The organism is Pseudomonas sp. CBC3, assembly GCF_037967085.1.
Taxonomy (GTDB): domain Bacteria; phylum Pseudomonadota; class Gammaproteobacteria; order Pseudomonadales; family Pseudomonadaceae; genus Stutzerimonas.
Window position 1 is genome coordinate 792698 of sequence record NZ_JBANEO010000003.1, and the last position, 56464, is coordinate 849161.

Genomic DNA, 56464 nt, shown 5'->3' on the forward strand with positions numbered 1-56464 from the left:
GATTCGGGGCAGAACTTTGCCTTGGCAGCAGCCATCGCCACGCTGATCTTCATCGTTGTCGGCGCCATGGCCTGGCTGAATCTGAAACTCTCGAAAGTGAAAGTATGAAAGTTCGCAAAAACGCTCTCGCCTACTGCGGCCGCCTCCACGTGTCCGCTGCTGACGTTGCGCCACGCAAAAAACGGCGTCATTTGGAATCGCCAAACTCCCCCGTTTTTTGCGTAACGCGCGTTGCCGCGAACTCGTTGAGACAACCTCGCGACGGCGCTCGCAGTTTTCGCAAACTTTAAGGAGACCCGGACATGGCCATGGTTCAACCTAAATCCGTCAAGTACCGCCTCTGGCTGACGCACGCCGCGCTGCTCGGCTTCATCGCGCTGATCGTGTTCCCGCTGCTGATGGTGGTGTCGATCTCGTTCCGTGAAGGCAACTTCGCCACCGGCAGCCTGTTCCCGGACAACCCGACGCTCGAGCATTGGTCGCTGGCGCTGGGCATTCCCTACACCCACGCGGACGGCACGGTGACCAACCCGCCGTTCCCGGTGCTGTTGTGGCTGTGGAATTCGGTGAAGATCGCGCTGATCAGCTCGGTGCTGATCCTCATGCTTTCGACCACCAGCGCCTACGCCTTTGCGCGCATGCGCTTCAGCGGCAAGGCGCCGATTCTCAAGGGCATGTTGATTTTCCAGATGTTCCCGCCGGTACTGTCACTGGTGGCCATTTATGCGTTGTTCGACCAGCTCGGCCAGCACGTCAGCTGGCTCGGGGTGAATAGCCACGGCGCGGTGATCGTCGCTTCGCTGGGCGGCATGGCGCTGCACATCTGGACCATCAAGGGTTACTTCGAAAGCATCGATGGCTCGCTGGAGGAGGCGGCCATCGTCGATGGCGCGACGACCTGGCAAGCGTTCTTTCATATCCTGCTGCCCATGAGCGTGCCGATTCTCGCGGTGGTGTTCATCCTCTCGTTCATCACCAGCGTGACCGAATACCCGATCGCATCGGTGCTTCTGATGGACGTGGACAAGCTCACCCTGGCTGTCGGTGCGCAGCAGTACCTGTATCCGCAGAATTACCTGTGGGGCGACTTCGCCGCGGCGGCAGTGCTGTCCGGGCTGCCGATTACGGCGGTGTTCCTCTACTGCCAGAAGTGGATCGTTGGCGGGCTGACGGCGGGCGGAGTGAAAGGGTAGCAGGCCGTTGAAAAACGTAGGCGAGGCAGGCAAGACAAGGCAAAAACAGCCGAAGAAGCGGAGTTTAGGTGTACTAAATGAGCATTCTGAGGCTGTTTTTAACGCCGTATTGCCAACGCAGGTAGTTTTTCAACGGCCTGCCAGGGCCTGTTCCCGTTTTAGCGCGCAACAGTGAACGGAATCGAGGGAGACGATATGAATGCCGCAATGCCTGCTCCGCTGCCACTGATACCCGCGAAAATGAAGATGCCGCCAATGCCGCGCGGGCTGCTGGCGCGGCCAAGACTGGATGAGTGGTTTCACCATTTGGGCGAGGTGCGTCTAGCGGTACTGCAGGCACCCAGCGGGTTTGGCAAAACCACTCTGGCGTGTCAGTGGGCGCTTGCCTTCGAAGGGCGAGTCGCCTGGCTGCAGCTGCACCCCGGCGACAACGATCCGCTTCAGCTCGGCCGCTATCTGCTGCAAGTGATCGATGCGCAGCTGGAGCACGGATGTCCGCGTAGTCTGTTGTTGGCCGAGCAGGGACGGGAAGTCTTCGACACCCTGCTCACACACTTGCTGGCAGAACTGCCGGGCGAGCACGAACCGTTGCTATTGGTACTGGACGACTTTGAGACGCTGCACAACGCCGAAGTCATCGCGGCCCTGCGATTTTTTCTGCGCAACATGCCGGCGTGGATAACGCTGCTGGTGTGCAGTCGCGGCCTGCCTGAACTGGGCGTGGCCGATCTGCGCGTGAAGCACCAACTGCTCATCGTGGATGTGCAGCATCTCGCGTTCGAGACCGATGAAGTGGAAGCGCTGCTCGGGCTGGGCTTGCCGGTGACGGTCAACCGCGAGCAGGTCGAGCGTCTCAACCGGCGCATCGGCGGCTGGCCCTGTGCGCTGCAACTGGCCTTGCAGGAAGTGCAGACCGGACGCGGCATGGACCTATTTCTGGAGAATCTGCAGCTCGGGCACCCCTACATCCGTGACTATATGCGCGAGCAGGTAATGGACCGGCTGGGCGCGTCGACGCTTGATTTTCTCCAGGCCACCTGCTTGCTGGATCGCTTCAACGCCTCCCTGGCCAATCACCTGACCCAGAACAGCAACGCCCGGGATATGCTCGAACAGCTGGATCGCGGCGGCCTGTTCTTGCTGCCGCAGGACGGCCTGCGCCAGTGGTACGCCTACCATCCGCTGTTCGCGACCTTCCTCCAGGGCGAGCTGCGCACGCACCAGCCGCAGCGCATGTCGGAGCTGCATTTGCGCGCCGCCGAAGCGCTGATGGCCGAGAGCCTACCGGAAGAGGCGGCGCGTCATGCGGTGCAGGCGGGTTGCCCGGTGCGGGTCGGTGAGGTGCTGGAGCGCCATGGCCGGCAGTTCTACCGCCTGGGGCGGTTGGGGCTGCTTCAACAGTGCCTGGAAACGCTGCCGGAACAGGTCATCGCCGGCTCGCCGCTGTTCACGTTGCTGCAAGCCTGGGTATCGCAGAATTCCTATCAGTTCGATCAGGTCGAGCGCTGGTTCAAGGCCAGCGAGCAGGCGTTGCAACACAGCTGCTCGGACGAGGACTGGGCGCGCATCGTTGGTGAGTTCAATGCCGTGCGCGCGCAGGTGGCGATGAACCGTGGCGATGAGCAGCAGGCTATCGCCCTGGCCCGTGAAGCGCTGGCGTGCGAACCGTTGATCATGCGCACTTCCAAGGTGGCGGCGCTATCTGGGCTCGCCGAGGCGCATTTCGTTCAGGGGCTGCTGCCCCAGGCGCAAAAGCAGTACGAAGAAGCCGAGCGCCGCGCGCGGGAGATTCGTGCGTCGCATCTGGTGGTGTGGAACCTCGGTCAGCTCTCGGAAATCGCCATCGCGCAGGGCTATCTGCAGAAGGCCTATTCGCTGCAGGAACGAGCCATTCAGTACGTCGAGCAGGCCGAGCTGCAAGCCACACCGATCATGGAATTCATCTACCGCGTGCGCGGACAGGTGCTGCTCGAATGGCATCATCTGGACGCCGCGGAGCAGTGTGCGCTGCAGGGTATCCAAATCCTCGAAGACGTCGGTGATCGTTGGCTCATGCAGTGTTATGCGCTGTTGGCCGGCGTCGCCCATGCCCGTGGCCAACAGAGCGCGTGCGCCGATTACATCGGCAAGATCCAGAGCATGCTGGCCAACGACAACTACCACGTCGACTGGCTGGCCAACGCGCACGCGGTGATGCTTAGCTACTGGGATTCGACCCAGGACAAAACCGCTATCCAGCAATGGCTGCTTACCGCGCCGGCGTTGCAGCGCGGGCTCAATCACTTCGCCCAGTACAACGGCCGCAACCATGCGCGCGCCCATCTGTCGCTGAAGCAGCCGGACAGGGCACTGCCGATCCTCAGGCAGCTGCAGGTCGATGCCGAACAGCACGGCCTGATCATGGACCTGAACCGCAATCACATCCTGCTGGCCCAGCTGCATTGGCTGCGCGAGGAGCGTCAGCAGGCGCTGGATCATCTGCAGCAGGCGTTGACACTGGCCAGCAGCACCGGGGCCATCGGCAGCTTCCTGCGCATCGGCAAGCTGATCATCGCCATGCTCAAGGCGCTGCAACACGAGCGCCAGCTCGATGAGCTCGAAGCCCAGCGCGCGGATCGGCTGATCCAGTTGGCCCAGCAGCAGCGCGATTTCAGCCGGGCGATCCGCATCACGCTGGATGAGGCGGTAATCCAGGACATCATTAATCGCCCGGACGTGCCTGAACTGATCCGTCATTCGCCGCTAACCCGCCGCGAATGGCAGGTGCTGAGCCTGATCCACGCCGGCCAGTCCAACGAGCAGATCGCCGAACACCTGAACGTGGCGCCGACCACCATCAAGACGCACATTCGCAGCCTCTATCAGAAGCTCAATATCACCCACCGCAACGAGGCCGTGCAGCTGGCGCGCAGCCTGTTGAGCAAGATCCAGGGCGAATAGCGACAGCGTCGTTGCGAGCAATGCGCATCCGTCCAGTCCAAGGGCGGGTGCGTACCTTCCCATCGTTGGAGCCAGACCATGCCCATGACCGAAAAACAAAAGATGCTCGCTGGCGATTTGTATCAGCCGGGCGACGCCGAGTTGCAGGCTGACCAGGCCGCGGCCAAGGCCTGGATGGTGCGTTACAACGCCGCGCTCGGCGAAACCGCCGCAGTGCGTCGGGCCATGCTGGGCGAGTTGTTTGGCAGCGTCGGCGAAGGCGCGGTGATACGGCCACCGTTTCACTGCGATTACGGCTACAACATTCACTTGGGCGAAGGGGTATTCCTGAATTTCAACTGCGTGATTCTGGATGTGGTGGAGGTGCGTATCGGTGCCGGCACGCAGATCGGGCCGGCCGTGCAAATCTATGCCGCGGACCATCCGCGCGGTGCCGAGGAGCGCCGCAGCGGACTGGAGTTCGGGCGTCCGGTCGTGATAGGCGAGCACGTGTGGATTGGCGGCGGCGCGGTCATCCTGCCGGGCGTGACCATCGGCGATGGTGCCTTGATCGGCGCGGGCAGCGTGGTGACTCGAGATGTAGCGGCAGGAGCGACGGTGGTCGGTAACCCAGCACGCAGTCGCTAAGGGAAGGGCAACCGGCCACATGGGCCGGCTGCCGATATCGCTTACTGCTGGGTCACGATGGCCATGTTGCCCGAGCCCATCTGCGACACGATGGCGGAGTTACCCATGCCGCTCTGATCGAGAATCGCCTGGTTGGCGGTGCCGCCTTGCAGCACCTGAGCCAGATGACCTTCGCCGGTCTGCATCAGGCTGACCTCGTTGTCGGAGCCGTAGATCTGCTGGATATCGGCGACGTTGAGGTCGCCGTCCTGCAGCACATCCACGCGGTTGTTATCGCCATAGCTCGAACCGGTCAGCTCGTTGCCATTGCCGCGTTGCTCTGCGGTGAGCAGGTTGTCGGAACCGTCCTGAGCGAAGTCGATCAGGTGATCCGTACCTTGCTGAGTGAGATAAGCCTCGTTGTACTGGCCGGTTTGCTGCAGCGAAGCGGTCTGGAAGTTGCCGTCGAGCTGGTCGACCGTGACGTAGTTGTTTTCGCCGGTCTGCTCGGTGCTGGCGTTGTTGCTTTCGCCAGCCTGGAAAATGTCGGCGCTGTTCGAGGTACCGTCCTGGTAGATCGACGCAGTCTGCAAACTGCCACTCTGGTCGATGTAGGCTTCGTTCATCAGGCCCTGCGACTCGATGCTGGCGGCATGTTCCGAACCTTCCTGCATCACCGATGCGGTCTGCAGATCGCCTTGTTGGACGACCTCGGCGCTGGAGTCGAAGGCATTCTCCTGATACACGGTCGCATCGTTGCCATCGCCTTGCTGATCGACGAAGCCGTCATTGCGGGCGCCGCCCTCCTGCCACACCAGCGAGACGTTGTCGTTGCCGATCTGGCGCTGTTCGGCAAGGCTCGATTCAGTATTGCTCTGAATGGCTTCGGCGAAGTTTTCGTTACCGTCCTGTTCGGTCACCGCTGAGCTCAGGTTGGCGGAGGTCTGCTCGGTGATCGCGGTGTTGAAGCTGCCTTCCTGATACTGACGCGCGCTGGCGCCAAAGGTGTCGGTCTGGACGATGCTCGCATCGTGGTTATCGCCGTTCTGCAGCTGGACCGCTTCGCTCTGCTCCGTCGAGTTCTGCACGATATCGGCAAAATTCAGGTCGCCGGTTTGGGTCTGGACGGCATCCGACATCGTCGCTTGGGCCTGGGTGACCGTTCCATCATTGTTCGCGCCGATCTGCGATTGATAGGACAGGTTGTCCTGGCCGCCAGTCTGGGTCACTTCCGCGATGTTGTCGGCACCCGACTGGTTTTGCTCTGCGCTGTTTTCGTCGGCATAAGCCTGGGTGGCGAGGATCGCGATGATGGCGGCTGCGAGGGGCTTGCACTTGAACATTTCGTCTCTCCATGGGTTTGGGGATGCGTGTCGCTCCTGGCTGGTGCGGCGGCGCAGGGAGTGCTGGGCGCGGCAGCTACTACGGGTCAGTCCTGGAACTGCACCTGATCCTATAAGCCGCACGTGACAGATAAGTGTCGATTCGCTTGTTTGTCGACGGTTTTATGACGAAATATTCGGGCGCTGATTCGATGGTGTGACGGGCACTACGCCCCCTTTAAGGAGTCTCTCTACGCCGGGTTCATACGCCTCGACAATCGATGCGCGGGAGGATGTTGCGGTGGTTTGACGCACCTAGAGTGGCGGCGTGTTCCCCTAAACATCGAAGGTTGGTTGTATGAATCGCAATGACTGGTGGCGCGGCGGCGTCATTTATCAGGTTTACCCGCGCAGCTTTTTCGACAGCAATGGCGATGGGGTCGGCGATCTGCTCGGTGTGGTGGAGAAGATCGACTACATCGCCAGCCTTAACGTCGATGCCATCTGGCTGTCACCGTTCTTCACTTCGCCGATGAAGGACTTCGGTTATGACGTGTCCGACTACCGCGGCGTGGACCCGCTGTTCGGTACGTTGGAAGATTTCAAGCAGGTCATCGAGGTCGCCCATGCGCGTGGCATCCGCATCCTGATCGATCAGGTCCTCAATCATTCCTCGGATCAGCACGCCTGGTTCAAGGAAAGCCGCTCCAGCCGCGACAATCCCAAGGCCGACTGGTATGTCTGGGCCGACGCGAAAGACGACGGCACCGTGCCCAATAATTGGCTGTCGGTGTTCGGTGGCGCTGCCTGGACCTGGGACAGCCGGCGCAAGCAGTACTACCTGCACAACTTCCTGTCCAGCCAGCCGGACCTGAACTTCCACTGTGAAGAAGTCCAGCAGCAGCTGCTGGAAGACATGGAGTTCTGGCTGAAGCTGGGCGTCGACGGTTTCCGCCTTGACGCGGCCAATTTCTATTTCCATGACCGCGAGTTGCGTGACAACCCGCCGAACCATGACGTGCGCGAAGGCAGCATCGGCGTGCGCGTCGATAATCCCTATGCCTTCCAGAAGCATATGTATGACAAGACCCAGCCGGAAAACCTGGGCTTCCTGCGTCGCGTTCGGCAACTGCTCGAGCGCTATCCGGGCAGCGCCACGGTGGCGGAAATCGGTTGTGACCATTCGCTGCGTACCATGGCGGCCTATACCGGCGGTAGCGACACGCTGCACATGGCCTATTCCTTCGATCTACTCACCGAGCAATGCAGCCCTGGTTTTCTGCGCCACACCATCGACAGCGTCGAGCGCGAGATGGTGGACGGCTGGCCGTGCTGGTCGATTGGCAACCATGACGTGGTACGGGTAATGAGCCGCTGGGCATTGGCCAGCCAGCCGGATCATGCGCGCGGGCGGATGTTCATGGCGATGCTGCTGTCGATGCGTGGCAGCGTGTGCCTGTATCAGGGCGAAGAGCTGGGCTTGGACGAGGCCGAACTGCAATTCGAACAGTTGGTCGATCCCTACGGCATCCGCTTCTGGCCCGAATTCAAGGGTCGAGACGGTTGCCGCACGCCGATGCCCTGGCATGATCAGGACCAACACGGCGGCTTCAGCCGAGAGCAGCCCTGGTTGCCGCTGGCCGACAAACACCTGCCGCTGTCGGTGGCTGCCCAAGAGCCTGACTCGAACTCCATGCTCAACATCTACCGTCGCTTCCTCGCCTGGCGCCAGGATCAGCGCTTGCTGATCGAAGGCAGCATGCGCACCATTCACCACGACGATGCGCTGCTGGTCTACGAGCGCCGTCTGGATGACGAGGTTTGGGTCTGCCTGTTCAATATGGGCGACAGTGCGCGGCACTTCGAGCTGGCGGCGCCGGTCGAAGGGCTGGACGCGCCCTCCGCGACGGCCGTTTTCGATGGCCACGGCGTACACTTGCCCGCGCATGGATTCGGATTCGCGCGCCGGCTCGCATGAGCCGACCGGGAGGAACGAGGCGCCTGTTTTCGTTCCTCCCGGCCTGCCGCTCGCCGCGATTCGTCGCGGCGTCTGTTTGAAGGAGAACAACAAGAATGGCCAGCGTAACCCTGCGCAATATCTGCAAGAGCTATGAAGACGTCCCCATCACCTGCGGTATCGATCTGGATATCGCCGATGGGGAATTCGTGGTGTTCGTCGGCCCGTCCGGCTGTGGCAAGTCGACGCTGCTGCGGCTGATCGCAGGCCTCGAGGACATCACCGACGGAGAGCTGCAGATCGACGGCGAGCGGGTCAACGAACTGCCGCCGATGGATCGTTCGGTGGGAATGGTGTTTCAGTCCTACGCGCTCTATCCGCATATGAATGTTGCCGAAAACATGGCGTTCGGCTTGAAACTGGCGAAGATCGACAAGGCCGAGATAAAACAACGCGTGGATTCGGTGGCAAAGATTCTGCAACTCGACAAACTGCTCGACCGCAAGCCAAAGGATCTGTCCGGTGGACAGCGCCAACGGGTTGCCATCGGTCGCACCATGGTCCGCGAACCCAAGGTTTTTTTGTTCGACGAGCCATTGTCGAATCTCGATGCCTTCCTCCGCGTGCAGATGCGCATCGAAATCTCGCGCCTGCACCAGCGTCTCAAGGCGACGATGATTTACGTCACCCATGATCAGGTCGAAGCCATGACGTTGGCTGACAAGATCGTCGTGCTCAACGCGGGGCGTATTGCCCAGGTCGGGCCACCGCTGGAGCTGTATCACTATCCAAAGAATCAGTTCGTCGCTGGCTTCATCGGCTCGCCACAGATGAATTTCCTGCCCGTGCGCGTACTGCGTGCGGACGCCGATTCGGTCGAAGTAACAATGCCGGGTGGCAGCGCCTTGCGGGTGCCGGTGGACGGCACGCTGATCAACCCAGGCGATATGTTGACGCTCGGCGTTCGGCCCGAGCATTTCGTCGATGCTGAACAAGCGGATTTTGTCTTCAACGGCGAGATTGCAGTGGCCGAGCGACTCGGCGATCACAACCTACTGCACCTGAACTTCGAAGGCGTGGATGACATGGTTGCGGTAGCCAGCGATGGCAATCGCCGCGTTGCCGTCGGCCAACCCTACGCCACCGGGCTTCTGGCCACCAAATGCCACCTGTTCCGCGCCGACGGTGCGGCCTGCGCGAGGCACTACCGCGAGCCAGCGCTGCACGGCTGATGAGCGAGGCAGCAGGCGTTCTGCCGGCTGCCTCGGTGTCTAACGGGCATGAAAAGATCTGTTAGTGGCTGAGCTTCAAGCCCAGCAAGCCGGTACAGATCAGCAGTACGCTGCCCAGGCGAACCAAGCTCAGCGACTCGCCGAACAGGATGATGCCGGCAATCACGGTGCCAACCGCGCCTACGCCAGTCCAGATCGCGTAGGCCGTACCCAGCGGCAATTCCTTCATCGCCAGACCCAGCAATCCAAGGCTGATCAGCATCGCGGCGACCGTAAGCACGGTGGGAAGAGGACGGGTAAACCCATCGGTGTACTTCAGGCCAACGGCCCAGCCAATCTCGAACAGACCGGCGAGAAACAGAATGATCCAGGACATGTGCACCTCTACAGGACGGTAATGTGGGTGGGGCCGTCCCCGATGCGTCTGTGCAGCCTGAGGTCGTCCTCAGCAGGCGCTATTGTGCACGAGGAAATGGTCCGGGCAAGCGGCCCGGACCAATGGGGTTGCGGTTAGCTGGCTTGCTGCTCCTGATCCTTCATCCGGCGGTAGACAGTCGCGAGCAGCGCGCCGGAGAGGTTATGCCAGACGCTGAACAGCGCGCTGGGTACCGCCGCCAAGGGCGAAAAGTGCGCGCTGGCCAGGGCCGCACCGAGGCCGGAGTTCTGCATGCCGACTTCGATCGAAAGTGTCTTGCGCTGCGCCAGCGGCAGGCCGAATAGGCGTCCGACAAAGTAGCCGAGGCTAAGCCCCAGACCGTTGTGCAGCATCACCACCGCCATGATCAGCAAGCCCGACTCCGCAATCTTGGCCTGGCTGGCGGCAACCACGGCGGCGACGATGATCACGATGCTGACCACCGAGACCAGCGGCAGCACTTCGATCACATGGTGCACACGGTTGCCCAACAGACGGCGTGCAATCAGGCCGAGAGCGATTGGTAGCAGTACGATCTGGACGATGGACATGAACAGAGCGCCGAAGTTGACCGGTAGCCAAGCCGAGGCGAGCAGCCAGATCAACGCGGGCGTTACCAGCGGGGCGAGCAGCGTAGTGACAGCGGTGATCGCCACCGATAGCGCCACATCACCGCGAGAGAACCAAGCGATCACGTTAGACGCGGTACCGCCCGGGCAGCAACCGACCAGAATCACACCGACGGCGATCTCCGCCGGCAAACCCAGCAACTGACAGAGCAGCCAAGCGAGGGCCGGCATGATCAGAAATTGCGCGCCGACACCCAGTGCTACCCAAAGCGGACGACGAGCGACCTCGGCGAAATCTGCTGCTTTTAAGGTCAGGCCCATGCCGAACATGATCAGCCCTAGCAATGGGACGATCCAGGCGGTCGCGGGTAGGAACCAGCTGGGCTGGAAAAAGGCGAGAACGGCGAACAGCAGGACCCAGAGGGCGAACGTATTGCCGACAAAGCGGCTGAAAACGGCGAGGGCGCGCATCGGGCTTACCTTGTAGTTATTTGGGAGTGCGCCGTCAGCCTGGCCGACGGCGCTAGGGCAGTTTAGATGCCCTGCGGGATTTCCTCGCCGCCTAGGGCCTCGAACAGCGCGGGTAGGAATTCGCCGAAGGTCAGCATCATCAGCAGGAAGCTGGCGTCCTGTTGGCCGAGATCGTCGTCACCGCCATCCTGTTCGGCCTGGTCCTGCAGCAGCTCTTCGAAGCGTAGACGCTTGATCACCAGCTTGTCGTCGAGTACGAAGGACAGCTTGTCCTGCCAGCCCAGCGAAAGCTGAGTGACCTGCTTGCCGACTTCCAGATGCTGCTGGATTTCGTCGCTGGTCAGGTCCTGGCGCTTGCAGCGCACCACGCCACCGTCCTCGTGCGTGTCGCGCAGCTCGCATTCGTCGAGCACGAAAAAGTCATCGGCAGCTTTCTGGGTTTTCACCCATTCGGTCATGTTCGCCGAAGGGGCGATCTTGACGGTCAACGGACGCACCGGCAGGGAGCCGATGGCCTCGCGTAGGGTAGAGAGCAGATCCTCGGCGCGCTTGGGACTGGAGGAATCGACCAGAATCAGGCCCTGCTGCGGGGCGATGGCGGCGAAGGTACCGGACTTGCGGATGAAGGCGCGCGGCAGAAAGGACTGGATGATGTCGTCCTTGAGCTGATCGCGTTCTTTCTTGTAGACCTTGCGCATCTGCTCGTTTTCGATCTCGTCGACCTTTTCCTTCAGTGCGTCCTTGACCACGCTGCCGGGCAGGATGCGCTCTTCCTTGCGCGTGGAGATCAGCAAAAAGCCCTGGCTGGCGTGCACCAGAGGCGCATCTTCGCCCTTACCGAGGGGCGCGACGAAACCGTAGGTGCTCAGCTCTTGGCTGGCACAGGGGCGGGCGGGCTTGGCGGCCAATGCAGCTTCAAGTGTCTCGACATCGAAAGGGACGTTCTGGGTGAGACGGTAGACGAGCAGGTTGCGAAACCACATGGCGATTTGGAACTCCGGTAAAAGCAAAGCGCGCATTATTCCCGTCCGAGCAACCCAGGCCAAGCCTGCAAGGTGCCAATGCCGATGGAAACCGCAATTCGGCAATAAACAGTGGGTTCCTAAGTCTTTGTAAGTTCTTTGATTTTTTTTTCAAAAGGGGGTTGCCAAGGTTCGGAACCGTCTCTAGAATGCGCCCCACTTCGAGAGCAAACGGGTGATTAGCTCAGCTGGGAGAGCATCTGCCTTACAAGCAGAGGGTCGGCGGTTCGATCCCGTCATCACCCACCACTCGAGGTTTAGCGCAGCGGTAGTTCAGTCGGTTAGAATACCGGCCTGTCACGCCGGGGGTCGCGGGTTCGAGTCCCGTCCGCTGCGCCATATTCGTTATCAGGGACCACTGAACGCCTTGATAGCATAAAAAAAGCGACCTTAGGGTCGCTTTTTTTTCGTCTTCGATTCGCAAAACCACTTGTCAACCGGCGTTCGCCAAGCCTAGGCATTTGTAGGGTGGGCCGGGCGGCGTTCCGTTTCAGCCCGCCAGCGGAGCGCGGTAAAAGGAAAGCTTCACGCTCTGCTCGCTTGTTTCGTGCGGCACTTCCTTTCTTTGCGCTGTCTTTACTCTTTACATCGGTACGCTCGGTAGCCACTGTCGGGGGCGACTGTTAAGCTCCGGCAATTGATTTCGCCTCCCTTTCAAGCGCATTTAAGGAAACAGAATGAGACATCATCGTTTGGCGTCTGCGATAGCCCTGGTTGGCCTGGTCCTGACGGGCTGTGATTCGGAAACCAGCGCCAAGCTGGAAACTCCGGCGCAGAAGGCGTCCTACGGCATTGGCCTGAACATGGGCAAGAGCCTGGCTCAGGAAGGGATGGATGATCTCGACTCGGTCGCTGTTGCGCAGGGTATCGACGATGCCCTGACCAAGCAGGAGCAGAAGCTGACCGACGAGGAGCTGATGGAGGCCTTTGCCTATCTGCAGACACGTGCCGAAGAGCGCATGGTCAAAATGAACGAAGAGGCGGTCGCAGCCGGGAAAAAATTCCTTGAAGAGAACGCCAAGCGTGAAGGCGTGAAGACCACCGAATCCGGCCTGCAATACGAAGTGATCAAGGCGGCCGATGGCCCTCAGCCTGGTCCGAATGACGTCGTTACCGTTCATTACGAGGGCAGCCTGACCGACGGCACCGTTTTCGATAGCTCGATCAAGCGTGGTTCTCCGATCGACCTGCCCGTTGGTGGCGTGATTCCGGGTTGGGTCGAAGGACTGCAACTGATGCATGTAGGCGAGAAGTACAAGCTGTACATCCCGAGCGAGCTGGCGTACGGCGAGCAAAGCCCGAGCCCGCTGATCCCGGCCAATTCGGTGCTGGTCTTCGATCTTGAACTGCTGGGTATCAAAGGCGACGAAACCGAAGAGGCCCCTGCCACCGAAGTCGAGCCCGAGGCTGCCGAAGAAGCCACTGCACAGTAAGGTTTTCGCTGTATCGAAGCCCTGTCCGTCAGGTTGTAGATCCGCAGACTAGACGCAAGCTGAAAATGAAAGCCCGTATCACTCGATACGGGCTTTTCCCTTTGTGGGTTCATCCGGTGAGGGTGCCGGTAAATCCGTTCTCAGGTAGCTCTCAAGACATAAACAAACGCCCCGATGCCGTACAGCAGTCGGGGCGTTTGCCATTATCAAGTTTGGAACGTCGCCCTGGTTGACTGGGCTTCTCTATGAGTGTCCGCTAGCGCGGCTTGCTCGCTTAGATTGTCTCAGCCCAGAGGTCGTACTCGTCGGCATTGGTCACGCGGACCCAGACCTTGTCGCCAGGCTGCAGTGGATGCTCGCTGTCGACGTAAACCATACCGTCGATTTCCGGGGCATCGGCGTAGGAGCGGCCGATAGCGCCGTCTTCATCGACCTCATCAATCAGCACTTCGATTTCCTGGCCGATCTTGCGCTCCAGGCGAGCGGCGCTGATGGCTTGCTGATGGGCCATGAAGCGGTCCCAGCGATCCTGCTTGACCTCGTCCGGTACCGGCTCGAGGTCCAATTCCTCGGCCGGTGCGCCCTCGACCGGGGAATACTGGAAGCAGCCGACGCGATCCAGCTGCGCTTCGGTCAGCCAGTCGAGCAGGTACTGGAAGTCCTCCTCGGTCTCGCCTGGGAAGCCGACAATGAAAGTCGAGCGAATGGTCAGCTGCGGACAGATCTCGCGCCACTTCTTGATGCGTGCCAGGGTCTTGTCCTCGAAGGCCGGGCGTTTCATGGCCTTGAGCACCTTCGGGCTGGCGTGTTGGAACGGGATATCCAGATAGGGAAGCAGTTTGCCTTCGGCCATTAGAGGAATCACGTCATCGACATTCGGGTAAGGGTAGACGTAATGCAGACGTACCCACACGCCCATGCTCGACAGCGCCTGGCAGAGTTCGAGCATGCGCGTCTTGACCGGCTGGCCGTTCCAGAAATCGGTTTTGTACTTTACGTCGACGCCATAAGCGCTGGTGTCCTGGGAAATCACCAGGATCTCCTTGACGCCAGCCTTCACCAAACGCTCGGCTTCGCTGAGCACATCGCCGACCGGGCGGCTGACCAGCTTGCCGCGCATGGAGGGGATGATGCAGAAGCTGCAGGTGTGGTTGCAGCCTTCGGATATCTTCAGATAGGCGTAGTGACGCGGCGTCAGCTTGATGCCCTGCGGGGGAACCAGATCGACGAAGGGGTCATGATCAATATTGGGCGGCACCACTTCGTGCACGGCATTGACGACTTGTTCGTATTGCTGCGGACCGGTGACAGCCAGCACGCTGGGGTGCACGCTGCGGATGTTGTCTTCAGCCACGCCCATGCAGCCGGTGACGATCACTTTGCCGTTCTCGGCGATGGCCTCACCGATTGCGTCCAGCGATTCGGCTTTAGCGCTGTCGATGAAGCCGCAGGTATTGACCACCACCACGTCGGCGTCCTGATAGGTGGGCACGATCTGGTACCCCTCCATACGCAGTTGGGTCAGGATGCGTTCGGAGTCCACCGTGGCTTTAGGGCAGCCAAGTGAAACAAATCCAACGGTAGGCGCTTTGCTCATCGAGTAACCCTCAGGACACCAAGCGTAAAAAAGCGCGCGAGTATACAGCTATTTCTGCGGCTTTCGGTGGTCATCTGAGGCTCAGGCGCCAGGTGGCATTCAGCTTGATCGATCTTGAATCGATTCAACCGCCCCGGTTGAAATCCAACGCTGGATCCCGATCCAGGTCGGCGACCTCTGAGCGATTTCGGCCGTGCTGCTTGGCCAGGTACAGCGCGCCGTCGGCCAGTTTGAGGACGCGCTCGATGTTGTCGGCGTGTATGGGCCAGACGGCGATTCCGAGGGAAATGCTGATGTGACCCACCGGTGGGATCTGCTTTTGCTCGACGCAATGGCGCAAGCGTTCGGCGACTCGCAATGCCGATTCGACATTGGTATTCGGCAACAGCATCAGAAATTCTTCGCCACCACTTCGGCAAAGGGTATCGGCTTCCCGCGAGCAGGCGGTCATCAATTGCGCCAGCTGACGAATGACCTGATCGCCAGCATCGTGACCGTAACTGTCGTTGATGCGTTTGAAGTGGTCGATGTCCAGGGCTACGACCGCGAATGAATGGCCTTCGGCACTTAGAGCATCCAGCGCAAGGGTAAGGCCGCGGCGGTTGTGCAGACCGGTCAAGGGATCGGTCTGGGCATCGAGGTTGAGCTTGCCGATGCGCTGATGCAGAAGGTTGATGCCCAGCTGCATCGCTCGTTTGAGTTGCGCGGCCTCGAAATACCAGGAGCGGATGCGCTGGATACGTTCCGCGCTGGCAGGTGCATCCATGCCGCTTGCGCTCTTGGCCAGTTGCCAGAGCGGACGCGAAATCAGCCCGGACAACCACCAGACGCCAACGAAAGTTAGCAGTGCGAGGGGGGCCGTTTGGCGTAACACTTCAAGCATCAAGTCGTCGAGCGGGTGTAGCGTCGCCGCGGTCGGGCGTTGCGCGATGATGCCCCAGCGCGCGGTCGGCACCGCGGCAAAACCGGCCAGCATGTCTTGTCCCTGACTGTTGATGACCCGCTGGCTACCCGACTCGCCGCTGACAACCCGGTCGATGACAGCATTTTCCCCAACTACGGTGCCGAGGCGTTTGGGGTCCGGGTGGTAGAGCAACCGCCGATTCTGGTCCACCGCGTACAGGTATGAACCATCCTGGTAAAAATGCTCGCCGAGCATGCTGTTAAGGATGTTCGGCTCCTTGAGGCTGATGACGCCGCCGATGTAGCCAAGGTACGTGCCGTCATCGTCGAGGATCGGTTGGGATATCGAGATCACGAGCGTCCCGAGCGCTGAAATGTAGGGGCTGCTGATCAGCGGGCGTCGCTCTCGAAGTGCTTCTTGCGCGCCGGGTGAACCCAGTTGGTGCCCGATCAGCGGCTCGCTGTTGGGCGAAATCGCACGCACCACACTCCGGACGTCGGTGACGACGACGGTGTTGAAACTGTTCGTCTGCAACCGCAGTCGTTCCACCTCCCTGCGCAGCGTTTCATCATCGAACTGCTCTGCCAGGATATCTGCGCTGTAGCGGAGCTGCTGCTGCACCGAATCGAAGAAGGTTTCGGTGCCGACGGCCAGTTTGGCCGCGTAGGCCCGATTGGCCTCGAGGGTGCTGTCGATGAGCGATTCGCGCTGCACCTGATAGCTCGCATAAAAGCTGATGCTCAGCGTAATCAGCCCGCTGAGAATCGCCAGCATCACAATCAGCCGCCGCAGGTCTACGCGAAACAGTAGGGCAAAAGACATGAAATCTGATTGTCGATAGGCAGAAGGAAATCGCGATGCATGGTAGGGGGTTTAGCTATGGGGCTCCAGGCCCGTCACAATCTTTCAGCGGTAAATCGAGCAGACGGGTTCTATGGGTAGGCATAAATCAGGGGGCCGGGCTGAGATCTATACGGGCGGCACGCTCGCGAGCCCCAGGTAGATAGCGTTTCAGTCGCAATGCCGGGGACTCGATCCAATGCCAGGACAACGCTGCGATGGCGATGCTTGCAAAGAGGCTGATCGCCATGAATGCGCCCAGCGACAACTGCGGGCTGAACCAGTGCATTAGCAACTGCTGGATCGGGAAGCTGAAAATGTAGATGCCGTACGAGAAATCGCCATACCTGCCGAATCCGGACAATCGTGGAATCCGCAGGTGTGCCAGATAGATGGTCAGGTAAGGCAATGTCAGAACGTGGATGTAGAGCCATAGCTCAGTTTTGGCACTGAGCAGCGAAAGCGCGAGCAAGCTCAGGGCGACCTTCCAGTTCCAGGGCAGATTTCTGCGATATAGGTATAGCGCCGAACCGAGGAAGAAGAACATCCCCAGCCGGGTGGACTTACGCAGAATGTCGCTGTCCAGCCCCAGGCCAGGTGCCAACTGGAAATGGATCAACATCAACATCGCGGGCACGGTCAGCACGGCGAGTCGCCCGAATAACTTGAGCAGCCCCATCGCCAGCAATGAGGCGTACATCAGCACTTCGTAGGGCAATGTCCAGACCGATCCATTGACGGTGCCGGGAAAGGGGTTGTCGGTGAAGACGGCCGGTAGATGAAATTGCGTGATCAGGGCCATGTTGCTGAGGTAGCCCAGGGTCTGGCTATTGAGAAGGTATGCCTTCAGCGACAGCCCGGTCGCCAGTGGCCCGACGACGAACGCAGTGAGTAAGACCGATACGCACAACGCTGGAAAAATCCGCAGCGCGCGCTTGGCGACGAAGTCCAGAACGCTGCGACTGTTCATCCATGAGGCGGCGATCAAAAAGCCGCTCATTACGAAGAACAGGTTCACGGCAATGTCGGCGGTATCCATCGATCCGGTGAATAGCCGTACCGGTTCGACATTGCCGGCTCCCGACAGCCAATAGCAGTGGCCGATGACAACTGCCGAAGCGGCGAAGAATCGCAGGAAGTCGAAGTTGTTTGCGTCACGTTGCACTGATGTGACGTCCATGAGCCATCCCTCGATGAGCTGGGCAGCGGGGAGCCGCCAGCGATAGGTCAACGCAATGGAAAGATCTTGCTCATGCCCAGGGCACCGTTTTCGCCGTCATGAATGGCTTGCTCGATAAGCTTCAGGCGCTTACGGGTATTACGCAGCCGGGCGATCAGGCGCAGTAGGGTCAGGAAGATCGCACGATTGAGGCGATGCAGCCGGGGAGAAGCGGCCCAGACGTTCTTGTCGAACCAGGCTTGATTGCGCGCGGCGTAGTAGGCGCGGAAATCCGAGTCGCCGAGCAGGAAGGTTTCGTAGATGTTGCGTGTGCGCGCCTTGATGTTCCAGGATTCTTCGAGCTCGTCGATCACGGCATCGGTAAAGAGGAACAGGCGACCGCCGCCAGCAGTGATGCGTCGCGTGTATTCAGTGTCGTCGACATAAAGCACCAGTTCCTTCAGCGGCAAGCCGATGCGTTGGTACAGACTACGATGCGCCAGCATACCGCCATAGGGGGCGAACGGCAGGCTGATGCTCGCTGGCCGTTTACCGGGCCGTTTGGCCCACGGCAGGCGGCGCCACAGCTTGTAGGGAAGCTGCGCGATGTGAAAACCGAAATAGCTGGAGCGCGGCTGAAGGATGTAGCGCGGCGGTACGCCTTGGGCAACGTCCGCCTGCTGCGTTGCGCGATAGCCCAGCACCGCGACTCGTTCCGGGCCTAGCAGGCCACCCAGGCGCGCCAGTTCACGATGCAGGATCGACACCGCCGCGGTGGTCGGAGCGTTGTCGTCATCCATCATCCAGATGTAATCGGCCCCGCCTGCCAGGGCAGCTTCGAGCGCCACGGCATAGCCATTCGCCGAGCCTGTATTGTGCGGGAGCTGGATCAGTCGGACCTTTCCAGGCCAGCGCTCCGGCAGTTGCTCCAGCGGCGCCAGCGCGGCATTGCTCACGACGATCACTTCGTTGATTTCGACGAATGCCAGCGCGCGCTCGATCAGCTGTTGCAGATAAGCCAGCCGATCGCCATAGGTCACGGTCACCACTGTGGTTTTGAGAGTCATGGGGTGTCTCGGCATGAATCGCGGAACGGCTGTCGCGTCAACGGCGCAACGCCGTCGGTGAGGCGCTTGAAGCGCGGCAGCGCAAAGACCGTGGACTGGAGTGTCAGAGGTCGCTGGCGGCTTCAGTCATCTCGGCATCGGGCGGTACTGTGGCCAGATCGGCACCGAGAATGTCGGTGTCCCGGTCTGCGATAAAGAATGCATGGTAGACGCTGATCAACCGGCTTCCACTGGGCATTCCTGGCAGCTCGGGCGCTTGGAATATTTCGGTATAGGAATAACCGTCGGCGTAAACCAGCGATTGCCTATTTTGGTCTGCACTGTCCATGGCACCTCCAAAAGGTCGCAGGGTTAAAACGAGTAGCGGATGCTGTCGCCAGAGCGGATGTACTGGCTATCGGAAAGCGGTCTCGCCAGACGTACTGGCGGGGGCGTGATCGTTACGGACCCACTGGTGGCACTGCACGATGGTGCGATCCGGCGAGCCCCATGATCGAAGATAATTGCCCGGCCCACCGAGCTGTTGGCACAGCTGGGCACGTCCCGTGCGAAGCTTTCGTGCCCTTGTCGATACAGCTCACTGTCGGTGTGCTGGGCGATATGGACTGCGCCCGTCGTCCCGCTGATCAGCAGGGCAAGGCCTAATACGCAGGTGGTCTGGACTCGTTGAGTTGCGGTTGCTGTGTTCATCCTTGAAACCTCGCAATTGAAATGGGGTCCTTATCAGGCGGGCTTCATTGGAACGGCCGTTGGGTAAACCGGCGCGACGCTCACCGGTGCAACGGTCGGTCGGGGCAATAGCGCATCCTGTCCCTGAAGCAAAGAAACCTCGCGAACCCTAGTATCGACGAAGGTCTTAATCTCTTGCCTGAATCGTTCGGTTGAAAAACGCTCCGCGCTTGCACGGCAGGTGTCGGGCAATATGTGATGCGCTTCCGATTCGAACTCCGCGACCGCGGCAATCAGGGATTCTGGCGTCTGCTCGGCGTAGAAGATCCCTGTCGGCTCGGGGTGATCGATCCCCCGCACGGTTTCGAGCACGCCACCTTTCCCATAGGCGATCACGGGGGTGCCACAGGCTTGAGCCTCGATGGGCGCGATGCCGAAATCTTCCTCCGCAGCGAACACGAAGGCGCGGGCGCGTTGCATGTGATGCAGCAGCACGGCGAAGTTCTGATAGCCCATCAGCGTCACGTTCGGTGTTGCGAGCTCCTTTGCCTTCTCCATTTCGGGTCCGGTGCCGATCACGATCAGCTTCTTGTCTGGCATGCGCGAAAAGGCTTCGACGATCATCGGAATGCGTTTGTACGGCACCATCCGAGACGCCGTGAGATAAAAGTCCTCCTTATCCGCATATAGCGTGAACTGACGGGTGTCGACGGGCGGATAGATCACGGTCGACTCACGGCGGTAGCTTTTGTTGATGCGCCGGCCGATGAAGTGAGAGTTGGCGATGAACTCGTCTACGCCGCTCGCGGTGCGCTGGTCCCACATGCGCATGTAGTGCAGCAGCATGCGCGCCAGTTTGGCCTTGAGACCGTGGTCCAGACTGGCCTCGTGCAGATACTGGTGCTGAAGGTCCCAGGCGTAGCGGATCGGCGAGTGCACGTAGCTGATGTGCAGTTGGTTCGGCCCGGTGAGTACGCCCTTTGCCACGGCATGGCTGCTGGATATCACCAAGTCATAGGGCGACATGTCGAGCTGCTCGATAGCCAGGGGCATCAGGGGCAGATACTTCTGGTAGTGCGTCTTCGCCTTGGGCAGTTGTTGGATGAAAGTGGTGGTGGCGCGTTTGCCGCCGAGACTGGCTCGATCTTCGTCGGAGAGAAAGTCGATGACGGCGAACAGGTCTGCTTCCGGCCAGGTCTCAAGCAGCCCGGCAAGCACCCGTTCGGCGCCTGCGTAGGTCACCAGCCAGTCATGAACAATGGCGATTTTCATACGTTAGCCTTCATGGATAAAGAGTGGCAGCGGGATCAATCGTCGATCGGTCGGCGACTGAAGTTTGGGAGTGCCGCGGCGATGCGGCAGGTGGTTGTGGACGCACTCGGCATGGCCGGCTTCTGTCGGCGTTTGCCTGAGTTAATGCTTGGGCTGGCCGAGCGGGAGCTGTTGTAGGTCTGCTTTCCGACCATCACTCACGCCGGTGAACGCTTGGTCGATCAGCCGGGATACCTGCCGGGCGGACGAATTCCAGCAGTACCGCGCTACATTCGCCTTGCCACGCCGCCGCAGATCCTGGCGTAAGGCCTCGTCGCGCAGGACCCGCTGCATGCAATCTGCGATGTCCTGGACCTTCAAAGGATCGAAGTACAGCGCGCTGTCGCCCAGGACTTCCGGAATGGAGGCGGCACGTGCCGCGATGACGGGGCAGCCGCAGGCCTGCGCCTCGAGCGGGGGGATGCCAAAGCCTTCGTAAATCGACGGAAACACGAAGGCCGTTGCGCCCTGGTAGGCCTCCACCAGCTCTTGATCGGTGAGCCTGCCAAGCATGCGGATGCGCCGGTTGCCGGCCACATCATGGACGCTGCCGGAGAAGATTCGGTTCGAGTCGCCGATGATGCGCAGCTCGGCTTCATCGAGCCCTTCAAGTTTCAGAAATGCCGCGACCATCCTGGCGAAGTTCTTGTGCGCGCTGGGTGATGACACTGCAAGCAGATAAGGCGCCGAGCCACGCGAACATTGCTCGGCACAGAAGGGTTGAAAGCGCGCGTCCACGGCGTTGGGCACCACGCAAATATCGCGTGCCGGATAGCCATAGAAGCGTGCTATCTCTTTCCGGGAAAATTCGCTCACGGTAATCAGCGCCTTGATTCGTTTGAGTAACAGCGGTGTCAGATTGCGATAGATGGCCCGGAACGCTCTCGAGTAGCTTTCCGGATGCCTGACATAGGTAATGTCATGATGGGTCGCGATCTGGTTGCCATAAGCGAGCGGGGCGGTATTACAGAGCGAGACCAGCGGTGGGCTGCCATTGCGTGCGAGCCACAGCGGGAGGTCCAGTTGTTCCCAGAGATGGCCTCGGTGGCGCCCGATGCGGCGTACCTGCAGCTGTTCGGCGCTGTCGTGTAGGCGTATGTCGTTTGGCGCAACGAAGACCAGGTCATCGCGCAGGCTTCCGAGCTGCAGGCTGATCTGCTCCGCGAAGCGCTGTACACCTCGCATTTCCTGGGTCAGAAAGCGGGCATTGATCACAATCATCTGAAATTCCCCTTTTCAAAAAACTGTTCACGAGTCGAGAGCTTCTGCTAAGAGCCGGAGCGAGCCGCCGCGGACTTGCCGAGGCTGATGATTTTCGGAAATCCATCGAGTTCGATATTGGCGGTGCAGTTGTTCGCCTCGGCCGGGCAATCCCATGCCGCGTCGCTTTGGGTTCGGCCGTTTTCAGGATGCTCGGTATCAATCAGCTCCAGCGCGCCGGTTGTCTTGCCTGCGGATTCAATGCTGATCGAGCGTGCCTGGTCGGTGCTCCAGGCGACGAGAAGCTGCTCTTCAGCGTTACCGAAGCGCATCAGAACGGTGTCTTTCCTGGGTTCGTCGACATGACCAAGGAACTGGTAGTTCTGGATGATCGGGCTGACCACCTTGAGCACCCGATACGCGGGCTTCAGGGCGTAGTTCTGACGGAGCAAGCCGAAGTTGTGCTCCCGCTCACGCTTGTCGGTGCCATCGTTTCGCAAGTCGTACCACCAGTAGCCCCGCACATTGGGCAGCGTCTTCACGAGCAGGAAGCTGCGCGCCAGATAAGCGGCCTGCAGGCTTTCGTCGATGCCACAGGAACCCTGATAGGCCGGCCAGCTCATCTCTGTCAGATACAGCGGCACCGGCTGGCCGGCGGCGGCTGACAATTCCATATCAACGTCTGCAAGCCACTCGATCCAGGCCTCGGGGGTGTTCTTCCCCCGACCGCGGCAATGTACGTATGGGTGCAGCGAGAGGCCGTCGATCGATTGCATCACGCCGGCTTCGATCAGGCGCAGGGCGAAACCGGATTCGATGCCTTTGGTGGTCACCGCGCCGGCCAACACTTTGGCGTCCGGATCATGCTGGCGAATGATGCCCGCTGCGTCGGTGATCAACCGGACGTAGTCCTGCGTGAATTGCGGATCCGCCGGGTTCTCGACGTCCCACTCGTTCCAGACTTCGTAGTGCTTGATACGGCCGCGAAATTGCTGCGCGACGAAGGCGACGTAACGGTTGAAGGCGGCGCGTACCGGCTCACTGCGCGGCTTTTCTCCGTCGCCGTGAAAATGATTGCCGTAGCCCAGAATGAATAGGCTATCGAGCCCCTGCGCTTCGGTGCCGGCGAGATAGCGGTACCAGTGCGGCTCCACCTTGAGCCGGTCGCGGCTGCGTTCGAGAAACGCCCAGTGCGCGTCGGTTCGTATCGACTCGATACCGGCGTCGCGCAACAGTTGATTGCCTTGGCTGCGGCTGTCACGTAGATGCAGGTCATGCGAGCAGACGCCGAGGATGAACGGGTCTTCCGGCTGCTGTGCCGGTGACTGCAGCGCCAGGCCGGATATGGCCGCGACAAGTGCCAGACGGCAAAAATTGAGGCGGGTACTCATGGTCGCTCGTCCCTGTGTCTATAGGCATGCGGTTCAAGGCCGCCATGCGGTTGTGCTGTGGTGATCTGGCTGTACGTCCCGCGATGAAGCACGTCCCGAGGCGTCAGGACATGGGCGATTGCCATACCGAGGAACAGGGTGGAGGTGGTGACTTCCAATACATCGGTTGCCCAGCCGATCAGGCAGGTGCAGAAGACGATGCCCAGCAGGGCGTCACGAATGCGCGGGCCACGGTCGTGCAGGCGCAGCAGCAACGGGAACAACAGCAAATACAGCAGCACGCCGAACACGCCGAGCATTCCCCAGAGATACAGCGCCGTGTTGTCAGCGATGCTCAGCAGCTCCAGCCAGGCCAGTGGAAAGACCGCTGCACTACTGCCTACCGCACCGAAACCTGCACCCCACCAACCCCAACCTTCATGGGTGATCACCTCAATGAAATTCGGCCAGCTATGGATCAGACGGTCGTTGAAGGAAGCAAGCATGCCGCCGCTGTAGGCCTCGGCCTGCGGAATGTTCAGCAGCAGGCTGGCGATCGGCAATGCCATTCCCGTCAGCACCGCAATGAAAAACGCCGTGGCGCTGGGCATGCGATATCCGGCGAGGAACAGCATCATTAGCGTCAGCAGATAAGCCGCGGCGGTGGACTTGTTGGTGGTGAGAAGGATCGCGCCGAAGGCCAGCGGGTAGAGCATCATCCGCAGCAGTCGGGAGCGCAGGAAAGCCGCCAGAAACAGGCTGTACAGAGCGATCATCACCGCCAGATTGGTCGACATCCGGGCGAATCCGGCGAGACGGTCGGTACTGCCGAAGGCCCAAGACTTGTTCGCAGTCACCTCGACGTCGCCCATCATGTAGCTGTACCCCTTCCATGGCACGTGGGTGAACATATCCAGTGCGATGCCTAGCAGAGAGGCCATCAGACATAGCCCGATCACCCAGCTCAACAGGACGGTTCTGCGTTCCAGGTAGGTGCCGCAGAACAGCCCGAACAGCAGCGGAACATAGATGAACAAGCTGAAGCCGATGTTTCTCAGCGAAGCCCCGTGAAGTAGCGCGAACGAGCTCGAAACCACCAATGCAAATAGCACCAGCCATACGCCGGGCCTGCTTCGTGCGTGCGGTAATTCGAGCGCCACTGCTGCCAAACAAGCCAGCTTTGGTAGGTAGAGCAGGGCGGAGATACCGGCGATATCGAGGTAATAGCGCAGCGCCCCGGCAAAGGTTTCGCTGATCAGCAGCGAGGCCGCGATCAATGTCAGCAGGGTTGGCTTGTCAATCGCCAGCGGGCTCGATCTGGGATGCGGTGTAATCAGTGAAATCGGCGTCATCATGGGCTCTCCGGCCGTGTAGCGCGGCATGCAGGATCGATTGGTACTGATCGAGCATGCGTTCCATGTCTAGAAATGGCGCAACGCTGCTATGCGCCTGCTGCGATAACCGCTGGCGCAGGCCGCTGTCCAGATAGAGCTTGAGCATCGCTCTGCCGAGCGAGTCGGGGTCGGCCGGTGAGCAGAGCAGCCCGTTGAGATTGTTCTGGATGATCTCCGGCAGGCCACCCATGTTCGTTGCGATGACGGGCAGGTGCTGGGCACAGGCTTCGACGGCTACCAGCCCGAAGGGCTCGGCCCATATCGAAGGCACCACCAGTACGTCGATGTTGCGCATGAAAGTGGCGGCATTCTGATAGCCGACGAAGCGGACTTTGGCCGGATCGGCCTTTGCCTTCAGCTGCGCTTCATCGTCCAGCTTGCCGCGCCCGGCGATTTCCAGGGTGGCGTTGATTGACAGTTCTTGAAACTGATCGATCAGCCACCCCACGCCCTTGTTTTCCGACAGCGTGCCGATATAGCCGAAACGCAACAGGCCGCTGTGGTTATGACGCGGCGTGCGCGGTGCGCTCTCGCTCAGTGTCGCGCTGTTATGCACCACGTGGCGGCTGGCCTGGCTGAAATACCCGTGCCCGGACACCCGGTCCAGAATGAAGCGACTGACGCCGATTACCGCGGCGACCTGTGCCGAGGCCCCCGCGTGATGCTGACGGAAAGCCGAACACATACCGCACTGACGCCCGCAACTGCGGCCTTTGCTGAACATGGTGTCTTTGGGGCACAACAAATAGAGATCATGCAGCACCTGAACGATCGGCACACCGGCCGCGCTGATCTCGTCCCACGCGGAGATCGACCATCCGGTCAGGTTGTGGCAGATCACCACGTCCGGCTGCTCACGTGCGATCACCTCGCGAACGTACAGGCGCATGCGGCGGTTGTAGCGATCGCGGTAATGCCAGCCGAGGCGCAACAACAGGTTGGGCCTGCTCTGGGTGAAGTGCCAGTAAAGGTTGTGCAGGCCGGCGCGATAGAGTCGCACGCCGCCTAGCGTTTCCTCATGCAGCCCGGTCTCCGGGCCGGTGGCCAGCACCGTTACGTCGCAGCCTCGGCCCTGAAGGCCTTCGGCCAACTGGCGCACGACAATTTCCGCGCCACCACCCACATGGGGTGCGTACAGGCTGTGCAGAAACAGAATCTTCATGATCGGAACCCCGAGTTCATCGGTGCACGTGAGTCAGGGCTGCGCGACGCAACCGCTGAGATAGCGGGTTGGCACGCGGACTTTTTGCTCACGCTGCAACAGCTTCAGCAGGATCACCGAACGTTCGTCTCCGTCGTCGCTGACGAAGATCGCCTCGAGTTCGTTGAAGCCGCCACCCTGCAGATGTACACACTCGCCAGGTTGGAACTTGGGCTTCTCTGCCGGGGCCGCGAGTCGCTGGCGGAGCTGCTCGATGAGTTCGTCCCGAACCGGTGTGGGTTCGCTGCCAAAAGAGACCACTCGGGCGACTCCTCGGGTCGAACGGATGGGATACCAGTTGTCCATGTGCCGATCGAGGCGGATGAACAAATAACCGGGAAACAGCGCTTCGTCCGCTTTGCCGTCACCGGAAGTGCTTGGCTTGTGTGGCCTGTAACACTCGAAGTGTTGGCGTTGGAGATTCTCTTCGGCGCGGATCTCCTGACGGGGTTTGGTTTGGATCAGATACCAGTGTGGATTGTTGCTTAGCGCTGACATGTGAAGCTGCCTTCCATAGAGATGAGGTTGCTGAAGTCCGTTTTGTCGATGTCGTTCATGCCTGCAATGCGGCTTGCTGCTCAATCCCTTCGACGAGAGAGAAACGCTTGAGCAGGCCCTGCACATCGTTTCGGCTGTTGAACATCAGCACGTCGATGATCGATAGCGCAGGCACGAAAGGTTGGCCGAACTGTGGGTAGCTCAGATCGTCCATGCGCAGAAAGCGCAGTGACAGGCCGTAAGCTCGGAAAAGCGCGGGACAGTACAGCGCCATGCCTCCGATGGGGTTGATATAGCGTTCTGCATCGAGCTTTTTCGTGAGGCTAATGACGCGCTCCTGCTTGTCCATCCGGGCCGGCAATCCCATCTCCGACCCGATATGGATGGGTGTCGTGATCTGCAGGTAAGAACAGATGCAGCGGATGGAATGTTCGATGAATCGCGCCAGATTGCGCTCCGGGTGCGTCAGGATCTTGCGGATCAGTGCGATCACTTCATCGTGATAAGGGGCACGGGCGTAGGCGAATTCCAGTGTCCTCAACAGCTTCTGGGCTTCGTGCGGGAAGTCCTCGCATAGCCAGCGCTGGTTGATCGGGTCGAATTGGCCACCCTTGCGCAGGGGAAAGGTGATCAATTTAGGCTGCCCTTTCACCAGCACCCTGTTGCGATTGATCCACGAAGCCTTGACGTATTGAAGGTCGTCACCCAGCACGAAAGCATCGCTGTGGGCGATCAGCTGGAAGTAGCCGAGGTAGGGGAACAGGTAGGGTTGCATCATCGCTGCGGTTCTGAGCACGGCATGTCCCTCGCACGTATCAGGCTTTCTGAGAGTAGCTGTAATAGCCGTAAGCACCGGTTTCATAGGCAGTGCTCGAGGCCTTACGCTTGACACCGTTGAGAATGGCGCCCTTGAGCAGTACGCCGTTCTGCGCCAGCCGCCGCTTGGATGCTTCGATCTGGCTGGCGGTGCTTAGCCCATAGCGCGCAACCAGCAGGCAGGTGCCAGCCTGTTGCGCGACCAGCACCGCATCGGTCACGGCCAATACCGGTGGTGTATCGATGATGACGAAGTCGTATTCGCGCTCCGCCTCTTTGAGCAACTTGGCGAAATTGTCGTGCATCAGAAGCTCGGACGGATTTGGCGCGCTGCAGCCGCTGGCAACGAAATGCAGGTTGGCCTGGTCGGTCTTGTTGATGACCGCGGCGAGACGCAGCCCGCTGACCAGTGCATCGGACAGACCGTTGCGCGGCGCCATGCCGAACACGCCGGCGAGATAACCGCGACGCATGTCGGCATCGATGAGCAGCACCCGCTGGCCCGCCTGGGCGATCACTGACGCCAGATTGCTGGAAACGAAGGACTTGCCCACCGAAGGGGTCGGGCTGGTGACCACCAGCACTTGATTACGAGCCTCGAGCATGGCGAATTTGAGGCTGGTACGCAGGCTGCGCAGTGACTCGATGGCCAGATCGGCCGGATCGGCCGTGCCCAACAGCTTGCTTCTTCCGTCGCGGATTTTCCTGAGCCGATAAAGGTGTTCCTGTTTCGCCGAAAAAGGCAGAGCGGCATACACCGGGATGCCCAGATGTTCGATGGTCTCTGGGCTCTCTACGCCGCGATAGAACACCTGGCGTAGCAGGATCACCATCGCCGACACCAGCAGGCCGACGAATATGGCGACCAGTACGACCAGGGGCTTGATCGGTTTGGCTGGCTTCTCCACCACCGAGTAGGCGTTGTCGATGATGCGCACGTTGCCGATGGTGCCGGCGCGCAAGATGTCCTGCTCTTGGGCCTTGTCCAATAGCAGGGTGTAGGTGCGGGTCGTGACCTGCATGTCGCGATTGAGGCGCAACAATTCCTGTTGAGTCATCGGTAATGTGTCGATCTTGCCCATTAGCGCAGCTTTTTGTGCCTGCAGCTGACCGATCTTTTTCATCAGCGTCTGGTAGGTAGGGTGCTCCGGTGTGTACAGCTGGTTGTATTCGGTGCGCTTGAGTTCGTGCTCGGAGATCTGTGCTTCCAGCGCGACGACCTGGTCCAGCACACCTTTGGTTTCGATGCTGATGTCCACCGATTGCGCGCTGGTCTGGTAGTCGTTGAGCGCTGCTTCTGCCTTCTCCAGCTCTTTGCGTACCAGCGGCACCTGTGAACGCAGAAACTCCAGGCGCTGTGCTGCTTCGGCGGAGCTGCGCTCGATGTTCTGGCGCACATACAGACGGCTGATCTGATCAAGCACGTGATTGGCCTTGTCCGCGTCCGGATCCTCGAGGGTGAGGTAGATGATTCCCGAGTCCTTGCCGGCTTCACCCACCTTGAGGCGCTTCTGATAATCCAGTGCGGTGGTTTGCGGACGGCTGCGCACAACGGCGAATTCCGTACCCGGGCGGGCTTTGAGGTCGGCGATCTGTACGCGAAAGCCCTCGTGCTGCACGGCTTCGTTGGTCTTGCCGCTCAGCAGCAATTTCTCGTCCGCGTCATACAGGCTGAACGCTCCCGCACTACCGGCACGTAGGATCAACTTCTCGCCCAGATAGGCTTCGGGCACATCCAACTGGAATATGTCCAGTTTTTCGCCGCCCCAGGCATAGCTGCTCATACCTAGCAGAGGCGCGGCGAGTTCGCCGTCCGTCTCTGGGTCATGCTGGCGCGCCATATAGCTGCCGAGAAGTGGGAGGTATTTGGGGCGAGTGGTGATGTAGAGCTTCAGCGCATCGACCGTGCGCCCGAGTACCGAGCGTGACTTGATCAGTTCAATTTCGGTCACCGCCTGGGAAACCGAGTTCGGTCGGGGTATGGCTTCTGGTACGCCGGTTATGCCGGCTTTCTTGGGCTCGATCTGGATCATTGCGCTCGCTCGGTAAACCGGCGTAGCGACAACGGCATAGGCGACGCCGAGCAGGGCGAAGAGGGCGGTGATGGTGATTATCAGAGCCTTATGATCGAACGCCACGCGCAGAATACGCGCCAGGTCGATGCGATTATCTTCGTCGTATTCCAGTGAAGAGCGGGCCATGGCAGTCATTGCGGATCCTTCCTTGAGTATTGCGCCATCGGTGCGGCAGGTGTCAGGCATGCGCTGTCAGGCGCCTGGAATCAGCCTGCATAACAGGTTGAGGCTGGCGTTCTGAAATACCTGGCTCAACGCCTGAAGCTTGCTGAGCGGCGAAATCGATGCCAGCGCCTGGGCGAAGACCTGGATCATGAAGTACTCGTAGAGCGACTGGTTGCCGATCCGCTGGTAATAGCGGGCAAGGCTGTAATAGGCGTGCATGGACATCTGGATGCGTTGCTTGCTGCTGCGCATGGAGAAGATCCCGCCCTCATGCACGCGGTAGGCGGCGGGTTTTATCTCTTCGATGAACTTGCCCTTGCCGTGGGCTCCGAGCAACGACCACCAGCAGATATCCAGTACTTCGACGCCGTGCAGCTCAGGCGGCAGTTCCTGCACCAGATTGCGAAAGCACACCGTCAGGGTGGAGACCGGGCGCGCCTGCATCAGTTGGCGGGCGGTTGCGTCCCTTCGATATTTGCCTTGCAGGTGCGGGCTGCGCACCACGCCCTGGCTGTTGAACATGAACGCATCGTGGTACGTCATCACGTAGTCGCGGTGTCGTTCGAGAAAGTCGACCTGGATTTGCAGCTTGCGCGGGTCGATCCAGTAGTCGTCCCCTTCGCAATAGGCGATGTACTTGCCGCGCGCTTGTGCAAACAACCGCGTGCTGAACGGCACACCCTGGCGGTACTGGTTTTCGCGCTGATAGATCGGCTTGATCACGCTCGGGAAGCGCGCGGCGTATTCACGGATGATCGCCGCAGTGGTGTCGGTCGAGGCGTCGTCATGAACGATCACCTCGAAAGGGAAGTCCGTTTCCTGCCGGAGGAACCCCTCCAGCGTTTCCCTGATGAAGGCTGCGTGGTTGTAGGCCAGGCAGACGATGCTCAGCAGCGGTTCCCGGCTGTTGCCCCAGGCTGCCATCAAGTCCTGCTCGTTTTTCAGTTCTATGTCCATTCAGACGCTCGATTTGGTCATCAGTACGTAAAGCCGCATTACGACGGGCTTGGATGTGAAGGTAACCAGCGCCAGACAGATCAGGCCGCTGACTGCCAGTCCCAGAAGAATGTCGAAACGGTTGTCGCTCGCGATCGCCACGAACACGGGTTCTCCGATCAACAGACCCAGGCCCGTCATGGCGGTGATGCGCAACAAGTCCTGTAGCCATTGCCGATGCAGGCCCGGGGCGAAGCGCTTGTGCACCATCGAAGGCCAGATCAGGAACGTCAGCATGCGCAGTCCGAACCAGGCCAGCGCTGCGCCATAAACGCCATGCTCGAGCGCGGCATAAACCACCAGCGGAATGCTGAGTGCTGCCGAGACCAGGCTGAACCACACATGCAGGCGCAGCTGCCCGTAGGCGTATTGCAGATAGAACTGGAAGGCGGTGACGGCCATGATCGCGCTACCGACCACATACCAAGGCAACACCAGTCGGCTCCATTGCGCCGCTTCTGTATCGCCGGTCCAGGCGAAGACCAGCTCGGCGGAGTGAAAGGCGATGACCCCCGAGAGCGGGAACAAGAGGCTGCAGACGAATCGCGTGGCGTTCAGGTAGAGCGCCTGCATGTCGGCGATCCGGTTCTCGGCCACGAGCATGGTCATGCGTGGAAGCAGCGTCTGCACCAGCGGATTGGTGAGGGTCATGATGCCGGTCGACATCAGCGCCACCAGCGAGAAATAACCGTACTCCTTGAGCAGCAACACGTTGGACAGCAACACCTTGTCCAGCTGCGTCAGGATGATCCACAGCACCGAGGTGAGCGACATGCCGGCGGCGAACGGCAATACCGGCTTGACCACCGCCCAGTCGAATCCGGTCAGGATCGTTGGGTTAGGCATCCGCGCATAGGCCTTGGCGGCGAACACCAGCGTCTCGAACAGAGCGACCACCGTCTGGAACAGAAAGAAGTCCAGAGGGTTCTGACTGACATTGGCCACCAGAAACAGGCCACCAAAATAGCGCAGCGTCGCTATCAGGATGTTGGCGCCGTTCAGCCATGCGTGCAGTTCGAGGCCCTGTAGGCCGCTCTTATAAAGAGTGGCGTACAGCTTCAGGCCGACCATCAGACCCATCAGGCTGATGCACTGAACGATGGTGTCCGTGCTCAGCTCCTGCGCTTGCAACCATTGGTGGGCGATCCAGCCACTGGAGAAATAAACGCTCAAAACCGTCAGTGTTGCCAATGGCAAGAAGATGATTTCGAACGAGCGCAGCAGTTGTCCGGGCTCGTAGCACTGCGCACCACTGGCGAGCCGCCCGCGATAGTGCGCAATCCGATGGACCAGAGACGGTGACAGCCCCGCATCTAGCAGCTGCAACCAGGCCTGTAGCACCGCGAAGAAGCCAATCAAGCCGTAGGCTTCAGCACCAAGATGCCCGAGATAGAAGGGTAGAACGAGAATGCCGATGAGCAGGGCGTACGCCTGACCGGCGTAACTCAGGCCGGTGTTGCGAATCATCGATAGCTTTCGATCAGACATGTAGTCGGGCCGCCGCTAATGAATCAATAAATATTCTTGAACCCAGAATCGGGCAGGCTGAAACGCTGTTCCATCAAATCGGTAGCGTTGACCTGTGGCCAGAAGCGCTCGGTTTGCCGCTGGCTGCGTCGCGAAGATTCTTGCACCAGCGTCTGAATAACCGTGTCCTGGATATGCCGCGGCAGGCCTGGATAGATCGGCAGGCACAGCACTCGACGGCTCAGGGTTCTCGACTGCATTTGCGGCGGTTGCGGCTGCAGATAGCCGAGAGTGTCCAGCGAAGGGTAGAAGTAGCGCCTGGGGTTGATGCCCTTGGCATTCAGCGCTCTCCGACAGCGCAGCAACTGGTCTTCGTTCGCCAGGGCAATCGGGAAATAACTATGGTTGCGCTGGGAGTACGGCTGCTGTTGCTGCAGGTCGAAGTGATCGCCCAGCTGGTCTTCGTAGCGCCTGGCGATCTCCTCCCGTTGCTCCAGAATCAATGCCATGTCATCCAGGATGCACAGGCCCATGGCCGCAGCGAACTCGTTGAGTTTGGCGTTGATGCCGATACCGTCGATGGTGTCTGTGTCGACGATTCCGAAGTTGCACAGCAAACGAATCCTTGCCGCCAGTGCATCGTCATTGGTGACGATGGCTCCTCCTTCGATGGTGTGGAACAGCTTGGTTGCATGGAAGCTGAGCGTGCTGACATCGCCCCAGTGGAGAACCGAGCGGTCCCTGTAGCGCACGCTGAATGCATGGGCACCGTCGTAGACGACCTTCAGCCGATGCCGCTCGGCGACGCGCGCGATGCCTTCCACATCGCAGGCGTTACCGAAGACATGCGTGGCGACGATTGCGCGGGTGTCGCTGTCGATCCGCGCCTCTATAGCCTGCGGGTCCATGTTCCAGCTTGCCTTGTCGATGTCGGCGAAGATTGGCCGGATACCTTCCCACTGCAGCGAGCTGGTGGTCGCAACGAAACTGAACGGGGTCGTGATGGCGCTGCCGGACAGGTTCAATGCCCGATAGGCGATCTGCAACGCCAAGGTGCCGTTATTGGTGAGGATGATATTTCGGACACCTAGGTAATCGCGTAGGCGATCTTCCAGTTCGGTGACCAGCGGCCCGTGATTGGTCAGCCAGCCGGACGCATAGATACTGTCGACGTAGCCCAGAAACTTGGCTTTGTTACCTAGAAAGGATTTGGTGACATTGATCATCGCGATGTCCTTATCGGTAGTCACGTCGAGATCGATAGGCGCAAACCTCTGGCCGAGGCCGGGTTCGGTCATGCGGTAGGCTGCGTGCCGAGCGCGGTCGCGCGACGGGCGCGACGCTGGTTGAGCTTGAGAATCAGCCGGGTCGCAAGGCTGCCTGCGTGCGGGTCGCCATAATGGAATATGGCGGTTGCCCGGCGGCTGGTGGGGTCGCAGGGCTCGTTGGCGTGCAATGTCCGGTAGCCCCAGAACAGATACAGATTGCCCGGAACCAGCTGCAGCTTTTCGGGCTTCAGAAGATGATGGCGAATGGCTGCGGTTATCGCCTTTCGGCTCAGCGCATTCTGCAACAGCATTTTTTCCAGCACGTTGAACAGAACATTCGAGCGTGCTCGGCGGAGATTGGGAAACATGATCAAATCACCACGATCATTCCCGTTCTGAGGGATTTCGATGGGCAACAGTACGGTTACAAGGCTTGCATCGTAATGAAAGCAATTGGACTCACGATGCCCTGAAGCCCCTTGCACGCAGCGCAACACCTTAAGAATCTCATCGCTGTACGCAGTTTTCCCGATGCCCGCCTGATAAATGCTTTCAAGCATCTGCCGGAACTCCGGCGCAGCGCCTAGAACGCCCAATAGAGAACTTTCGATCTCAACTCCACCATGGTGCGCGAAGTATTGGCCTTTATGTTTGTCGGCATAATTACGGATGTGCTCTTGTAATGAGATTAATTGTTCGGGCGTAAGGAAGTTGGTAATGCAGGAGCTTCCCTTGACGCTCATTTCCCTGGCAATCAATTGATGCGCTTCGATATCGATGCTACGGAACAGGGTATTCACGATCAGCTCCGGTTTGGATAAATATATGAGTACGGCGATTGAAAGTTAAATTGTTATTTGAACGGTACGCGAAATCTTCAATTATCTAGATATGAGGTTTTGCTGCCTGTTCTTATTAGGCAAGCTACCGCCATTGCAGGCTTTCGCCGCCATTTGGCTTGCCATCTCTCGTAGGCGTCTACTCCTTGGGGCGGCCCGTATAGCGCGGCTTTCAGGCAAAGCTACCGCACTCGGCTGGGTTTCGAGAGAAGCAATAAAGAGAAATACTGTTAACGCAGAACAGCAAAAATTAGCTGTTACGGAGATGCTATCCCTGCGGACTTAATAGCAATGCCGGGTTCTGTCTGGCTTGCCACTCGAGGAAACGTCCTGTCTCGTTTGTGTGACCTAGTTATCATTCAGAACCTGACGGCAGTCAAGATGGGAAACTAAATTTTTTTTGGGGGTTTTCGGCCTGTCTGTCGTAATCCATTGATAGGCAAAAGGATAAAAGTGCTTTGGGTTACCGAGTCAATAACTATTCTTTTGAAGTCATCCATCTTCGGAACTAAGCCGAACGGCCTATAAATTTTTGGCGTGGAAAGTTAAAAGGAAAGAATGAACGTGAGGCTGAACTCAACCTAAGCAAGCGAAGGTCGCGAGGTTAAGTGGAGAGAGGAGGGGGTTTCAGCGAGGCGGAACGAAAAAGGCCACTCATGAGAGTGGCCTTTTTCGTATTTGGTTGCGGGAGCCGGATTTGAACCGACGACCTTCGGGTTATGAGCCCGACGAGCTACCAGACTGCTCCATCCCGCGTCTGTGGGGCGGCATTCTACAGGCTGACATGACGCTGTCAACCTAAAAGCCGAAAAGAAAGCGTTTCTATTCAGTTATTTAGCGGCGCGCTCAGCAAGCGACGTTGCTTTACACAAGTGACAGGACATAGAAACGAAAAGGCCACTCAAAGAGTGGCCTTTTCGTATTTGGTTGCGGGAGCCGGATTTGAACCGACGACCTTCGGGTTATGAGCCCGACGAGCTACCAGACTGCTCCATCCCGCGTCTGTGGGGCGGCATTCTACAGCTTTGGTTCGCCATGTCACGGCCTAATTTAGGAGAACGCCTATTTCTTCAAGCGCTTAGCGAAACGCTGATACCTGGTTTCGCAGTAGCGGCCGGGAACTGCCGGGCCGGTGGAGCGCTCGGGCTGGGCTTCTGATGGTAACGAGCGATTCGCAGCATTCCCCAAAGCATTGCCAATGCGGCAGTACTCCAGCCGACGATCATTAAAAGAATTACCAGTGCGGGAGTAATCATTGTTGGATTCCTTTCTAACCTGACATCAGCCTCTGTAGTTGGGACCCGGGTTTGGATGGACGGTTCCGCTGCCGCTGGTCAGTGATGCTGCTCGGCGGCGCACGGCTCGCACTGAGGGTTGCCTAACGATTGCCGCGACTCTTGAAGGAGGAGATATGAAGACCTGTCTGGTAATCACGCTTGGCTTCGTGGCTGGGCTTGCCGCGATCGGCGCAGCTGCCGCATCGGCCAATTCCGTTGATATCGAGTTGGCACAAAACACGGGGGCGGTCGACCGTTCTCTGGGTAACGGCTCGATGGGCGTCGGTGAAGGAATCCAGCGACTACCCGAGCGGCCCGGGGCAGATCGCGTCGAGAGCAAGGAGCGGCAAAAAAAGATCTACGACGAAGCGGGTCACGGTGATAACGACACCGATATGGAGCATCGCCCGCGCCGAACCCTGGGCGATCGTGATCGCGATGACGACTGACTGGCTGATCGATGAAACGGGAGAGCAACGATGTCGAACACATTGTCTTGATGATCGCTGGCCTGATATTCGCCTCCGGCGCTGCCTTGGCTGACACTGAACTGTCCAATCCGTCTACCACCGGTAACCAAGCGATAGAGCAGCCATCATCCGATATTGGGAGCGCGCCGGATGAGCGGGACGCTCCAACGGATGATGGCGAAGGGTCGGATGATGAGTCTGGGTTGGGCACCATGGGCACGGGAGCCACCGGCACCACGGGTGGCATGGGCGCAACGACCGGTACCGATACCATTGGAGACCGCGAAGATACAGACCAGTAGTCGCCAGGCGGCACGCCCCGGGCGTTTCTAAGTGCTGTCGGGCTACGTACAATGCGCTCCTTTTTCGATTGGGCTGTTTCTGATGCAAATTGCCTTGGCCCCCATGGAAGGGCTGGTCGATGAGATTCTTCGCGATGTGTTGACGGATGTCGGCGGTATCGATTGGTGCGTGACCGAGTTCATTCGAATATCGGATCGCCTGTTGCCGCCGTCCAGCTTCCGCAAGCTTGCACCCGAGCTCGATAACGGCGCTCGGACTCGCGCCGGCACCCAGTTACGTGTGCAATTGCTGGGCTCGGATCCGTCTTGCCTGGCCGACAATGCGGCCTTTGCCTGTACCCTCGGTGCGCCTGCCATCGATCTCAACTTCGGCTGCCCGGCTAAAACGGTAAACAAGTCTCGTGGCGGCGCTGTTCTGCTCAAAGAGCCCGAGCTGCTTCATTCGATACTGCGCGAGGTACGCAAGGCGGTGCCTGCGCATGTCCCGGTCACGGCCAAGATGCGGCTGGGCTTCGACAGTCCGGAAGGCGCGCTCGATTGCGCCAGAGCCCTGGTGGATGGTGGTGCGGAGCAACTGGTCGTGCATGCCCGAACCAAGTTGCAGGGTTACAAGCCGCCTGCGCATTGGGAATGGGTCGCCAGGGTTCAGGATGTGGTGAATATCCCTGTGTTCGCCAATGGCGATATCTGGTCGCTGGACGACTGGCGCCGTTGCCGCGAAATCAGCGGCGTCGAAGACATCATGCTTGGGCGTGGGCTGGTCTGTCGGCCTGACCTGGCGCGCCAGATCAATGCTGCAAAGCATGGCGCGGAGATTGAGCCGATGAGCTGGGAAGATCTGCAGCCGCTGCTCGCTGACTTCTGGTTGCAGGCGCGCCGCAAGATATCTCCGCGCTACGCACCCGGGCGTCTCAAGCAATGGCTTTCCATGCTGACCCGAACTTACCCGCAAGCCGTTGCGCTGTTTGCCCAGCTTCGACGGGTCGACGATTGTGAGCGACTCGATGCCTTGTTGGGCATCGCCGACAAGGCATCGGAGTTCGAGGCGGTCGTCTAGCGTCCGCCGCTGACGTCCAATAGGGCGCCACTGGTATAGCTGGCTTTTTCACTGGCCAGCCATAGAATCGCCTCAGCCACTTCCTCAGCGTCACCGCCGCGCCCCATGGGCACGCTGGCCTTGACGCGCTCAACGCGTCCCGGCTCGCCACCGCTGGCATGAATCTCGGTACGAATCACGCCCGGCCGCACCGCGTTGACCCGAATGCCTTCTGCGGCAACTTCTTTCGCCAGGCCAAGCGTCATGCTGTCGATCGCGCCCTTGGCGGCCGCGTAATCGATGTATTCGTTAGGTGCGCCGAGCTTTGCGGCAATCGAAGAGACATTGACGATGGCGCCGCCGTTGCCGCCATAGCGGGTAGACATGCGTTTCACCGCCTCACGCGCGCAAAGGAAACTGCCGGTCACATTGGTTGCGAACACCCGCACCAGCCGCGCCGCATCCATCTCGTCCAGGCGCATCTGCCGCTCCAGTATGCCGGCGTTATTGACCAGCACGTCGAGCCTGCCGAATTCCTTGTCGATCGTGGCGAACAGCCTGGCGACCTGTGCCTCGTCTGCGATATCGGCTCTTACCGCGATGGCGTGAGCGCCGGCACCTCGAAGCTCCTCGAGCAACTGCTGCGCGATATCTTGACGCTGATAGAAGTTGAGGCACAGCGCGTAGCCTTCGGCTGCGGCGAGCCTGGCGGTGGCCGCACCGATGCCTCGGCTGCTGCCTGTAATCAGCATGACTCTGGACATGAAAACTCCGACGAATGGTCTTGAAATGGGTGGGGCAGTTCCTATTTAGGGCTACACAGGATGCCGAATTCGGGTCCTGTAGTAACCACTCGCTGAATATCAGGAGATACAAATGACTAGTTTTTCCATGGCTCCGCTTTTCCGCCAATCCATTGGCTTCGATCGTTTCAATGATCTGTTCGAATCGGCCCTGCGCAACGACGCGGGCAGCTCGTTTCCACCGTATAACGTGGAAAAGCACGGCGATGACCAGTACCGCATCATCGTAGCAGCCGCCGGTTTCCAGGAGTCCGACCTGGACCTGCAGGTCGAGCGTGGCGTGCTGACCATCAGCGGCGGCAAACGAGAGAGCAGTGGCGAGAACGTCACCTATCTGCACCAGGGAATTGCCCAGCGTGCGTTCAAGCTCTCGTTCCGTCTCGCCGATCATATAGAGGTCAAAGGCGCAGCACTTAACAGCGGCCTGCTGAGCATCCAGCTCGAGCGCGTGGTCCCGGAAGAGGCCAAGCCCAAGCGCATTCCGATTAACGGTGAGCGCCTGGCTCTGAATGAGGCGTAACCCGCACAGGGTCGCATTGCTGCTCGTTGACTGATGGAGAACCCCGCCGCTTCGGCGGGGTTTTCGTTCGTGGCGCGCTTGATTCAATCTAGAAACGACAGCTGCTCGGCTTGAACATAGAGGATCGCAGGGTTGTCTCTGTTAGAACGATCAGGCGAGTTTGTCTACTCCTGAGAAGCCGAAATTGCCTTAAAAAAGCGTTGACATGTTACGGTTATGCACATTCCAGGAAACGTAACCCATCGGCTTCGCCGTCACCGCCTAAGAAATTTCTGGACATTCTTAAGTTACTGATTTTTAAGGATTTATGTTCGCTGAACAAAAACCCATCGATCTGTTTGAAGGCCGCGTCAGACGGGCGTTTGGGGAAGTCATCCAAGAACTGTTCACAAGGTTATCCACAGGAATTGTGGATAATCGTCGAATGCTTCTATGGCGCGGCTTTGCAGGAGGTATTCAATGAAGCTCCCTTGGAAATTCTTCCGCTATTTACCCATAGCGCAACGCGTACTCGCCCGCGGGCGGTTACCCATGGTGCTGCTTGCCGTCGCTCGCAAGCGCTCGGCACGTGGCGGGCTTATGAAAGGTCTGCGTGACGATCTGGGCTTGCTGCAGGCGTTATGTGTGGCCTGGTGGCGGGGCGAGTACAGAGCCATCAGCAGACCCGCGCTGATCGCCGCAGTGGCTGGGCTGCTGTACTTCCTCTCACCGATGGATGCCATACCGGACTGGATTCCCGGGCTTGGCTTCATCGACGATCTCGCGGTGCTGGGATGGGTCATGCGCAAATGGTCCGGCGAGCTGCAGGCATTCCGCGATTGGAGAGACAGCCAGCCAGTTGATATGCAGGCTGACATCGATCGTCTCCCTTCGGTAGATGAGCCGATGGCGGACGACGTTAGCCATGCGCGCAGCGCCCGATTCCGAGACGATACATCAAGGGATTAATCCTTTCGTGCTGCTATGGGCGGCCACGCTTTCACTCTTTAGTGCGTGCCCGTAGGCTAAAAAACCGTTCTCAGGCTGTTAAGATCCGCTTTCATTCACGGACAAACGAGCGGGGTAGCGGATGAGTGTTCAGGTCATCATGCGTGACGGTGTGCCAGAGTACGCCGTGCTGCCTTGGGATGAATATCAGGCGCTGCTGAGTGAACGTAATGAGCGCACTGCCCAGGCGGGCGCCGAGGCTCCGATTGCTTTACCGAAATTCAGCGAATTGTCGGCGATGCGCGAAGCCAAGGGCATGAGTCAGGAGACGCTGGCGCGTTCCGTAGGCATCAGCCCCGTTTATCTTGGCCTTATCGAAAGCGGCGAGCGTGATCCCGGTGACCCTATACGCCGCTCCCTGGCCCGTGCGATGGAGATCGAAGGATGGGAGCCGGAAGCTTGAAAGACGCCGCGCCGTCGATTCGCATCAGCCGCCCGCACTGGCAGGCGTTGCTGGATGAGTTGACCGCCGCTCGACGGCAGCGTCATCTGGTGACTTATCGTGCGCTGGTCGAGCGCCTCCAGTTACCCACGCCAGCGATGCAGACATTGACGGCTGCGTTGGAGTACTTGGCGACACTGGACGCACGCGCTGGTCGACCGTTGCGCAGCGCACTGGTGATCAGCCAAGGTGCCAGCCGTTTGCCCAGAACGGGTTTCTTCGAATGCGCCGCTCGTCTTGGGCGTTTTGCAGGTTCTACCGATGGCGCAGCTGCTGCTTCCTGGCATGCAGGCGAAGTCGCGCGCGTGTTCGAATTCGACTATCCGGAGGCGCCATAAATGCTGCACAAGGTTCGGGCGCGTGCCGGTTATCTGACCGCACGCAAACTGTTGAGCATGCGGTGGGCTGTCGAGCAGCCTGAGTTGTGGCGCTGGATGGAGGGTCAGTTTTCGCGTATGGCCGCGATAGGTGATCCGAAGGCGCAGAGCTTTTACGGGCACATCCTGCTTTTCAGAGGGCAGGGTTATGGTGCAAGACGGGAAGGTATACGTTTGTTGCGCCTGGCCGCCGAAGGAGGCGATGCCAAGGCTGCTTACCAGATGGGCGTGATCGCACTCAGTGAGGATGCCGAACACGGCCCGGACGGAGCCCAGGCGGCGCATTGGTGGAAGCTCGCCGTCGAGGCCGGACATCCATTAGCCACGACCCGTCTGGCTCAGTTGTACAAGGCGGGCGGGCATGGATTGGCGCCTGATCGGCAAGAGGCTGAACGTTACAGAGCCAGCGCCGCCAAACACGGCCTTTGATCGCCTAACGGCCGCCGTTCCGTATCGATCGTGTACAGGCTGTAACCCGCTACCTGCTTGGCCTGACGCTTGGCTTCGGAGGCCAGGACGGCGAGGGATGCGGCGTCGATTTCGGGGGTTGGCCCGGACTTGAGAAGGACCGCGCCGATCGAAAGGGAGAGCAGGGGATAGCGTTGCTGGCCGCCTTGCCGCCCTTCGGCAATGAAGCAACCCTCGGCCAGATGATCGTCGCGGTAGAAGGATCGGCAGCGTCGCTCGAATGTGTCGAACAGCCGGCTGATTCTCGCTGACCAGTCTTCGGACCTCATCACCAACATGAAGTCATCCCCACCGATGTGACCCACGAAGTCACGACTCGAATCGATCTGTTCATCCAGGCAGTGAGCAAGACATAGCAGGACCTCGTCACCCTTGGCGTACCCGTACAGGTCGTTGAAGGGTTTGAAATGATCGATATCGACGTAGCAGATCACCGCCTCTCGATGTTGCCGCAGCAGTCGCGTCAGGCATTGCTGAATCGGTACATTACCGGGTAGCAGCGTCAGCGGGTTGGCATGGCGTGCCTGCTGAACCTTCATCTCGGTGATCAGCCTCAGCACATCGATGACCCTGCCAAGGCCGTGATAGCGACCGTTGAGGGTGATGACGAAATCTTCGTCGATGCGCTGTCGTGCTCGGCAGGTCAACAGCCGGCTGACCTGTTGCAGGGACTGGCCAAGCTCTACGGCGAGAAAGTCATCGCTCATCAATCTACTGATGGGTTTGCGCGCCAGCAGGTCGGTTGCAAAGGGCTTGAGCAAGGCGTCAGAGAGCAGGCTTCGATGCACGACACCTACTGGCGTGTCCATCGCGTCGAGGACCGCGACCGAATTCAGATTCGCTTGCAGGCGGAACAGTTCCAGCACGTCCCCTATCGGGCAGGAGATGGTAACCGCGGCTTGTTTCAGTACCAGTGGAGACAGGTCCGGCTGGTTCTCGTCCAGCGTATCATCACGATCCCCTATATTTGGCAGCAGCACCGCTGCATCGATAGCCGGTATCTCTTCCGGTCGGCCCAACAAGTACCCCTGAACCAGATCGACCCCCATGTCCGAAAGTATCCGGAGCTCCTCGCTTAGCTCGATGCCTTCGGCGATCACCTGGGCGCGTGAGGCTCTGGCGATTTTCATGATGGATTCGACAAACTCGCGTTTGACGGCGTCCCGGTGAATGCCATCGATAAAATAACGATCGATCTTGACGTAATCGGGGCGCAGTTCCGACCACATGCGCAGCCCAGAATAGCCGGCGCCGAGATCATCGAGCGCGATCGAGAAACCCATGTCACGGTAGTGATGCAGTGCGGCATCGAGCAGTTCGAAGTCGTCCGTGGGGGTCTGCTCCGTAAGCTCGATCACGACCCTGTCCGCCGGGATGCGATATTTCTGTAGCAGCTCCAAGGTTCGGCCCGGTTTGTGGGCCGCCTCCAGCAGTGTTTCCGGCGATACGTTGAGAAACAGCTTGCCTCGTAGATTCTGCTGGCTATAGCGGCGGCAAGCATTTTCCCGGCAGGTCATTTCGAGTTCGTTGAGCCGACCGGCATGTCGTGCGGCCGCGAGCAGATTGATGGGGGAGTGCAGAGCGGTGTTGGACGGGCCGCGAGTCAACGCTTCGTAACCGAGAATATGCCGTTCGGAAAGTGAAACGATAGGCTGGAAAAGACTGGTGATGTCGCCGTGAGCAAGGATGTTATCCAGCGTGCTCAACTGCTCGGTGACGGTCATGGTGATCTCGTGTTGGCCATAGAAATGCGAAGGGCCGCACAGTGGCGACCCTTCGTATTTCACTACTCGATGATGTCATTTTAATGACATCTTGAGTGGCTATTGCTCTACGGCGGTATTTCTAGCCATTGCGTCCTGCAGCCCCAGATAGTCCAACAAAATTCTGCCGCTTTCGGAAAGGTAGGCATCATCCTCTGGCTTCACTTTTTTCTCTTCAATGACCGGGATCGTTTCATCTTCCCGTTCGAGTTTGGCCAGCGGCTCCTCGCCCTTGGCCTTGCGCAGCGTATTTTCAAGCGCCAGTTGCCGCTTCTCGATGCCTTCCTGCTGCGCCCGGCGCTTCTCCTCGTTGAGACTGACACTCGTCTCGTGCATGAGCTCCTGTGTGAGCGCGAGGCGATCACGGGTGAAAACGAAATCAGGGTGCTCGGTCGTGCGTGCTTCGTGGCGCGCCTTGAGTTCTGCGAGGAATGGTTTGAACGGATTGATATCGGGATTGATCGCGGCGCGGATGCTGTCCCACGGCAGCGCTTCAGGTAGGGCACTTTCGCCAATTTCCTTGGTATCGACTTCGGCGGGATAAGAAATGTCGGGTATCACGCCCTGATGCTGGGTGCTCTGGCCGGAGACACGATAGAACTTGGCCAGCGTCAGCTTCAGCTCTCCATGATTGAGAGGCTGGACCGTTTGCACGGTGCCCTTGCCGAAGGTCTGGCCACCGACGATGAGGGCGCGATGATAATCCTGCATGGCGCCAGCGAAAATTTCCGATGCCGACGCTGACAGCCGATTGACCAGCACGGCCAGAGGACCTTTGTAGAACGCCCCTTGCTGCTCGTCGGCAAGCACGTCGACACGGCCATCGCTGTTGCGTACCAGCACCGTCGGGCCCTGATCGATGAACAGGCCAGTCAGCTCCGTCGCCTCCTGGAGCGAACCCCCGCCGTTATTGCGCAGATCGATGACGACGCCATCCACGTTTTCGTTTTTCAGCTCTGTCAGCAGCTTCTTCACGTCACGGGTGGTGCTCTTGTAGTCCTTGTCTCCGGCGCGCAGGGCCTTGAAATCAAGGTAGAACGCGGGGATCTCAATGATTCCGAGCTTATAGTTGCGGCCGTCCTGCTCGAGATTGAGCACTGATTTCTTCGCTGCCTGCTCTTCGAGTTTCACTGCTTCTCGGGTGATGGCGACGATCTTGCTGCTTTGATCGTTTGGTGCGTTGCTCGCCGGGATGACTTCGAGGCGAACGACCGATCCTTTCGGACCACGGATCAGTTTGACCACTTCGTCGAGGCGCCAGCCGATCACGTCGACCATTTCCTCGTCGCCCTGGCCGACACCGACGATCTTGTCGGCAGGGACAATCTGCTTGCTCTTCTCTGCGGGGCCAGCCGGGACCAGGCGCACGACCTTGACGTGCTCGTTGTCGCTCTGCAGCACGGCACCGATGCCTTCCAGGGAAAGGCTCATATTGATGTCGAAGTTTTCTGCATTGTCGGGCGACAGGTACTGAGTGTGAGGATCGTAGGACTGGGCAAATGCGTTGATATAGGTCTGGAATACATCCTCGCCACGGGTCTGCTCCAGACGAGCCAGCTGATTCTTGTAGCGTTTGGTCAGCAACTCCTCGATGGCTTTGGGTTCTTTGCCGGCGATCTTCAAACGCAGAACCTCGTCCTTGACGCGTTTGCGCCATAGATCGTCCAGTTCCTTTTCGTCTTTGGGCCAGGCGGCATTTTCACGATCGACTAGTAACTCTTCGTCCAGGGTGAAATCGAAGCTGTCCACGCCTTCGTTCAGAAGGCCCCGCGCGTATTCGAGCCGGCTCTGCAAGCGCTCGAGGTGCACCTTGTAGATCGCGAAGCCGGGCTCAAGATTGCCGTTCTTGAGGAAGTCGTCGAATTGATTGCGCCAGCCCTCGAACTCGGCAAGATCTCCCGCAGTGAAATAACTGCGCGACGGATCGAGCATTGCGATGTAGCTGTCGAAAATCTTTGCCGAGCGGGCGTCGTTGAGCGGCGGTTTGTTGTAATGATGGCGCTTGAGCAGTTCGACCACGTTGAGGCTGGCGATCACCTGATCACGGTCGGGCTGCAGGTAATCCCAGTCATGTCCGTCGGCTGGCTTGGCCAGGACGGTGTTGGCCTGAAGGCCTAGCAGCAGGGCCAGAAAACCGGCGGTCAATGATCGTTTCATTTCGAAGGGGCGCCGCAAGGCTGGGTAATAACGCATATTAGGCCATCAATCAGGCGTCGAGCGGCATCCGCCCGACGGAATAACAACAGCCCGATGGTACCTGGCGGCTAACACGCCGCGACAGAGATCGCATCAGCCGGCAGGCTTACCCTCGGCGCCACGCCATACCGAATCGGCAATTCGTGGTAAGGGATAGCCATATGGTCTGATGCAGCAATTATCAGCGGCCTGCATCGCCGGCAAGTAACGGTGGAGCGGGCGCAGGTGTTAAGCACTATGGAGGCAGCATGAAGGCATTGCAAGGCGTCGAGGGGCAGGTCGAGTGGGTGGAGCGCGCCGCTCCGGTGTGCGGTGCTGGGCAGGTAAGGATTCGGGTGGCGGCTGCCGGCCTGAATCGGGCAGATCTGTTGCAGCGTGCCGGGCATTATCCGCCGCCACCGGGCGTGACCGATATCCTGGGGTTGGAGTGTGCCGGTGTCATCAGTGAGGTAGGGTCCGGCGTTTCTCATCGTATAGGCGACCGAGTCTGCGCCTTGCTGGCTGGCGGCGGCATGGCTGAGGAAGTGGTTGTCGATGCCCGTCACGTGCTTCCGGTGCCGCAAGGCCTTTCGCTGACGGAAGCTGCCGTGATTCCGGAAGTCTACGCTACTGCGTGGCTGAATCTGTTCCGCCTGGGCGCGCTACAGCCTGGCGAGAAAGTCCTGCTTCACGCCGGCGCAAGCGGTGTCGGGTCGGCTGCCATCCAGTTATGCAAGGCGTTCGACAGCCCGTGCTGGGTCAGTGTCGGTTCGGCTGAACGCCTGGCTTACTGCGAGTCGTTGGGCGCGAAGGGCGGCGTGCTGCGCAATGAGTCGCTGGAAGCGCTTCGTGACTTCGGTCCGTTCAATGTGATTCTCGATCCGGTCGGCGCCAAGTATGTGGCGCTCAATACGCAGTTGCTTGCAACGGAAGGGCGCTGGGTGATCATTGGCATGATGGGCGGCCGCAAGGCCGAAATGGATCTGGGCGGCCTGCTGGCCAAGCGCATCCAGCTGATTGGCTCGACGCTGCGCAGTCGTAACGCCGATGACAAGGCCGAGATGCTCGCGGACATGCATGAGCGGATCTGGCCATTGTTCGCTGATAAAACCCTCTCGCCGCGATTGGAGCGCAGCTTCCCGATCCGCGATGTGGAAGCTGCCTTCGCTGCGTTGGCTAGCAATCAAGTCTCGGGTAAGGTCGCGCTCGTCATCGACGAGAGCATCGAGTGACCGAATCCAGGCGGGCGCACGCTCGCCTGGATCTTCCGAGTCAGGGCAACTCGGCGTTCGAATAGAAGGCGCTGAGCACCTTGACCAGATGCGCTAGGTCCTGACTGCCGGCCAGTTCGCGGATCGAATGCATACCAAAGGTCGGCAGCCCGATGTCCACGGTACGCACGCCCAGCTGGCTGGCCGTGATCGGGCCGATGGTCGAGCCGCAACCCATGTCGCTGCGCGTGACGAAGCTCTGTACCGATACCTCGTTTTCCAGACACAGATGCCGGAAGAAACCGGCAGTTTCGCTGCTGGTGGCGTATCGCTGATTGCTGTTGACCTTGATTACCGGGCCGGCATTGAGTTTCGGCCCGTGATTGCCGTCGTGCTTGTCGATGTAATTGGGATGTACCGCATGGGCATTGTCTGCCGAAATCAGCAGCGAGCGATTGATGCAGCGCTGGAATGCTTCTCCCTCGGGCAGTACACGACGCAGAACCTGCTCCAGAAACGGGCCATCGGCGCCGCACATGGAGGCCGAGCCGACTTCCTCGTGATCGGTGCAAACCAGTACGCAGGTTTCGTCCGGGCCTGCACGCAGCAGGGCTTGCAAACCGGCAAAGCAGGACAGCAGGTTATCCAGCCGCGCACCAGCGATGAACTCGCCGTTCAGGCCGATAACCGCCGCGCCTTGGGTGTCGTAGAAGCTCAGCTCGAAATCCAGCACCACATCGGCGACCAGGCCGTGTTCGCGGCTGAGCTGATCCGCCAGCAAGGCGCGGAAATCCGGGCTGTCTTCGCTGGCGATCTGCGCCAGGATCGGTGGCAGTTCGTTCTGCGGATTGATCGCCCAGCCTTGATTGGCATCCCGGTTGAGGTGAATAGCGAGGCTTGGGATCACGGCGATGGGCAGCCTGAAATCAATCAGCTGGCTTTCGATCTTCCCGTCGCGGCTATAAGTGACACGGCCAGCCAGTGATAGGTCGCGGTCGAACCAGGGCGCCAACAAGGCGCCGCCGTAAACTTCCACACCCAACTGCCAGAAACCCTGACGCTGCAGCTCCGGTTGCGGCTTGACTCGTAAGCAGGGGCTGTCGGTATGAGCACCAACCAAGCGCGCGCCGTATTCGATGGCGGATTTTGTGCCGAGCTGGAAGGCGATGATCGCCGAGTCATTACGGGTGACGTAATAACGGCCGCCTGGCTCGGTATGCCAGGTCTCGCTTTCATCCAGCGCCTTGTAGCCGGCTGCCTGAAGGCTTAACGCAAGGCTGCGGGTAGCGTGAAACGGCGTTGGCGAGGCCTTGAGGTAATCGATCAGGCCTTGGTTGAGTTCTTCGCGCATGGGGGGCTCCGGACGGCAAGGCTGAAAAGTCTATCCCATTGGTAGGGTGACTGCAGTCTTCGACGCTTTACGGCGGGCGTTTCAACCGGGCCGTGCAATGACCTCAAACATATGCCAGTGTTTGGCCCGTCCTATCGCGGTCTTTCCGTCGTATTCGAATTCGTTGAGTTCCAGCAGCTCCCAGCGTTCGAACCGCCGTCGGAGCTGGTCTTGGCTGTGGATGCTGAGGCCCTTCGCCGCCCAGTCGTCTTGAGGGCCGAAAAAATGCCCGGTGAACAGACCACCTAGCCGTAGCGCCTGGGTGATTCGCATCCAGAGGTCGGCAAATGCGTCTGGTCGGCAGAACGGCAATGCGAAACTGGCATTTACGAAGTCCACTGCCGGCAACGGAGCGGCGTCCTCGAATGTCCGGCACAGTGCTGTGAGCGCACCGGGCGCATACGCAGCTGCCTGTTCCTGCAGAGCGCTCAATGCTTCTGGGTCCCGGTCGAGCGCGACGACCTTCCAGCCTGCACGAAGCAACGCCAAGCTATCGCGCCCGGCACCGCAGCCTAGATCCAGCGCCAGGCCGGGACTGTGCGTCCAAAGGTCGAGCGCTTTAAGCAGGCTCGGGTGAGCCTGGGCACCACGAGTGGCATCGATGAAGCGAGTCATCTAAATGGCGCAGGACAATCGAAGCGCATCCGCGTGCCACTCTGCGGGTGGGTCAAGGCGAGCATGCTGGCATGCAGGCACAGTCGTTCATGGGCGTTCAACGCCTGTTCGTGAGCATAGAGGCGATCGCCAAGTAGCGGATGCCCGATGGAAAGCATATGCACGCGCAACTGGTGGGAGCGGCCGGTAATAGGGGTCAGTTCGACGCGGCTGTAGTGACCGCAGCGCTCCAGAACGCGCCAGTAGGTCAATGCATGCTTGCCTTGTTCATGATCGACCACGTGCCGGGGCTTGGTTGGCGGGTCGTATCGCAGGGGCAGGTCGATACTGCCGCTGTCCTGTTCCGGTTCGCCCCAGCACAGCGCGGTATAGGCTTTTTCCGTCTCGCGATCGTGGAATTGGCGCGACAATTCGCGGTGACTATCGGCGTCGCGGGCGAGCACGATCAGGCCGGAGGTTTCCCAGTCCAGCCGATGCACGATGCGCGCCTCGGGATAGCCGTTTTCCTGCAGGCGGGTCACCAGGCAGTCACGGTTATCCTCGGCGCGGCCGGGTACCGAGAGCAGCAGGGTGGGTTTATTGATCACCAACAGAGCGGCGTCCTGGTGAACAATCTGGATGTTGCTTAACGGCATCTGCGTTTCCCATAAACGAAGACGGCGACCCGTGGGTCGCCGTCCGTCAGAGGTTACTGAAAATCTATTCTGGAACTCGCGAGCTAGAGCCATGCAAGGCAAAAACAGGCGAGGAAGCGGAGTTTACTGTTGTAAATGAGCATCCGAGCCTGTTTTTAACGCTGCAGGGCCGACGCGCAGCAGATCCAGGCAGATTTTTAACGATCCGGCAGGGTAATGTTCAATTCAAGGATCGAACAGCTGCCCTGATCTTCCAGTGCGACCTGCACCTGATCGCTTTCGATGTTCACATACTTGCGAATCACCTCGACCAGCTCTTTCTGTAGAGCGGGCAGATAGTCCGGTTGCGTACGCTGGCCGCGCTCGTGCGCAACGATGATCTGCAGGCGTTCCTTCGCGATGTTGGCTGGCGTTTCCTTCTTCTTGCGCTCACGAAAGAAGTCGAGAAGGTTCATTCGCGACCTCCGAACAATCGTTGCAGGAAGCCCTGCTTTTTAACGTCTAGGAAGCGATGGTTCACGTCTTTACCCAGCAAACGATCCACTGCATCGCTGTACGCCTGGCCCGCATCGCTCTGGTCATCGAGGATGACCGGTACGCCCTGGTTGGAAGCCTTGAGTACCGCCTGGGATTCCGGAATGACACCCAGTAGGCGGATCGAGAGAATTTCCTCGACGTCTTCGACACCAAGCATTTCGCCCTTGACCACACGCTCGGGGTTGTAGCGGGTCAGCAGCAGATGCTCCTTGATCGATTCCTCGCCGTTTTCGGCGCGACGGGACTTGCTGGCAAGCAGGCCCAGCATGCGATCAGAGTCACGAACCGAGGAGACTTCCGGGTTGGTTACGACGATGGCCTCGTCAGCGTAATACATTGCCAGGTGAGCACCTTTCTCGATGCCTGCCGGGGAGTCGCAAATGACGAATTCGAAAGTCTTGGCCAGCTCATCGATCACCTTGCCAACGCCTTCGAGCGTCAGGGCGTCCTTGTCACGGGTCTGGCTGGCGGCCAGCACGTAGAGGTTCTCGAGGCGCTTGTCCTTGATCAGGGCCTGGGTGAGGGTGGCGTCGCCTTGAATGACGTTGACGAAGTCATACACCACGCGGCGCTCGCAGCCCATGATCAGGTCCAGATTACGCAGGCCAACGTCGAAGTCGACGATGACGGTCTTGTGGCCACGCAAGGCGAGACCGGTACCGATGGCGGCGCTGGATGTGGTTTTACCGACGCCACCCTTGCCGGAAGTGACTACGAGGATCTTGGCCAAGGTGATTCACCCTAATATGGAAGTCGGGACCGTAGCCAATTCGGCTCGCGGTACGCCCGTTTTGGTGCTTGAAAATTCGCGGCAGTATCCGTTAAAGGCGGGTGATGTTCAACACGTCGCCGGATAGCTTCATCTGTACGGCTTCGGTCCATAACGGGTCGCGCCGCAGGTCTTCGGCAACCTTGTAATGCCCGGCGATGGAGACCATTTCGGCGGCGAGCTGCTGACAGAAAATGCGTGCGTCGGTATCTCCCTTGATACCTGCCAAGGCACGCCCACGCAATGGACCGTACACATGGATGTTTCCATCGGCGAGAAGTTCCGCGCCCGGGCTGACGGCGGCCAGTACGATCAAGTCGCCACCCTGCGCATAGACCTGCTGGCCGCCGCGGATAGGCGTGGTGACCACGCGGGTGGGGCGATAGATCGGTTCGGCGGGTTTGGCCGGTGCTGCCGATGCCTTGCTGGCGAGGTCCAGCTTGCGTTCCTTGGCACCGGACGGTGGCAGTACGGGAAGGTCGAGCGCCGCTGCCGCCTCGATGACTTGGGGATCGCCGGCACGCAGCGCCAGGGTGCGCAGGCCGTGCTTGCGGCACAGCGCGATGAGTGCCGGAAGGTCGAGATTGCAATCGGCGGGCAGCTTGTCCAGCGCGAGGACCAGCGGGGTGTTGTTGAAGAAATCCGGCGCTTGCTCGACCTTCACGGCCAGCTGTTGATCGAGGCGCTCCAGGTCGTTCTGCGTCAACTCCAGCACGGTTATGGCAAGCATGCTGCCTTTGAGCTGGAACACTGGGGCTTGGTCGGAAAGGTCGGCTTGGCTCATGGTCTGCCTGCTGCGGTAAATGGCGAGGACTTATAGCGGGGGAGGCGTTGAGCTGCAAGCCACAAGCGGCCAGCGGCAAGAAAAATCAACGGCAAGCCGAGCGACCAACCCGCTGTGGCCAAGTCCCGCTCCGGCAATTTTTGCCGCAAGGGCTTAGAATGCGCGCTTTTACCGGTTCGGGCTTGCCGATGGATCGTCCTCGTTTTCGCGCATCCTTTCTTCATCCGCGTTTCTGGCTGCTGTGGCTGGGACTGGCTTTGCTGTGGTTGGTGGTGCAGCTGCCTTACCGCGTTCTGCTGCTTCTTGGGCGCGGCCTCGGTGCACTGATGTATCGGGTTGCCCGCTCCAGGCGACAAATCGCTCGGCGCAACCTGCAGTTATGTTTCCCCGAGCTGAACGACAAGCAGCGCGAGCGACTGCTACGCGAGAACTTCGCCTCGACCGGTATCGCCTTCTTCGAAATGGCCATGAGCTGGTGGTGGTCCAAGGACCGGCTGCATAAGCTGGCGCATGTCGAGGGTCTCGAGCACCTGCAACAGGCCCAGGCCGAGGGACAGGGCGTGATTCTGATGGCGCTGCATTTCACTACGCTGGAAATCGGTGCGGCCTTGCTGAGTCAGCGTCACACCATCGATGGCATGTATCGCGAGCACAAGAATGCGGTGTTCGATTTCGTCCAGCGACGCGGGCGGGAGCGGCACAATCTCGACGCTAGCGCCATCGAGCGTGAGGACGTACGCGCGATGCTCAAGGTGCTGCGCGCCGGTCGAGCGATCTGGTACGCGCCGGACCAGGATTATGGGCGCAAGCAGAGTCTTTTCGTCCCTTGGTTTGGTATCAATGCCGCAACCGTGACCGCGACCACCAAGTTTGCCCGCTTGGGCAAGGCACGCGTCGTGCCGTATACGCAGACGCGGCTCGCCGACGGCTCTGGCTACAGATTGGTCATTCACCCACCGCTGCTTGATTTCCCGGGTGAAAGCGAGGAGGCCGATTGCCGGCGCATCAACGAGTGGGTGGAGCACGTGGTGCGGCAGCATCCCGAGCAATATCTGTGGGCCCACCGCCGCTTCAAGACGCGTCCAGAGGGTGAGCCAAGCCTCTATAGAAAGTTGCCGAAGAAACCGATCACTCCGTAAGTACGCCGTCGCGGAAGTCGCGCAGGGCCTGCTCGATTTCCTCGCGACTGTTCATCACGAACGGGCCGTACTGGACGATCGGTTCGCCAATAGGCTGGCCGGCCAATAGCAGCACTCGCGCGCCGGTGCCGGAGTTCAGCTGCAGTTCGCCCTGATCGGAAAGCCTGGCCAGTTGATGCTTGCCAAGGTGCTTGCCGGCCACTTCGATCTCGCCTTCGTATACGTACAGGATCAGCCGGTGTCCATCGAGCAGCTGCGGATTGAGTTGGCTGCCGGCGGGCAGGTGCAGGTCGATCAGCTGCGGTTCGGTATCCGGTCGTTGCACGGCGCCTGGCTGATCCACCCCGTCGGCTTGGAACCGTCCGGCGATGACCACCGCTTCGACGCCGCAGGGCAAGGTGACGCGCGGGACTTCTGCTGGCGCGAAGTCCCGATAACCCGGATCGCCCATCTTGCTTTTGGCGGGCAGGTTAAGCCACAGCTGGAAGCCGCGCATGACGCCTTGTTCCTGTTGCGGCATCTCGCTGTGGATCACGCCGCGTGCCGCCGTCATCCATTGCACACCGCCGTTTTCGAGCAGCCCGACATTGCCGAGATGGTCTTCGTGGCGCATGCGGCCCTCGATCATATAGGTCACGGTCTCGAAGCCGCGGTGCGGGTGTGGCGGGAAGCCGGCGATGTACTCGTCAGGGTTGTCGGAGCCGAACTCGTCGAGCATCAGGAACGGATCGAATCGCTCCGCTACGTCACCGCCGAACAAACGGGTCAGACTGACACCGGCGCCATCGGAGGTGGCGCGACCGGTGCTGATTTCAAGAATCTCGCGCATGGGCATGGCATATCTCCAAAGAGGTTTTGATGAAGACTACCGTGCACCATGCGATTGATTGATGCGAAGTTTCCACGATTCTTATCTAACGCTTCGATCACTCGCCTATCTGCAGTTCCCGGGCTCGGGTGTAGACGTAGCGGACCTTTTCATATTCGAACGGCGAGTTGAGTTGCCCGTAGCGCAGGCTGGTGGTGTGGCGGATGTCGATCAGTCGAAGCGCGGTAATGCCGAATTCACCACCGCTGGCTTCGCCATAGTCAAAGTAATCGACTTGCCGCTCGACGCCGAAGTCCACTACCTGTCCAGCGGTATCGCGCAGGTTGGATGGGCCGAGCGCGGGCAGGATCAGATACGGCCCATGCGGGACGCCATAAAAGCCGAGCGTCTGGCCGAAGTCCTCGTTGTAGCGCGGCAGGCCCATGCGGGTCGCCGGGTCCCAAATGCCGCCGACACCAATGATGGTGTTGAACAGCAATCGTGCTGTGGTGCTCATCGCTCGCTGGCCCTTGAGCTGCGCCACGCTGTTGAACAGCGTTGGGATCTCGCCGAGGTTACTGAAAAAGTTGCTCACGCCGGTGCGCACGATCCGAGGCGTGACATAGCGGTAGCCGCGCACCGCCGGAAGCATCACCCACTGATCCAGACGGTAATTGAAGTAATACATGCGCCGGTTCAGCGATTCCCAGGGATCGTGAATATCCAGCGCGTCGAAGGTGGCGCGCTCGAACTCGCGTTGATCCAGGCCAGGATTGAATTTCAGGTTACGCAGCGGATGGGTGAAGCCATCCTCATCGGGGATCGGCGTCTGTGCATGGGCGATGCCGCTGGCCAAGAACAGCAATGCAAACAAATGACATCTAGCCACGGAAGAACTCCAGCATGTCTTGAGCATTGACCCGGTAATCGAGATTGCCGCAATGGCCGCCGCGCGGATACAGCGTCATGCGTTCGCCAAACGTCCGGCGCAGGAAGCCCAGATCGCCAGCACCGAGAATTATGTCGTCAGCGTTGTGCATGACGCCGATCTTCGGGCTGTCGCGCAGATAATCTTCCAGCGCATACAGGCTGACCTGTTGCACCAGTTGCGTCAGGCTTCCGCCATCTTGCTGGGCCCGCCACATGGGGATGAGTTGTTCCGTCATGTAGCAATCGAAGTCGCAGAGCAGGGCGCGGCGGAAGAAGGGCTCGAGGCTGGTGCCTTCGTCGATCGGGTAGCCGGGCGGGACGATTAATCCTCGGCGGTTGATCAGGTCGGATGTGAAGACGATATCGGCAGCGGAGAAACGGAACGCCGAGCCGACCAGCATCGCCATTTGCTCGTCGGTCAGCCGCAGGGATGACTGCTGAAAGTCGAACAGCAAAGCCTCGTCGAGGTTAATCGCGCCTTTTTGCCGATAGTAGCGGGCGAGCTTTTCCAGAATGACTTGGTAAAACGTGGTGGTGCTGTCGATCGCTTCGACCTGGGTTTGCACCAGCTTGTCCAGATTGTTGATCGATGTGTAGAGATTGACCGGCGGGTTGAGCATCAGCACCCGCTTGAAGTTGAAGCTCTGCCGCGTCTCATCGAGCTTGCTGACAAAGGCCGCGTTGAGCGCGCCGAGGCTGTAGCCGGTGAGATGGAACTCGGTGACTGGCAGGTCGTGCTGTTGCGCGCGGACGGCCTGCATGACTCGATACATGTCCTTGGCATCGTCAGGGCTGTAACCCGGGGTGGCGTAACGTGAGGCGGCGGCGATGAAGTCGAAGCTGGTTGGCGAAGACAGCTGCACCACGTGATAGCCGGCCCCGTAAAACAGTCGCTTCAGCGACTCGGCTTTCGCCGCCGCGTAGCTTGCGCCGGTGCCCGAGATGATGAACATCAGTGGGGCAGGCCCAGGTTGCCGTGCCAAGCGGTAGGTCAGCCGTGTCACTGCCCAGAAATTTTCCGGAAGGATGAATTCCCGTTCGGGACGCAGACGCAGGCGATAGTCAGCCTGATCGATGTCGTCATCGCTGGGTACTTCGGCGCGCAGCGCCACGGGGGTCGTGGCGATGGTCGCTTCGAAGGGGTTGCTCAAGGGGTAGCCATACGCCTCGACGCTGATATCCGCAGCCTGGACAGGCGCGACGGCCAACGTAAGCAGCGCGGTCAAGCACAGCAGCAATCGCATGTAGGGAGCTCTCCTTAGCGGGCTTGGATGGCCGGCAAACTTCAGCATTGGGGGATCGGTCTTTGAGGTTGCCAGATTAAGCCGCAGGCGCATGCTGCCGTCATCTCTCCCGACAATGGGACGCCGCGAAAGACATGGCGCGTTAGCCATTGACCACAAGCAAGCCGGCTGGTTGCAGGCTTAGTTGCTACGTATGGAGAGCTTATGGGAGAGGCGAGCCGATGCAAACGGCTCGGCTCGGCTCGGATCTGGCGAGTGGCTAGTGCATCCGTCAGGCCTGATGATGCAACCAGGCGTGAGCGGGGATCGTCTCACGAGGCGTCTGGCGCTTTTCCAGACGCTGCCAGATTTTCTCGTGGAAGTAGAAGCCGACCGAGTTGCAGATGGGTTCGATGGCTGCCACCAGGCCGCCTGCAGCGAGACTACCGGTCAAGGCATAGGTCACCGCGAAGGCAATACAGAAGTGCATTAGGGTGAAGGTTACGGTCTTGGTCATGGTAGATCTCCAAATGCAGTCGAGAATGATTCTCCGTTGAATTGAAGTCTCGCTTCGCCACGCTGGTTTTGAAAATCGTCGTGCTTGATAAGCTACATAGATCGGCTCTATGCGTATCGACGCGCTTGCCGCAAGCCGTCTATTCCGGTCGTTTCGGAAAATAAAAACCAGACTATGGTCGGGTGGTGTTCGGTCTGTCGGGCTCTAAAGTAGCCGCCCCGCCTCATCAGTGGCGGTGATCGTGTGGAGACAGTCAATGAACAACGAAAATATCTACCGGCAGATTTATGCCAATCCGCGTTTCCAGAAACTGGTCGCAAAGCGCGGCCGCTTCGCCTGGCTGCTATCGGCCGTCATGCTGGGCGCATATCTCGCCTTCATCCTGCTGATCGCCTTCGAGCCAGCGATCCTCGGCGTGCCGCTTGCCGCCGATACTGTCACCACCTGGGGTATTCCGGTGGGCGTCGGTGTGATCTTCATGGCGTTCATCCTCACTGGCGTTTATGTCCAGCGTGCCAATGGCGAATTCGATCGCATCAACCAGGAAATCCTCAACGAGGCTCAGCAAAAATGATTGTGCGTCCATTGCTGGCAGCCGCTCTGCTGCTCGCCTCGCCCTTACTGATGGCCGACGCCCTGACCGGCGAAGTGCAGAAGCAGGGCGTCAACTACACAGCGATTGCCATGTTCGTTGCGTTCATCGCGTTCACCATGGGTATCACCAAGTGGGCCGCCAAACGCAACACATCCACCTCCGATTACTACACCGCCGGCGGTAGCATCACCGGTTTTCAGAACGGTCTGGCGATTGCCGGTGACTTCATGTCGGCGGCGTCTTTTCTGGGCATATCTGCGCTGGTTTACACCAGTGGCTACGATGGTTTGATCTACTCCATCGGCTTTCTGGTCGGCTGGCCGATCATCCTGTTCCTGATGGCCGAACGCCTGCGCAACCTGGGCAAATTCACCTTTTCCGATGTGGCGTCCTACCGTCTCGGCCAGACCCAGATCCGCATCCTGTCTGCATTCGGCTCGCTGATCGTGGTGGCCTTCTACCTGATCGCGCAGATGGTCGGTGCCGGCAAGCTGATCCAGCTGTTGTTCGGCCTCGACTATTACGTCGCGGTTGTTCTGGTAGGCGTGCTGATGGTCATGTATGTGCTGTTCGGCGGCATGCTGGCGACTACCTGGGTGCAGATCATCAAGGCGGTGCTGCTGCTGTCCGGTGCCAGCTTCATGGCGATCATGGTGATGAAGGCGGTCAACTTCGACTTCGGCAGCCTGTTCGCC

Annotated in this window: 54 protein-coding genes and 4 tRNA genes (2 of these 58 cut by a window edge); 22 read left to right on the forward strand and 36 right to left on the reverse strand. The window is 59.6% G+C overall.

The genetic code is table 11. From position 1 onward, the window contains the following. From malF to V6943_RS16250, 4 genes are all read left to right on the forward strand, one after another. On the forward strand, positions 1-108 hold the final stretch of the coding sequence (malF, locus tag V6943_RS16235) for a maltose ABC transporter permease MalF (RefSeq protein ID WP_340554556.1). It extends 1455 nt beyond the left edge of the window; only the last 108 of its 1563 coding nucleotides appear in the window; the start codon falls outside the window, past its left edge; it ends in the stop codon at positions 106-108. A 194-nt stretch (positions 109-302) separates the two neighbouring features. Continuing rightward, a complete protein-coding gene (gene malG / locus V6943_RS16240) occupies positions 303-1193 on the forward strand; it encodes a maltose ABC transporter permease MalG (protein WP_181101230.1) in 891 nt (296 codons plus the stop codon). A gap of 195 nt (positions 1194-1388) precedes the next feature. After that, positions 1389-4133: an HTH-type transcriptional regulator MalT gene (malT, locus tag V6943_RS16245; protein WP_340554558.1), complete on the forward strand. Its 2745-nt coding sequence runs from the start codon at positions 1389-1391 to the stop codon at positions 4131-4133. Between the two features lie 78 nt (positions 4134-4211). After that, positions 4212-4760, forward strand: a complete 549-nt coding sequence (locus V6943_RS16250) for a sugar O-acetyltransferase (RefSeq protein WP_131650344.1) — start codon at positions 4212-4214, stop codon at positions 4758-4760. Between the two features lie 41 nt (positions 4761-4801). Here V6943_RS16250 and V6943_RS16255 read toward each other — a convergent pair whose 3' ends face one another. Beyond that, entirely contained in the window at positions 4802-6082 is a 1281-nt protein-coding gene (locus V6943_RS16255; RefSeq protein ID WP_340554561.1) for a hypothetical protein, read from the reverse strand. Between the two features lie 337 nt (positions 6083-6419). Between V6943_RS16255 and V6943_RS16260 the strand changes: the two genes are divergently transcribed. Together V6943_RS16260 and malK are read left to right on the forward strand one after the other, a co-directional pair. Beyond that, the gene (locus V6943_RS16260) at positions 6420-8039 is read left to right on the forward strand and encodes an alpha-glucosidase (RefSeq protein WP_340554563.1); all 1620 of its coding nucleotides are present in this window, start codon (positions 6420-6422) and stop codon (positions 8037-8039) included. Positions 8040-8134: 95 nt separating this feature from the next. Then, entirely contained in the window at positions 8135-9250 is a 1116-nt protein-coding gene (gene malK / locus V6943_RS16265) for a maltose/maltodextrin ABC transporter ATP-binding protein MalK (RefSeq protein WP_340554565.1), read from the forward strand. Between the two features lie 61 nt (positions 9251-9311). Here the strand turns inward: malK and sugE are convergent, their stop codons facing one another. The 3 genes from sugE to rdgC form a co-directional block, all read right to left on the reverse strand. After that, positions 9312-9626 carry a quaternary ammonium compound efflux SMR transporter SugE gene (gene sugE, locus V6943_RS16270; protein WP_340554567.1) on the reverse strand — a complete coding sequence of 105 codons (315 nt, stop codon included), beginning with the start codon at positions 9624-9626 and terminating at the stop codon, positions 9312-9314. 134 nt (positions 9627-9760) lie between these two features. Beyond that, a complete protein-coding gene (locus V6943_RS16275; RefSeq protein ID WP_340554569.1) occupies positions 9761-10705 on the reverse strand; it encodes a bile acid:sodium symporter family protein in 945 nt (314 codons plus the stop codon). A 62-nt stretch (positions 10706-10767) separates the two neighbouring features. Then, entirely contained in the window at positions 10768-11688 is a 921-nt protein-coding gene (gene rdgC / locus V6943_RS16280) for a recombination-associated protein RdgC (RefSeq protein WP_340554734.1), read from the reverse strand. 212 nt (positions 11689-11900) lie between these two features. Between rdgC and V6943_RS16285 the strand changes: the two genes are divergently transcribed. The 3 genes from V6943_RS16285 (at position 11901) to V6943_RS16295 (ending at position 13160) form a co-directional block, all read left to right on the forward strand. Beyond that, positions 11901-11976: transfer RNA gene (locus V6943_RS16285), tRNA-Val, on the forward strand. A 13-nt stretch (positions 11977-11989) separates the two neighbouring features. Beyond that, a tRNA-Asp gene (locus tag V6943_RS16290) sits at positions 11990-12066 on the forward strand. Positions 12067-12404: 338 nt separating this feature from the next. Further along, positions 12405-13160 (forward strand): FKBP-type peptidyl-prolyl cis-trans isomerase, encoded by a 756-nt coding sequence (locus tag V6943_RS16295; RefSeq protein WP_181101237.1) that lies wholly within the window; start codon positions 12405-12407, stop codon positions 13158-13160. A 274-nt stretch (positions 13161-13434) separates the two neighbouring features. On the opposite strand, the gene rimO is transcribed toward V6943_RS16295, so the two are convergent. The 6 genes from rimO to V6943_RS16325 all read right to left on the reverse strand — a co-directional run bounded on the left by rimO (position 13435) and on the right by V6943_RS16325 (position 20668). Next, positions 13435-14757, reverse strand: a complete 1323-nt coding sequence (rimO, locus tag V6943_RS16300; RefSeq protein ID WP_340554571.1) for a 30S ribosomal protein S12 methylthiotransferase RimO — start codon at positions 14755-14757, stop codon at positions 13435-13437. A 124-nt stretch (positions 14758-14881) separates the two neighbouring features. Further along, positions 14882-16483, reverse strand: coding sequence for a sensor domain-containing diguanylate cyclase (locus V6943_RS16305; RefSeq protein ID WP_340554574.1), 1602 nt, complete (start codon positions 16481-16483; stop codon positions 14882-14884). 127 nt (positions 16484-16610) lie between these two features. Then, positions 16611-17681 carry an acyltransferase family protein gene (locus V6943_RS16310; RefSeq protein WP_340554576.1) on the reverse strand — a complete coding sequence of 357 codons (1071 nt, stop codon included), beginning with the start codon at positions 17679-17681 and terminating at the stop codon, positions 16611-16613. 47 nt (positions 17682-17728) lie between these two features. Next, the gene (locus tag V6943_RS16315) at positions 17729-18727 is read right to left on the reverse strand and encodes a glycosyltransferase (protein WP_340554578.1); all 999 of its coding nucleotides are present in this window, start codon (positions 18725-18727) and stop codon (positions 17729-17731) included. A 103-nt stretch (positions 18728-18830) separates the two neighbouring features. Continuing rightward, positions 18831-19055, reverse strand: a complete 225-nt coding sequence (locus tag V6943_RS16320; RefSeq protein WP_340554580.1) for a hypothetical protein — start codon at positions 19053-19055, stop codon at positions 18831-18833. A 395-nt stretch (positions 19056-19450) separates the two neighbouring features. Next, positions 19451-20668, reverse strand: a complete 1218-nt coding sequence (locus V6943_RS16325) for a glycosyltransferase family 4 protein (protein WP_131650356.1) — start codon at positions 20666-20668, stop codon at positions 19451-19453. Between V6943_RS16325 and V6943_RS16330 the strand changes: the two genes are divergently transcribed. Next, the gene (locus V6943_RS16330; protein WP_340554745.1) at positions 20648-20845 is read left to right on the forward strand and encodes a hypothetical protein; all 198 of its coding nucleotides are present in this window, start codon (positions 20648-20650) and stop codon (positions 20843-20845) included. The two genes, V6943_RS16325 and V6943_RS16330, sit on opposite strands and share 21 nt — an antisense overlap. On the opposite strand, the gene V6943_RS16335 is transcribed toward V6943_RS16330, so the two are convergent. The 13 genes from V6943_RS16335 to V6943_RS16395 form a co-directional block, all read right to left on the reverse strand. Beyond that, positions 20810-21928 (reverse strand): glycosyltransferase family 4 protein, encoded by a 1119-nt coding sequence (locus V6943_RS16335; protein WP_340554582.1) that lies wholly within the window; start codon positions 21926-21928, stop codon positions 20810-20812. The genes V6943_RS16330 and V6943_RS16335 overlap by 36 nt on opposite strands. A 47-nt stretch (positions 21929-21975) precedes the next feature. Continuing rightward, positions 21976-23298: a hypothetical protein gene (locus V6943_RS16340; protein ID WP_340554584.1), complete on the reverse strand. Its 1323-nt coding sequence runs from the start codon at positions 23296-23298 to the stop codon at positions 21976-21978. After that, on the reverse strand, positions 23295-24629 hold the full coding sequence (locus tag V6943_RS16345; protein ID WP_340554736.1) for a hypothetical protein: 1335 nt from the start codon (positions 24627-24629) through the stop codon (positions 23295-23297). Before V6943_RS16345 ends, V6943_RS16340 begins: the two co-directional genes overlap by 4 nt. Next, positions 24574-25833: a glycosyltransferase family 4 protein gene (locus tag V6943_RS16350; protein WP_181101246.1), complete on the reverse strand. Its 1260-nt coding sequence runs from the start codon at positions 25831-25833 to the stop codon at positions 24574-24576. Before V6943_RS16350 ends, V6943_RS16345 begins: the two co-directional genes overlap by 56 nt. Positions 25834-25866: 33 nt before the next feature. After that, positions 25867-26370 carry a transcription/translation regulatory transformer protein RfaH gene (gene rfaH, locus V6943_RS16355; protein WP_340554587.1) on the reverse strand — a complete coding sequence of 168 codons (504 nt, stop codon included), beginning with the start codon at positions 26368-26370 and terminating at the stop codon, positions 25867-25869. A 55-nt stretch (positions 26371-26425) separates the two neighbouring features. Further along, on the reverse strand, positions 26426-27166 hold the full coding sequence (locus V6943_RS16360; RefSeq protein WP_340554589.1) for a WbqC family protein: 741 nt from the start codon (positions 27164-27166) through the stop codon (positions 26426-26428). A gap of 19 nt (positions 27167-27185) precedes the next feature. Beyond that, the gene (locus V6943_RS16365; protein WP_197445700.1) at positions 27186-29396 is read right to left on the reverse strand and encodes a polysaccharide biosynthesis tyrosine autokinase; all 2211 of its coding nucleotides are present in this window, start codon (positions 29394-29396) and stop codon (positions 27186-27188) included. Between the two features lie 57 nt (positions 29397-29453). After that, positions 29454-30377, reverse strand: a complete 924-nt coding sequence (locus V6943_RS16370; RefSeq protein ID WP_340554738.1) for a glycosyltransferase family 2 protein — start codon at positions 30375-30377, stop codon at positions 29454-29456. 6 nt (positions 30378-30383) lie between these two features. After that, the gene (locus V6943_RS16375) at positions 30384-31910 is read right to left on the reverse strand and encodes a lipopolysaccharide biosynthesis protein (protein WP_340554592.1); all 1527 of its coding nucleotides are present in this window, start codon (positions 31908-31910) and stop codon (positions 30384-30386) included. Between the two features lie 23 nt (positions 31911-31933). Continuing rightward, positions 31934-33115 (reverse strand): DegT/DnrJ/EryC1/StrS family aminotransferase, encoded by a 1182-nt coding sequence (locus tag V6943_RS16380; protein ID WP_340554739.1) that lies wholly within the window; start codon positions 33113-33115, stop codon positions 31934-31936. Between the two features lie 68 nt (positions 33116-33183). Beyond that, a complete protein-coding gene (locus tag V6943_RS16385) occupies positions 33184-33957 on the reverse strand; it encodes a hypothetical protein (RefSeq protein ID WP_340554594.1) in 774 nt (257 codons plus the stop codon). A 718-nt stretch (positions 33958-34675) separates the two neighbouring features. Next, a tRNA-Met gene (locus V6943_RS16390) sits at positions 34676-34752 on the reverse strand. Between the two features lie 168 nt (positions 34753-34920). Further along, positions 34921-34997: transfer RNA gene (locus V6943_RS16395), tRNA-Met, on the reverse strand. A gap of 410 nt (positions 34998-35407) precedes the next feature. Between V6943_RS16395 and V6943_RS16400 the strand changes: the two genes are divergently transcribed. The 3 genes from V6943_RS16400 to V6943_RS16410 all read left to right on the forward strand — a co-directional run bounded on the left by V6943_RS16400 (position 35408) and on the right by V6943_RS16410 (position 37102). Then, the gene (locus V6943_RS16400) at positions 35408-35722 is read left to right on the forward strand and encodes a hypothetical protein (protein ID WP_340554596.1); all 315 of its coding nucleotides are present in this window, start codon (positions 35408-35410) and stop codon (positions 35720-35722) included. 11 nt (positions 35723-35733) lie between these two features. Continuing rightward, the gene (locus tag V6943_RS16405; RefSeq protein ID WP_340554598.1) at positions 35734-36045 is read left to right on the forward strand and encodes a hypothetical protein; all 312 of its coding nucleotides are present in this window, start codon (positions 35734-35736) and stop codon (positions 36043-36045) included. 82 nt (positions 36046-36127) lie between these two features. Beyond that, entirely contained in the window at positions 36128-37102 is a 975-nt protein-coding gene (locus tag V6943_RS16410) for a tRNA dihydrouridine synthase (RefSeq protein ID WP_340554600.1), read from the forward strand. Here V6943_RS16410 and V6943_RS16415 read toward each other — a convergent pair. Continuing rightward, positions 37099-37845: an SDR family oxidoreductase gene (locus V6943_RS16415; RefSeq protein WP_181101256.1), complete on the reverse strand. Its 747-nt coding sequence runs from the start codon at positions 37843-37845 to the stop codon at positions 37099-37101. The two genes, V6943_RS16410 and V6943_RS16415, sit on opposite strands and share 4 nt — an antisense overlap. Before the next feature lie 112 nt (positions 37846-37957). Here V6943_RS16415 and V6943_RS16420 point away from each other — a divergent pair, with 112 nt between their 5' ends. The 5 genes from V6943_RS16420 to V6943_RS16440 all read left to right on the forward strand — a co-directional run bounded on the left by V6943_RS16420 (position 37958) and on the right by V6943_RS16440 (position 40639). Continuing rightward, entirely contained in the window at positions 37958-38404 is a 447-nt protein-coding gene (locus V6943_RS16420; RefSeq protein WP_340554602.1) for an Hsp20 family protein, read from the forward strand. A 459-nt stretch (positions 38405-38863) separates the two neighbouring features. After that, the gene (locus V6943_RS16425; RefSeq protein WP_340554604.1) at positions 38864-39352 is read left to right on the forward strand and encodes a YkvA family protein; all 489 of its coding nucleotides are present in this window, start codon (positions 38864-38866) and stop codon (positions 39350-39352) included. Between the two features lie 121 nt (positions 39353-39473). After that, positions 39474-39794, forward strand: coding sequence for a helix-turn-helix domain-containing protein (locus V6943_RS16430; protein WP_131650367.1), 321 nt, complete (start codon positions 39474-39476; stop codon positions 39792-39794). Continuing rightward, a complete protein-coding gene (locus tag V6943_RS16435) occupies positions 39776-40171 on the forward strand; it encodes a hypothetical protein (RefSeq protein WP_340554606.1) in 396 nt (131 codons plus the stop codon). The genes V6943_RS16430 and V6943_RS16435 overlap by 19 nt, the downstream gene beginning before the upstream one ends. Further along, positions 40172-40639 carry a tetratricopeptide repeat protein gene (locus V6943_RS16440; protein ID WP_131650369.1) on the forward strand — a complete coding sequence of 156 codons (468 nt, stop codon included), beginning with the start codon at positions 40172-40174 and terminating at the stop codon, positions 40637-40639. Here V6943_RS16440 and V6943_RS16445 read toward each other — a convergent pair. Together V6943_RS16445 and V6943_RS16450 are read right to left on the reverse strand one after the other, a co-directional pair. Next, positions 40606-42402: a bifunctional diguanylate cyclase/phosphodiesterase gene (locus V6943_RS16445; RefSeq protein ID WP_340554608.1), complete on the reverse strand. Its 1797-nt coding sequence runs from the start codon at positions 42400-42402 to the stop codon at positions 40606-40608. The genes V6943_RS16440 and V6943_RS16445 overlap by 34 nt on opposite strands. Before the next feature lie 99 nt (positions 42403-42501). Next, on the reverse strand, positions 42502-44598 hold the full coding sequence (locus V6943_RS16450; RefSeq protein ID WP_181101261.1) for a carboxy terminal-processing peptidase: 2097 nt from the start codon (positions 44596-44598) through the stop codon (positions 42502-42504). 287 nt (positions 44599-44885) lie between these two features. Between V6943_RS16450 and V6943_RS16455 the strand changes: the two genes are divergently transcribed. After that, the gene (locus V6943_RS16455; RefSeq protein WP_340554611.1) at positions 44886-45848 is read left to right on the forward strand and encodes an NAD(P)H-quinone oxidoreductase; all 963 of its coding nucleotides are present in this window, start codon (positions 44886-44888) and stop codon (positions 45846-45848) included. A 40-nt stretch (positions 45849-45888) separates the two neighbouring features. Here the strand turns inward: V6943_RS16455 and V6943_RS16460 are convergent, their stop codons facing one another. The 6 genes from V6943_RS16460 to minC all read right to left on the reverse strand — a co-directional run bounded on the left by V6943_RS16460 (position 45889) and on the right by minC (position 50557). Then, positions 45889-47178, reverse strand: coding sequence for a M18 family aminopeptidase (locus V6943_RS16460; RefSeq protein ID WP_181101265.1), 1290 nt, complete (start codon positions 47176-47178; stop codon positions 45889-45891). A gap of 81 nt (positions 47179-47259) precedes the next feature. Further along, the gene (locus tag V6943_RS16465; protein WP_340554613.1) at positions 47260-47832 is read right to left on the reverse strand and encodes a class I SAM-dependent methyltransferase; all 573 of its coding nucleotides are present in this window, start codon (positions 47830-47832) and stop codon (positions 47260-47262) included. After that, positions 47829-48467: an RluA family pseudouridine synthase gene (locus V6943_RS16470; protein WP_340554615.1), complete on the reverse strand. Its 639-nt coding sequence runs from the start codon at positions 48465-48467 to the stop codon at positions 47829-47831. The genes V6943_RS16465 and V6943_RS16470 overlap by 4 nt, the downstream gene beginning before the upstream one ends. A 197-nt stretch (positions 48468-48664) precedes the next feature. Further along, the gene (gene minE, locus V6943_RS16475) at positions 48665-48922 is read right to left on the reverse strand and encodes a cell division topological specificity factor MinE (protein ID WP_131650376.1); all 258 of its coding nucleotides are present in this window, start codon (positions 48920-48922) and stop codon (positions 48665-48667) included. Next, complete coding sequence (minD, locus tag V6943_RS16480; protein ID WP_340554617.1) at positions 48919-49734, reverse strand: septum site-determining protein MinD; 816 nt, start codon at positions 49732-49734, stop codon at positions 48919-48921. Before minD ends, minE begins: the two co-directional genes overlap by 4 nt. A gap of 91 nt (positions 49735-49825) precedes the next feature. Next, the gene (minC, locus tag V6943_RS16485; RefSeq protein WP_340554619.1) at positions 49826-50557 is read right to left on the reverse strand and encodes a septum site-determining protein MinC; all 732 of its coding nucleotides are present in this window, start codon (positions 50555-50557) and stop codon (positions 49826-49828) included. Between the two features lie 188 nt (positions 50558-50745). Here minC and V6943_RS16490 point away from each other — a divergent pair, with 188 nt between their 5' ends. Beyond that, positions 50746-51696: a lipid A biosynthesis lauroyl acyltransferase gene (locus V6943_RS16490; protein WP_340554741.1), complete on the forward strand. Its 951-nt coding sequence runs from the start codon at positions 50746-50748 to the stop codon at positions 51694-51696. On the opposite strand, the gene V6943_RS16495 is transcribed toward V6943_RS16490, so the two are convergent. From V6943_RS16495 to V6943_RS16510, 4 genes are all read right to left on the reverse strand, one after another. After that, positions 51686-52531, reverse strand: a complete 846-nt coding sequence (locus tag V6943_RS16495) for a pirin family protein (RefSeq protein WP_340554621.1) — start codon at positions 52529-52531, stop codon at positions 51686-51688. The two genes, V6943_RS16490 and V6943_RS16495, sit on opposite strands and share 11 nt — an antisense overlap. A 91-nt stretch (positions 52532-52622) precedes the next feature. Next, complete coding sequence (locus V6943_RS16500) at positions 52623-53393, reverse strand: MlaA family lipoprotein (RefSeq protein WP_231752233.1); 771 nt, start codon at positions 53391-53393, stop codon at positions 52623-52625. Continuing rightward, positions 53386-54678, reverse strand: a complete 1293-nt coding sequence (locus V6943_RS16505) for a serine/threonine protein kinase (protein WP_340554623.1) — start codon at positions 54676-54678, stop codon at positions 53386-53388. The genes V6943_RS16500 and V6943_RS16505 overlap by 8 nt, the downstream gene beginning before the upstream one ends. A gap of 271 nt (positions 54679-54949) precedes the next feature. Next, positions 54950-55174 carry a DUF2061 domain-containing protein gene (locus tag V6943_RS16510; protein ID WP_131650382.1) on the reverse strand — a complete coding sequence of 75 codons (225 nt, stop codon included), beginning with the start codon at positions 55172-55174 and terminating at the stop codon, positions 54950-54952. Positions 55175-55430: 256 nt separating this feature from the next. On the opposite strand from V6943_RS16510, the gene V6943_RS16515 reads away from it, so the two are divergent. Together V6943_RS16515 and V6943_RS16520 are read left to right on the forward strand one after the other, a co-directional pair. Next, positions 55431-55748, forward strand: coding sequence for a DUF485 domain-containing protein (locus tag V6943_RS16515; RefSeq protein ID WP_340554626.1), 318 nt, complete (start codon positions 55431-55433; stop codon positions 55746-55748). Continuing rightward, positions 55745-56464, forward strand: partial view of a cation acetate symporter gene (locus V6943_RS16520; protein ID WP_197445710.1) — the beginning only. It continues 936 nt past the right edge of the window; only the first 720 of its 1656 coding nucleotides appear in the window; the start codon lies at positions 55745-55747; its stop codon lies off the right edge, out of view. The genes V6943_RS16515 and V6943_RS16520 overlap by 4 nt, the downstream gene beginning before the upstream one ends.

Coding starts and splice junctions, on each gene's coding strand:
- malG (WP_181101230.1), top strand. CDS start 303: ATGGCCATGGTTCAACCTAAATCCGTCAAGTACCGCCTCTGGCTGACG.
- malT (WP_340554558.1), top strand. CDS start 1,389: ATGAATGCCGCAATGCCTGCTCCGCTGCCACTGATACCCGCGAAAATG.
- V6943_RS16250 (WP_131650344.1), top strand. CDS start 4,212: ATGCCCATGACCGAAAAACAAAAGATGCTCGCTGGCGATTTGTATCAG.
- V6943_RS16255 (WP_340554561.1), bottom strand. CDS start 6,082: ATGTTCAAGTGCAAGCCCCTCGCAGCCGCCATCATCGCGATCCTCGCC.
- V6943_RS16260 (WP_340554563.1), top strand. CDS start 6,420: ATGAATCGCAATGACTGGTGGCGCGGCGGCGTCATTTATCAGGTTTAC.
- malK (WP_340554565.1), top strand. CDS start 8,135: ATGGCCAGCGTAACCCTGCGCAATATCTGCAAGAGCTATGAAGACGTC.
- sugE (WP_340554567.1), bottom strand. CDS start 9,626: ATGTCCTGGATCATTCTGTTTCTCGCCGGTCTGTTCGAGATTGGCTGG.
- V6943_RS16275 (WP_340554569.1), bottom strand. CDS start 10,705: ATGCGCGCCCTCGCCGTTTTCAGCCGCTTTGTCGGCAATACGTTCGCC.
- rdgC (WP_340554734.1), bottom strand. CDS start 11,688: ATGTGGTTTCGCAACCTGCTCGTCTACCGTCTCACCCAGAACGTCCCT.
- V6943_RS16295 (WP_181101237.1), top strand. CDS start 12,405: ATGAGACATCATCGTTTGGCGTCTGCGATAGCCCTGGTTGGCCTGGTC.
- rimO (WP_340554571.1), bottom strand. CDS start 14,757: ATGAGCAAAGCGCCTACCGTTGGATTTGTTTCACTTGGCTGCCCTAAA.
- V6943_RS16305 (WP_340554574.1), bottom strand. CDS start 16,483: ATGTCTTTTGCCCTACTGTTTCGCGTAGACCTGCGGCGGCTGATTGTG.
- V6943_RS16310 (WP_340554576.1), bottom strand. CDS start 17,681: ATGGACGTCACATCAGTGCAACGTGACGCAAACAACTTCGACTTCCTG.
- V6943_RS16315 (WP_340554578.1), bottom strand. CDS start 18,727: ATGACTCTCAAAACCACAGTGGTGACCGTGACCTATGGCGATCGGCTG.
- V6943_RS16320 (WP_340554580.1), bottom strand. CDS start 19,055: ATGGACAGTGCAGACCAAAATAGGCAATCGCTGGTTTACGCCGACGGT.
- V6943_RS16330 (WP_340554745.1), top strand. CDS start 20,648: ATGAACAATGGCGATTTTCATACGTTAGCCTTCATGGATAAAGAGTGG.
- V6943_RS16325 (WP_131650356.1), bottom strand. CDS start 20,668: ATGAAAATCGCCATTGTTCATGACTGGCTGGTGACCTACGCAGGCGCC.
- V6943_RS16335 (WP_340554582.1), bottom strand. CDS start 21,928: ATGATTGTGATCAATGCCCGCTTTCTGACCCAGGAAATGCGAGGTGTA.
- V6943_RS16340 (WP_340554584.1), bottom strand. CDS start 23,298: ATGAGTACCCGCCTCAATTTTTGCCGTCTGGCACTTGTCGCGGCCATA.
- V6943_RS16345 (WP_340554736.1), bottom strand. CDS start 24,629: ATGACGCCGATTTCACTGATTACACCGCATCCCAGATCGAGCCCGCTG.
- V6943_RS16350 (WP_181101246.1), bottom strand. CDS start 25,833: ATGAAGATTCTGTTTCTGCACAGCCTGTACGCACCCCATGTGGGTGGT.
- rfaH (WP_340554587.1), bottom strand. CDS start 26,370: ATGTCAGCGCTAAGCAACAATCCACACTGGTATCTGATCCAAACCAAA.
- V6943_RS16365 (WP_197445700.1), bottom strand. CDS start 29,396: ATGACTGCCATGGCCCGCTCTTCACTGGAATACGACGAAGATAATCGC.
- V6943_RS16375 (WP_340554592.1), bottom strand. CDS start 31,910: ATGTCTGATCGAAAGCTATCGATGATTCGCAACACCGGCCTGAGTTAC.
- V6943_RS16380 (WP_340554739.1), bottom strand. CDS start 33,115: ATGATCAATGTCACCAAATCCTTTCTAGGTAACAAAGCCAAGTTTCTG.
- V6943_RS16400 (WP_340554596.1), top strand. CDS start 35,408: ATGAAGACCTGTCTGGTAATCACGCTTGGCTTCGTGGCTGGGCTTGCC.
- V6943_RS16405 (WP_340554598.1), top strand. CDS start 35,734: ATGAAACGGGAGAGCAACGATGTCGAACACATTGTCTTGATGATCGCT.
- V6943_RS16410 (WP_340554600.1), top strand. CDS start 36,128: ATGCAAATTGCCTTGGCCCCCATGGAAGGGCTGGTCGATGAGATTCTT.
- V6943_RS16415 (WP_181101256.1), bottom strand. CDS start 37,845: ATGTCCAGAGTCATGCTGATTACAGGCAGCAGCCGAGGCATCGGTGCG.
- V6943_RS16420 (WP_340554602.1), top strand. CDS start 37,958: ATGACTAGTTTTTCCATGGCTCCGCTTTTCCGCCAATCCATTGGCTTC.
- V6943_RS16425 (WP_340554604.1), top strand. CDS start 38,864: ATGAAGCTCCCTTGGAAATTCTTCCGCTATTTACCCATAGCGCAACGC.
- V6943_RS16430 (WP_131650367.1), top strand. CDS start 39,474: ATGAGTGTTCAGGTCATCATGCGTGACGGTGTGCCAGAGTACGCCGTG.
- V6943_RS16435 (WP_340554606.1), top strand. CDS start 39,776: ATGGGAGCCGGAAGCTTGAAAGACGCCGCGCCGTCGATTCGCATCAGC.
- V6943_RS16440 (WP_131650369.1), top strand. CDS start 40,172: ATGCTGCACAAGGTTCGGGCGCGTGCCGGTTATCTGACCGCACGCAAA.
- V6943_RS16445 (WP_340554608.1), bottom strand. CDS start 42,402: ATGACCGTCACCGAGCAGTTGAGCACGCTGGATAACATCCTTGCTCAC.
- V6943_RS16450 (WP_181101261.1), bottom strand. CDS start 44,598: ATGAAACGATCATTGACCGCCGGTTTTCTGGCCCTGCTGCTAGGCCTT.
- V6943_RS16455 (WP_340554611.1), top strand. CDS start 44,886: ATGAAGGCATTGCAAGGCGTCGAGGGGCAGGTCGAGTGGGTGGAGCGC.
- V6943_RS16460 (WP_181101265.1), bottom strand. CDS start 47,178: ATGCGCGAAGAACTCAACCAAGGCCTGATCGATTACCTCAAGGCCTCG.
- V6943_RS16465 (WP_340554613.1), bottom strand. CDS start 47,832: ATGACTCGCTTCATCGATGCCACTCGTGGTGCCCAGGCTCACCCGAGC.
- V6943_RS16470 (WP_340554615.1), bottom strand. CDS start 48,467: ATGCCGTTAAGCAACATCCAGATTGTTCACCAGGACGCCGCTCTGTTG.
- minE (WP_131650376.1), bottom strand. CDS start 48,922: ATGAACCTTCTCGACTTCTTTCGTGAGCGCAAGAAGAAGGAAACGCCA.
- minC (WP_340554619.1), bottom strand. CDS start 50,557: ATGAGCCAAGCCGACCTTTCCGACCAAGCCCCAGTGTTCCAGCTCAAA.
- V6943_RS16490 (WP_340554741.1), top strand. CDS start 50,746: ATGGATCGTCCTCGTTTTCGCGCATCCTTTCTTCATCCGCGTTTCTGG.
- V6943_RS16495 (WP_340554621.1), bottom strand. CDS start 52,531: ATGCCCATGCGCGAGATTCTTGAAATCAGCACCGGTCGCGCCACCTCC.
- V6943_RS16505 (WP_340554623.1), bottom strand. CDS start 54,678: ATGCGATTGCTGCTGTGCTTGACCGCGCTGCTTACGTTGGCCGTCGCG.
- V6943_RS16510 (WP_131650382.1), bottom strand. CDS start 55,174: ATGACCAAGACCGTAACCTTCACCCTAATGCACTTCTGTATTGCCTTC.
- V6943_RS16515 (WP_340554626.1), top strand. CDS start 55,431: ATGAACAACGAAAATATCTACCGGCAGATTTATGCCAATCCGCGTTTC.